The 57671-nt window shown below is 35.4% G+C and carries 54 protein-coding genes and 1 rRNA gene (1 of these 55 only partly in view); 6 read left to right on the plus strand and 49 right to left on the minus strand.

Annotated features, from left to right (window positions below; genetic code table 11):
- The 6 genes from add to QTL86_RS16015 all read right to left on the minus strand — a co-directional run.
- A protein-coding gene (add, locus tag QTL86_RS15990; RefSeq protein ID WP_410495408.1) for an adenosine deaminase crosses the window boundary here: on the minus strand, positions 1 to 470 show its start. Its footprint begins 484 nt before the window's first position; 470 of the gene's 954 nt are visible here — the first part of the coding sequence; the start codon lies at positions 468 to 470; the stop codon falls past the left edge of the window.
- A gap of 2 nt (positions 471 to 472) precedes the next feature.
- Positions 473 to 1420 carry an ABC transporter permease gene (locus QTL86_RS15995; RefSeq protein ID WP_410495409.1) on the minus strand — a complete coding sequence of 316 codons (948 nt, stop codon included), beginning with the start codon at positions 1418 to 1420 and terminating at the stop codon, positions 473 to 475.
- Between the two features lie 15 nt (positions 1421 to 1435).
- Positions 1436 to 2509 (minus strand): ABC transporter permease, encoded by a 1074-nt coding sequence (locus QTL86_RS16000; protein WP_013655388.1) that lies wholly within the window; start codon positions 2507 to 2509, stop codon positions 1436 to 1438.
- The gene (locus tag QTL86_RS16005) at positions 2502 to 4055 is read right to left on the minus strand and encodes an ABC transporter ATP-binding protein (protein ID WP_410495410.1); all 1554 of its coding nucleotides are present in this window, start codon (positions 4053 to 4055) and stop codon (positions 2502 to 2504) included. Before QTL86_RS16005 ends, QTL86_RS16000 begins: the two co-directional genes overlap by 8 nt.
- 213 nt (positions 4056 to 4268) lie before the next feature.
- A complete protein-coding gene (locus QTL86_RS16010) occupies positions 4269 to 5417 on the minus strand; it encodes a BMP family ABC transporter substrate-binding protein (RefSeq protein ID WP_410495411.1) in 1149 nt (382 codons plus the stop codon).
- A 4-nt stretch (positions 5418 to 5421) separates the two neighbouring features.
- Positions 5422 to 6741 carry an amidohydrolase gene (locus QTL86_RS16015; protein WP_410495412.1) on the minus strand — a complete coding sequence of 440 codons (1320 nt, stop codon included), beginning with the start codon at positions 6739 to 6741 and terminating at the stop codon, positions 5422 to 5424.
- A gap of 373 nt (positions 6742 to 7114) precedes the next feature.
- Here QTL86_RS16015 and QTL86_RS16020 point away from each other — a divergent pair, with 373 nt between their 5' ends.
- Positions 7115 to 7930, plus strand: a complete 816-nt coding sequence (locus tag QTL86_RS16020) for an MBL fold metallo-hydrolase (RefSeq protein WP_127065417.1) — start codon at positions 7115 to 7117, stop codon at positions 7928 to 7930.
- A 237-nt stretch (positions 7931 to 8167) separates the two neighbouring features.
- Here the strand turns inward: QTL86_RS16020 and QTL86_RS16025 are convergent, their stop codons facing one another.
- The 3 genes from QTL86_RS16025 to QTL86_RS16035 form a co-directional block, all read right to left on the minus strand.
- Positions 8168 to 8404, minus strand: coding sequence for a glutaredoxin domain-containing protein (locus QTL86_RS16025; RefSeq protein WP_127065416.1), 237 nt, complete (start codon positions 8402 to 8404; stop codon positions 8168 to 8170).
- A 13-nt stretch (positions 8405 to 8417) separates the two neighbouring features.
- Positions 8418 to 9347, minus strand: a complete 930-nt coding sequence (gene trxB / locus QTL86_RS16030; protein WP_127065415.1) for a thioredoxin-disulfide reductase — start codon at positions 9345 to 9347, stop codon at positions 8418 to 8420.
- A gap of 192 nt (positions 9348 to 9539) precedes the next feature.
- Entirely contained in the window at positions 9540 to 9818 is a 279-nt protein-coding gene (locus QTL86_RS16035; RefSeq protein WP_013655381.1) for a hypothetical protein, read from the minus strand.
- Between the two features lie 294 nt (positions 9819 to 10112).
- Here QTL86_RS16035 and QTL86_RS16040 point away from each other — a divergent pair, with 294 nt between their 5' ends.
- Entirely contained in the window at positions 10113 to 10823 is a 711-nt protein-coding gene (locus QTL86_RS16040) for a M23 family metallopeptidase (protein WP_410495413.1), read from the plus strand.
- Positions 10824 to 11051: 228 nt separating this feature from the next.
- On the opposite strand, the gene QTL86_RS16045 is transcribed toward QTL86_RS16040, so the two are convergent.
- Positions 11052 to 12576: ribosomal RNA gene (locus QTL86_RS16045) — 16S ribosomal RNA — on the minus strand.
- A gap of 346 nt (positions 12577 to 12922) precedes the next feature.
- On the opposite strand from QTL86_RS16045, the gene QTL86_RS16050 reads away from it, so the two are divergent.
- The gene (locus tag QTL86_RS16050; RefSeq protein WP_013655379.1) at positions 12923 to 13267 is read left to right on the plus strand and encodes a phenylpyruvate tautomerase MIF-related protein; all 345 of its coding nucleotides are present in this window, start codon (positions 12923 to 12925) and stop codon (positions 13265 to 13267) included.
- A 127-nt stretch (positions 13268 to 13394) separates the two neighbouring features.
- Here the strand turns inward: QTL86_RS16050 and QTL86_RS16055 are convergent, their stop codons facing one another.
- From QTL86_RS16055 to QTL86_RS16115, 13 genes are all read right to left on the minus strand, one after another.
- A complete protein-coding gene (locus QTL86_RS16055) occupies positions 13395 to 14273 on the minus strand; it encodes a M23 family metallopeptidase (protein ID WP_410495414.1) in 879 nt (292 codons plus the stop codon).
- Between the two features lie 12 nt (positions 14274 to 14285).
- Positions 14286 to 14486: a helix-turn-helix transcriptional regulator gene (locus QTL86_RS16060; RefSeq protein ID WP_410495415.1), complete on the minus strand. Its 201-nt coding sequence runs from the start codon at positions 14484 to 14486 to the stop codon at positions 14286 to 14288.
- A 3-nt stretch (positions 14487 to 14489) separates the two neighbouring features.
- Positions 14490 to 14837, minus strand: a complete 348-nt coding sequence (locus QTL86_RS16065) for a DUF3796 domain-containing protein (RefSeq protein WP_410495416.1) — start codon at positions 14835 to 14837, stop codon at positions 14490 to 14492.
- A gap of 221 nt (positions 14838 to 15058) precedes the next feature.
- Entirely contained in the window at positions 15059 to 15445 is a 387-nt protein-coding gene (locus tag QTL86_RS16070; RefSeq protein WP_013655378.1) for a hypothetical protein, read from the minus strand.
- A gap of 19 nt (positions 15446 to 15464) precedes the next feature.
- Positions 15465 to 15875, minus strand: a complete 411-nt coding sequence (locus QTL86_RS16075; protein WP_127065412.1) for a hypothetical protein — start codon at positions 15873 to 15875, stop codon at positions 15465 to 15467.
- A 28-nt stretch (positions 15876 to 15903) separates the two neighbouring features.
- A complete protein-coding gene (locus QTL86_RS16080; protein ID WP_410495417.1) occupies positions 15904 to 17100 on the minus strand; it encodes a cation:proton antiporter in 1197 nt (398 codons plus the stop codon).
- A gap of 227 nt (positions 17101 to 17327) precedes the next feature.
- Entirely contained in the window at positions 17328 to 17660 is a 333-nt protein-coding gene (locus QTL86_RS16085) for a NifB/NifX family molybdenum-iron cluster-binding protein (RefSeq protein WP_410495418.1), read from the minus strand.
- Between the two features lie 103 nt (positions 17661 to 17763).
- Positions 17764 to 18972 (minus strand): stalk domain-containing protein, encoded by a 1209-nt coding sequence (locus tag QTL86_RS16090; protein WP_410495419.1) that lies wholly within the window; start codon positions 18970 to 18972, stop codon positions 17764 to 17766.
- A 1438-nt stretch (positions 18973 to 20410) separates the two neighbouring features.
- Entirely contained in the window at positions 20411 to 20803 is a 393-nt protein-coding gene (locus tag QTL86_RS16095; protein WP_410495420.1) for a NifB/NifX family molybdenum-iron cluster-binding protein, read from the minus strand.
- Between the two features lie 136 nt (positions 20804 to 20939).
- Positions 20940 to 21782, minus strand: a complete 843-nt coding sequence (locus tag QTL86_RS16100; RefSeq protein ID WP_410495421.1) for a P-loop NTPase — start codon at positions 21780 to 21782, stop codon at positions 20940 to 20942.
- Positions 21783 to 21900: 118 nt separating this feature from the next.
- Complete coding sequence (locus tag QTL86_RS16105; protein WP_013655371.1) at positions 21901 to 22299, minus strand: DUF134 domain-containing protein; 399 nt, start codon at positions 22297 to 22299, stop codon at positions 21901 to 21903.
- A gap of 29 nt (positions 22300 to 22328) precedes the next feature.
- Positions 22329 to 22688, minus strand: a complete 360-nt coding sequence (locus tag QTL86_RS16110) for a hypothetical protein (protein WP_013655370.1) — start codon at positions 22686 to 22688, stop codon at positions 22329 to 22331.
- A 42-nt stretch (positions 22689 to 22730) separates the two neighbouring features.
- Positions 22731 to 23801 (minus strand): hypothetical protein, encoded by a 1071-nt coding sequence (locus QTL86_RS16115; RefSeq protein ID WP_410495422.1) that lies wholly within the window; start codon positions 23799 to 23801, stop codon positions 22731 to 22733.
- A 196-nt stretch (positions 23802 to 23997) separates the two neighbouring features.
- Here QTL86_RS16115 and QTL86_RS16120 point away from each other — a divergent pair, with 196 nt between their 5' ends.
- Entirely contained in the window at positions 23998 to 25044 is a 1047-nt protein-coding gene (locus QTL86_RS16120; protein WP_410495423.1) for a D-alanyl-D-alanine carboxypeptidase family protein, read from the plus strand.
- A gap of 283 nt (positions 25045 to 25327) precedes the next feature.
- On the opposite strand, the gene QTL86_RS16125 is transcribed toward QTL86_RS16120, so the two are convergent.
- The 11 genes from QTL86_RS16125 to QTL86_RS16175 form a co-directional block, all read right to left on the minus strand.
- On the minus strand, positions 25328 to 26167 hold the full coding sequence (locus QTL86_RS16125) for a DUF6544 family protein (RefSeq protein ID WP_410495424.1): 840 nt from the start codon (positions 26165 to 26167) through the stop codon (positions 25328 to 25330).
- A gap of 11 nt (positions 26168 to 26178) precedes the next feature.
- Positions 26179 to 26631 (minus strand): MarR family winged helix-turn-helix transcriptional regulator, encoded by a 453-nt coding sequence (locus tag QTL86_RS16130; protein ID WP_127065403.1) that lies wholly within the window; start codon positions 26629 to 26631, stop codon positions 26179 to 26181.
- Positions 26632 to 26879: 248 nt separating this feature from the next.
- Positions 26880 to 27257, minus strand: coding sequence for a hypothetical protein (locus tag QTL86_RS16135; protein WP_410495425.1), 378 nt, complete (start codon positions 27255 to 27257; stop codon positions 26880 to 26882).
- 828 nt (positions 27258 to 28085) lie between these two features.
- The gene (locus QTL86_RS16140) at positions 28086 to 30689 is read right to left on the minus strand and encodes a M56 family metallopeptidase (protein WP_410495426.1); all 2604 of its coding nucleotides are present in this window, start codon (positions 30687 to 30689) and stop codon (positions 28086 to 28088) included.
- Complete coding sequence (locus QTL86_RS16145) at positions 30690 to 31085, minus strand: BlaI/MecI/CopY family transcriptional regulator (RefSeq protein ID WP_127065400.1); 396 nt, start codon at positions 31083 to 31085, stop codon at positions 30690 to 30692.
- A 134-nt stretch (positions 31086 to 31219) separates the two neighbouring features.
- Entirely contained in the window at positions 31220 to 31762 is a 543-nt protein-coding gene (locus QTL86_RS16150) for a GNAT family N-acetyltransferase (protein WP_410495427.1), read from the minus strand.
- A gap of 857 nt (positions 31763 to 32619) precedes the next feature.
- The gene (locus tag QTL86_RS16155) at positions 32620 to 32979 is read right to left on the minus strand and encodes a YccF domain-containing protein (RefSeq protein WP_410495428.1); all 360 of its coding nucleotides are present in this window, start codon (positions 32977 to 32979) and stop codon (positions 32620 to 32622) included.
- An 82-nt stretch (positions 32980 to 33061) separates the two neighbouring features.
- Positions 33062 to 34141, minus strand: a complete 1080-nt coding sequence (locus tag QTL86_RS16160; protein ID WP_410495429.1) for a hypothetical protein — start codon at positions 34139 to 34141, stop codon at positions 33062 to 33064.
- 347 nt (positions 34142 to 34488) lie between these two features.
- Positions 34489 to 35988, minus strand: a complete 1500-nt coding sequence (locus QTL86_RS16165; RefSeq protein WP_410495430.1) for an ABC transporter substrate-binding protein — start codon at positions 35986 to 35988, stop codon at positions 34489 to 34491.
- Between the two features lie 217 nt (positions 35989 to 36205).
- The gene (locus tag QTL86_RS16170) at positions 36206 to 38437 is read right to left on the minus strand and encodes a glucose PTS transporter subunit IIA (protein WP_410495431.1); all 2232 of its coding nucleotides are present in this window, start codon (positions 38435 to 38437) and stop codon (positions 36206 to 36208) included.
- Entirely contained in the window at positions 38421 to 38648 is a 228-nt protein-coding gene (locus QTL86_RS16175) for a hypothetical protein (RefSeq protein ID WP_410495432.1), read from the minus strand. The genes QTL86_RS16170 and QTL86_RS16175 overlap by 17 nt, the downstream gene beginning before the upstream one ends.
- 237 nt (positions 38649 to 38885) lie before the next feature.
- On the opposite strand from QTL86_RS16175, the gene QTL86_RS16180 reads away from it, so the two are divergent.
- On the plus strand, positions 38886 to 39503 hold the full coding sequence (locus QTL86_RS16180; RefSeq protein WP_410495433.1) for a hypothetical protein: 618 nt from the start codon (positions 38886 to 38888) through the stop codon (positions 39501 to 39503).
- 247 nt (positions 39504 to 39750) lie between these two features.
- Here QTL86_RS16180 and QTL86_RS16185 read toward each other — a convergent pair whose 3' ends face one another.
- The 10 genes from QTL86_RS16185 to QTL86_RS16230 form a co-directional block, all read right to left on the minus strand.
- Positions 39751 to 40344 carry a VanZ family protein gene (locus QTL86_RS16185; protein WP_410495434.1) on the minus strand — a complete coding sequence of 198 codons (594 nt, stop codon included), beginning with the start codon at positions 40342 to 40344 and terminating at the stop codon, positions 39751 to 39753.
- Positions 40345 to 40639: 295 nt separating this feature from the next.
- Positions 40640 to 41257: a class I SAM-dependent methyltransferase gene (locus tag QTL86_RS16190; RefSeq protein ID WP_410495435.1), complete on the minus strand. Its 618-nt coding sequence runs from the start codon at positions 41255 to 41257 to the stop codon at positions 40640 to 40642.
- 151 nt (positions 41258 to 41408) lie between these two features.
- The gene (locus tag QTL86_RS16195; RefSeq protein ID WP_410495436.1) at positions 41409 to 42185 is read right to left on the minus strand and encodes an N-acetylmuramoyl-L-alanine amidase family protein; all 777 of its coding nucleotides are present in this window, start codon (positions 42183 to 42185) and stop codon (positions 41409 to 41411) included.
- Between the two features lie 124 nt (positions 42186 to 42309).
- Entirely contained in the window at positions 42310 to 42591 is a 282-nt protein-coding gene (locus QTL86_RS16200) for a DUF503 domain-containing protein (protein WP_013655353.1), read from the minus strand.
- Between the two features lie 103 nt (positions 42592 to 42694).
- Positions 42695 to 43414, minus strand: coding sequence for a YdcF family protein (locus tag QTL86_RS16205; protein WP_410495437.1), 720 nt, complete (start codon positions 43412 to 43414; stop codon positions 42695 to 42697).
- 66 nt (positions 43415 to 43480) lie between these two features.
- Positions 43481 to 44056 carry a class I SAM-dependent methyltransferase gene (locus QTL86_RS16210; RefSeq protein ID WP_410495438.1) on the minus strand — a complete coding sequence of 192 codons (576 nt, stop codon included), beginning with the start codon at positions 44054 to 44056 and terminating at the stop codon, positions 43481 to 43483.
- 1037 nt (positions 44057 to 45093) lie between these two features.
- On the minus strand, positions 45094 to 46848 hold the full coding sequence (locus tag QTL86_RS16215) for a glycoside hydrolase family 13 protein (RefSeq protein WP_410495439.1): 1755 nt from the start codon (positions 46846 to 46848) through the stop codon (positions 45094 to 45096).
- Positions 46848 to 47684, minus strand: a complete 837-nt coding sequence (locus QTL86_RS16220) for a sugar ABC transporter permease (protein WP_013655349.1) — start codon at positions 47682 to 47684, stop codon at positions 46848 to 46850. The genes QTL86_RS16215 and QTL86_RS16220 overlap by 1 nt, the downstream gene beginning before the upstream one ends.
- Before the next feature lie 3 nt (positions 47685 to 47687).
- Entirely contained in the window at positions 47688 to 48581 is an 894-nt protein-coding gene (locus QTL86_RS16225; RefSeq protein WP_127065387.1) for a carbohydrate ABC transporter permease, read from the minus strand.
- Positions 48582 to 48603: 22 nt separating this feature from the next.
- Entirely contained in the window at positions 48604 to 49863 is a 1260-nt protein-coding gene (locus tag QTL86_RS16230; protein WP_127065386.1) for an extracellular solute-binding protein, read from the minus strand.
- 310 nt (positions 49864 to 50173) lie between these two features.
- Between QTL86_RS16230 and QTL86_RS16235 the strand changes: the two genes are divergently transcribed.
- A complete protein-coding gene (locus QTL86_RS16235; protein ID WP_410495440.1) occupies positions 50174 to 51196 on the plus strand; it encodes a LacI family DNA-binding transcriptional regulator in 1023 nt (340 codons plus the stop codon).
- Positions 51197 to 51323: 127 nt separating this feature from the next.
- Here QTL86_RS16235 and QTL86_RS16240 read toward each other — a convergent pair whose 3' ends face one another.
- From QTL86_RS16240 to cynS, 5 genes are all read right to left on the minus strand, one after another.
- Entirely contained in the window at positions 51324 to 53108 is a 1785-nt protein-coding gene (locus QTL86_RS16240; RefSeq protein ID WP_410495441.1) for a zinc ribbon domain-containing protein, read from the minus strand.
- Positions 53109 to 53121: 13 nt separating this feature from the next.
- Complete coding sequence (locus QTL86_RS16245) at positions 53122 to 53514, minus strand: zinc ribbon domain-containing protein (RefSeq protein ID WP_410495442.1); 393 nt, start codon at positions 53512 to 53514, stop codon at positions 53122 to 53124.
- Positions 53515 to 53597: 83 nt separating this feature from the next.
- The gene (locus QTL86_RS16250) at positions 53598 to 55916 is read right to left on the minus strand and encodes a zinc ribbon domain-containing protein (RefSeq protein ID WP_410495443.1); all 2319 of its coding nucleotides are present in this window, start codon (positions 55914 to 55916) and stop codon (positions 53598 to 53600) included.
- A gap of 206 nt (positions 55917 to 56122) precedes the next feature.
- On the minus strand, positions 56123 to 56935 hold the full coding sequence (locus tag QTL86_RS16255; protein WP_127065381.1) for a formate/nitrite transporter family protein: 813 nt from the start codon (positions 56933 to 56935) through the stop codon (positions 56123 to 56125).
- Positions 56936 to 56997: 62 nt separating this feature from the next.
- Complete coding sequence (cynS, locus tag QTL86_RS16260; RefSeq protein WP_013655341.1) at positions 56998 to 57480, minus strand: cyanase; 483 nt, start codon at positions 57478 to 57480, stop codon at positions 56998 to 57000.
- Between the last annotated feature and the right edge of the window lie 191 nt (positions 57481 to 57671).

Genomic DNA, 57671 nt, shown 5'->3' on the forward strand with positions numbered 1-57671 from the left:
ATCTCACCCATATACTTCTTAGCTACTTCTACTGTTTCTAAGTTTTTCTCTTCAATATCCGCTCCTCGCATACAGCATAAAATAAGGCCGCAGCGAATAGCTGGATATTTTTCCATTCCTCTTTTAACCCCTTTCATAGCCGCTGCTACTACTTGGTCTTGTGTTAAGCCCTCCGCTGTAGAAAACTGTGGTGCAAAGCGAATCTCTGCATACGTTACACCTAGTTTGTGTAAGTCCTCTACTAACTCAAAACTTACTCTTTCTATTGCCATTTCTGTTTGAAGAAGCATAATTGGTAAATCAAAACGCTTTAAACATTCATGTAGAGTTGGGCAATCTTCTGGTACCTCCATCAGATTTCTAAGTTCTTTTAAATCCTCTGTAGGTAAAGTAATATTTTGGATTTTCGCTAAATCAAGTGCTGTTTCCACTCTTAGTGAACCATCTAGATGTAAATGTAATTCAATCATAACTATTCCCCTTGCATTAGTCTTTGTTTTTTAAGTTTTTGTTTATGCTTATGACTGCAGTACCATGTATAGGCAATGGTAATCATTAAGTATGGCATAAGTTGTACGAATTGAAGTGGAATAGATGCCCCTTGTAAGTAATTGGAAAGACTTTCACAGAATCCGAAAAGGAGTGAAGTAAAGAATCCTACAATGGCGTTTCCTGCTGCGATAGCTTGTGTTGCTAAGGCAATGTAACCACGTCCTGCTGTCATACCTGATGAGAATAGTCCTACATAACCCATGGATAAGAAGGCACCACCCATACCAGCTAAAATACCACTTAAGCTTAAAGCAATATATTTAATCTTTTTAACAGAAACTCCTACAGATTCCATAGCTTCTGGTGATTCACCAACGGCGCGAATGTGCATACCAAGTCTTGTGTACTTAAACATAGCCCATACAACGAATACTAAAATAAGTGCTATATAAGTGAGTACATGATGACCTGATAAAATTTGTCCTATTACTGGAATATCTTCAATAATAGGAATATTAATGCTTGGTAGTTTTAAAGAAGGAAGTGAAGTTGAGGCTCCTTTTTCTCCTGTAATAAGGTAAAGGAAAAAGATCGTTCCTCCTGAAGCAAAAGTATTAAGCGCAATCCCTGAAATAATAATATTGGATTTTAACTTAAGCGCAAAGTAAGCTAAAATATTACTCATTAAAAAGCCAGCAAATATAGCTCCTAAAAGCCCTATCCACGCATTTTGCGTAAAAGCACTTACCACTACCCCTGTAAAAGCTGACATAAGCATTGTACCTTCTAAAGCAATATTACTTGAACCTGATCTGGAAGCAATGATTGCTCCTAATGTTGTCAGTAGTACTGGTGTCGCACTACGGAACATGGCAAAATAAAATTCAGGAAGTGTTAACGTATTTAAAATGTCTAATAATAATTCCATGGTCTATTCTCCCTCCTATTCGCCATAACTGCTTAACGCTTTTTTAGATTCTTGTCTTTGTTTAACCACTGCAAGGAAACGTTCTGCTGTGATAAATAAGATTAATACAGCTTGTACAATAGCGACAAGTTCATTTTGTACATCTGATCTTCTAGACATTAAGTCTGCCCCTACACGAATATATCCTAGGAAGAAGGCTGCAAGTGGTACATATTTAGGATTATTTCCTGCTAAAATTGTAATAATAACCCCATCCCAAGCATAACTTGGTGAGTCTTGCCAGTTAAAGCGATTATACATACCCGCTTGTTCTACTGCACCACCCATACCTGCTATGGCACCTGCTAACATTTGAGTTAAGATAATCACTTTTCCAATGTTAATTCCTGAATGCTTAGCAAACTCTGGATTACTTCCTACAAGGCGAATTTCATAACCAAATTTTGTTTTATATACTAAGATATAAAGTAAGACTGCTACTGCTATAGCAATTAAGAAACCATAGTGGAGCTTTGTTCCACTTACCATGTTTCCAAGGCTACTTGTTGATTCGTATTTTAAAGAAGCAAAAGTCCCTGCACTTCTATCAATAAGGTGTTTATTAACAAGGTAAATACCTGTGAAGAAAAAGACATTATTAAGCATTAACGATGTTACAAGCTCATTCGCATGGCATTTTACCTTTAAAATAGCAGGGATACTACCAATCACAGCACCTACTGCTGCTGCTGCTAAAATCATCACTATTGGATGAATACCTGCTGGAAGAGCCATTTTAATAGCAATAGCTGCTGCTACTGCTCCCCCCATGTAAAGAGCACCATCTGCAATCATGGAGAAGTTTCCTGATTTGAATACAATGCTTAGTGCCAAACCAGTAAACATTAAAGGAATACTACTTTCTAATACATTAAAGAAGTGTCTTTTAGACTGTAATGGTCCTAAGAATAGGTTATAAATAGCTGTACCTGGTTCTTTACTAATGCTAAAGATAATAGCTACTGTTATCCCAACTGCAATTAGTATGGCTACCATTAAACGAAGTAAGGCAAAGCTATTAATATGATTTTTTAATCCTTTTCTACTCATGGTAGGCTCCTCCTAGTTTTTCTTTTGAATCTTGTTTAACCCCTAGCATGTAGAGCCCTAGTTCATTTTCTGTTGCTGTTTTAGCATCTTCAATATACCCGACAATTTTTCCTTCATGCATGACTAAAATACTATCACTTAAAGATAAAATTTCAGATAGGTCTGCTGATACTAATAAAATTGCTTTCCTTCTTTCTCTCATATCGAGGATTTTTTTCCTAATGAATTCAATAGCACCTACGTCTACCCCTCTAGTTGGTTGGTTAATAATAAGAAGCTCTGGGTTATATTCATATTCACGTCCTACAATCAATTTTTGGATATTCCCACCTGATAGTTCTCCAATAGATTGTTTATTATGATCGTATTTAACTTTGAAATCCTTTAAGATTTTTTCTGTAAAAGCAGCTATTTTTTTGCTACTTAATAAGCCATGGCTTTTTAGCTCATTCGTATAATAAATTTTTGAAATAGCATTATCTTCTAGAGAAAGTTTTGGTGCGCTACCGTATCTCATTCTATCTTCTGATACGTGTGAAATACCAGCTTCTTGACGTTTTAAAATTGGTAATTTAGAAATGTCTTTACCCTTTAAATGAATCTGCCCTGATGACTGCTTAAGCGCTCCTACAATCACCTCTACTAATTCAGATTGACCATTGCCATCAATACCTGCTATCCCTAAGATTTGACCCTCACGAATAGAAAAAGAGACATGATCTACTTTTTGCTTACCAAATTGATTCACATACACTAAATCCTTAACAGAAACAACTGTTTTTCCAAAATGAGGTGCTGACTTTTCCATGTTTAAGTTAACATCTCTACCTACCATTAACCTTGAGATTTCTTGCTCACTTAAGTCACTAATCTCATAAGTTCCCATGGTTTTCCCATCACGTAAAATAGTCATACGATTACAAAGTTCTTTTACTTCATTGAGCTTATGTGAAATAAAGATAATCGTATGTCCTTTTTCTCTTAACAGTTTAAGCTGCTCAAATAGCTCTTGCGTCTCTTGAGGTGTTAGTACAGCAGTAGGCTCATCTAAAATCAGAATCTTTGCCCCTCTATAAAGTGCTTTTAATATCTCTAATTTTTGTCTCATTGCCAGGGAAATATTTTCCACCTGTGCTTTAGCATCTACTGTTAAGTTATAGGCCTTTGATAATTCCTCTGTAATCTTAACAGCTTGTTTTCTATCTACTAAACCGTTCTTTCTTGGCTCTGCACCTAAAATAAGGTTCTCTGCTACTGTCATAGATGGCACTTGCATAAAGTGTTGGTGTACCATCCCTATCCCTTTTGCAATAGCACATTTAGATGATGCAAACGCCACTGGCTCTCCTTTAATAAGGATTTCTCCGCTAGTTGGAGATGTCATCCCAAATAGCATTTTCATAAGAGTAGATTTACCCGCTCCATTTTCACCTACCAAAGCATGGATTTCTCCTTCGTAAATATCTAACTGAACCTCATGATTGGCTACAACACCACCAGGGTATACCTTCGTAATCTTTCTGGCCTCTAATATTTTCTGCTCCATAAGGATTTCCTTTCCGTGTATTTTTGATAAAGAGAGGGCATCACGATACTCCCGTAATACCCCCTCCTATTTATTATCCGATGACTACCTTACACTATTCCTTTCAGATTGACTCGGCAATTGTTACATTCTGTGATGTATACTCTAATAAAGATTTCTAACTAAATAACCCTAAATCTTTTCATTATTCATTCTTCATTCTTCATTGCTACTCTATTGAGCGCTAGAAATGATTCCTTTTAATGTTGCTTCATCCATACCATATGCTGTATCAACACTTACTTCACCAGCAAGTAAGCTAGCTTTAGCATCTTCTACTGTTGTGCGAATCTCTTCTGAAACAACACTTTGATAAATACTGTTGTCTGCAAGACCTACTGCATTTTCTGCAAGACCAAGTAATTCGTAAGTACCATATGGAAGGTTACCTTCTAAATCTCTCTCGATAGATGAGAAGATTGTTGTACCTACACCTTTAATAGCAGAAGAAATGATAAACTCTGCTTCTTCACTACCTTCATAAGCAAGCGCTTGGTCTGAATCTACCCCGATTACGTATTTTTTGCTTTCTGCTGCAGCTTCAATAACACCTACTGAAGCTGGACCTGCTGCTACGAATACACAGTCAGCACCTGAAGCGTATTGCGTTAAAGCAAGTTCTTTTGCTTTAGCAGAGTCTACGTAAGAACCTACGTAAGAAACAAGTACTTTAATATCTGGATTAATGAATTGTGCCCCTTGGATAAATCCAACTGCTGAGTCATTGATAACCGCTGCTGTATCTTTTGCACCTACGAAACCAATTGTAGCTTCTTCATTTGCATAAGTCATATCAGAAGTTGTTGTGCTAGCTGCAAGTACACCTGCAAGGAACGCTGCTTCGTTTTGTTTGTAGCTCATAGAATATACATTGCTTAAATCGCTTGCTGCATAGTCTACGTCTGTATCAAAAATGATGTATTTTTTATCTGGGAATAAAGGAGCTGTTTGCTCAAGAATCTCTTTCATATCCCATGTTCCTACAATGATAATGTCTGAGTCAGATTCAGAAGCATCTAATAAAGAACCTTCGAATTTTGTTTTGTCATTACCCATTTCAATCATTTCAACTTCAACTTTATCACTAAGCTGTTCTGCTACTTGTTTCATACCTGTTTGAGCTGAATCATTGAAAGCTTTATCTCCGAAAGAACCTGTTACTAATAAGCTTACTTTTACTTTTTCACCATTAGTTTCATTTGTTCCTGCTTCAGTTTGTGCTCCTTCCTCTGGTTTACTTTCTGCTGGTGCACTAGAACATCCTGTAAATAAGGCTGCTGTAAGTAATGATGTGAGTAGTACTCTAGCCCATTTCTTTGTCATCTTCTTATTCTCCTTTTTTATAAATAGTTGTTTTATTGAATCCATCTAGCATTGCTAAATAGGCTTCTTTGCTCATAATAGGGTTAAACTTTTCTTTAATGTCATAAGCTTTTTTACCACCATCTGATAGAAGGTCAATAATGGTATCTATAAAATAAGCGGCTGGTATATGGTAAGCTTGCTCATAGTCAGCTGTTCTAAAATCACAGCCGTGCATTGTTCCTGTAAAGCCACCTACACCAATCTCAACAATTGGATATAAGCTTGATAAGTCTCCCATATCTCCAGAAGCAAATCCATGTGTTCCTTGGGCAATTCTTTCTGATGACACATAATTTAAAATGTGTGTTTTAACAAGTTCTGTTAAGTTCTTATCTTGATGAAGAGGCAAGTAGCCTGGTGTATCTATAATCTCTAAGTCACAGCCAATAGCAAGTGCTCCTGCTCTTAAAGCTCTTGTTACTTTCTGATCTGTTTCTAAGATGGCATCCACTGTCTTTGCACGTACATACATTTCCATTGTTACTCGCTCTGGAACTGTATTAACAGTTTGACCACCTTCTTTGACTACAAAGTGTACACGAATAGCATCTTCCTCACGGAAGGTCTCCCTTAAGAAATTAATACCTGTCATGGCTAAATTAGCTGCATTTAAGGCATTAATACCACCAGCTGGATTACTTCCTGCATGAGCACCCTTACCATGGAAAATAGCTTTCTTACATAAGAAGCCATTTAATCCTGCACCAATCTCCGCGTCATAAACATTCATATCAAGTCCCATGGTATGACAAGATAAGATGAGGGCCATATCATCAAATACCCCTAGTTCAATCATTTCTTGTTTTCCTGAAGCGTGCTTGATCTTACCTTCTGCAATAAGTCCTTTGCGATACTCTAAATCACAAAATTCTTCTGCAGGTGTGACTACTAAAGTGACCTTCCCGCAAAGCTGGTCCATTACCTTAGCTTTATTAAGTGATAGGAACACACCCATCATTGCTCCGATTTGCGCATAATGTCCACAAGTATGGGCGGCGTTGTCTTCTTTATTAGCATAAGGGTGATTGAGTGTTGGCACACCATCTAGTTCACAAATCAGTCCAATATGTGGTCCTGGCTTACCAGAATCAAGCGTAGCCAAAATTCCCGTATATGCTACATGATCTTGATAAGGGATCCCTTCTGCTTCTAATATTTCTTTTACTTTACCAGCTGTTCGAACTTCTTTATAACCTAATTCAGGATGTTTATAAATATCTTCTGCTAGTTCTATTGTTTGCTTGATGGTTTCATCAAATATGTGTTTCATTTTAGCGTCCATGTTGTCATCCTTTCCTTCAAGTCAATTCTTTTGTCTGTTTATTGCTTATCATTACTTAACTTCTACTGCTAAAAGAGGTAAAATTATGTATTAAATACTGTCTGTCATACCTATTCAACATTTATAAAATTAAATCCATACGTTATTATCAATTGTGTAATTAGCATTTTTTAACATATCCATAGGTTTTTCCGAACATTATTTGTGTTTACCCTTACTTATGTTCGAAATTACGATTGTCTCGAATATATCATGATTGTCGAATTTTGTCAATCAATTACAACTATGTTTAAATTTTTGTTTTAGTTGCAAATCTTCCCCTTATCCTCTAAACTATTAGCTATGCATAAATAACTTATTTAGGAGGTATACCTTGAAACTAAAAGTGCTTGTAGATAATAACACCTATATAGATCAATATTATTTCGGCGAGCCTGCTGTATCTTACTATATTGAAGATGGAGATACCAAAATACTATTTGATGCGGGTTATTCGGACTTATATATACAAAACGCAAAGAAATTAAATGTGCCATTAAAGGAAATATCCACCATTGCTATTTCTCATGGACATAATGATCACACAGGAGGCTTAGCTTATTTACAAAACTCAGAGGCCTTTGACCTATCTAACCTTAAAATTCTAGCTCACCCAGATACTTTTTCTAAAAAGGTCATAGGTGATTTAGAAATTGGATGTCCTATATCCAAGGAAGAGTTAGAGAACTTCGTTACTCTAGATTTAGTTAAAACACCTATTAAAATCAGCCCTAACCTTACCTACTTAGGTGAGATTCCCAGAGTTCATGATTTTGAAAATACAGGACCCATTGGACAATGCCAATGTGGTTGTCATCCTCTAGAAGATGATTACTTAATGGATGATACAGCTTTGGTCTATCAAACTTCTGAAGGTTTATATGTGATCACAGGCTGCTCACATAGTGGTATTTGCAATATCATCGAGCATGCAAAGAAAGTTTGTCAGTGTGATACAATCTTAGGCGTTATAGGCGGTTTTCACCTCTTTGACCTCTCTTCTAGACTGGACTATACCATTGATTATTTTAAGAAACACAACATTAAAGAACTTTATCCTTGCCACTGTGTTTCTTTCCAGGTCAAAGCAGCTATGCATCAAGAACTCCCTATTCATGAAGTAGGTGTAGGTCTAGAAATTAACTGGTAATACTTTACTATCAAAAAACGAGGAACTTATATTATAAGCTCCTCGTTTTTTGATACTCTATATTTTAAATTGTCCTACAATAGCATCTAGCTCTGTAACAATTCCACTTATCTGAATATGTATTTAAGGCATCCACTGCTTATTATCACTATAAATTTGTTTCTTTCATAAATACACTTAGATATAGTTCAAATCTTTAGTTAACAAAAAAGGAAGGCTCTTCACCCTCCTCCTGCATTATTTATCCAATGTTGCTAGTGCTGCATCTATTTTTTGTTTATCAAATCCAATAATAACTTGGTCGTTAATTGTTGTTACAGGTACTGATCTTTGACCTGAAATCTGCTCAACAATATCTCTATCCTCTTTAGCATCAGCTACTATTACTGCTTCGTATGGTATATTCTTACTTTCTAAATACTTTTTCACTTTATTACATGGTCCACACCATTCTACTGAATATACTTTTATCATATTTTATTCCTCCTTATTGCCTTGCAATATATTGTTCTGCTTTTAGCGCAGCTATTGTTCCATCAGCTACTGCTGTTGTGATTTGTCTAAATTCCTTTTCTCTTACATCACCTGCTACATATACACCTTTAATGTTAGTTTCCATACTTTCATTAGCTTTAATGTAACCATTCTCAGTAAGATGCACGTATTCTTTAAATAAATCTGTTTTAGGTTCAGTTCCTATATAACCAAATACCGCTTTAATAGGTATTTCTTTCATTTCATCAGTTTGTGTATTTTTAACCATTGCTACTTCAACAAAGTTGTCTCCTGCTACATCTACTAAATCCCAGTTATACATAATCTCTATATTAGGCGTATGCTCTACTTCTTCTAACGTCTTAGCCTCAGCTTTAAAATAATCATATCTTCTAATAATAATTACTTTCTTAGCAAGTTTAGCTAAAAATAAGGCTTCTTCCAGTGCCGCATTACCACCACCTACAACAGCAATCTCTTCATCTTTGTAGCTTGCACCATCACATACAGCGCAGTAATGAATACCTTTACCTAAATACTTCTGTTCACCCGGAATAGGAAGTGACTTAGGCTTTGCTCCTGTAGCAATAATAACTGCTTTAGGTTTGTAGATGTAATCACCTGTTTCTACTATTTTCTCCTCATCACTTAACGAAACCTGTTCTATTGCATCAAACTCATCAATAATAGCACCTGTCTCTGTAGCTTGTCCTTCTATTTTGTCAGCTAATTCATTACCTTTAATGCTATTAAAGCCTGGATAATTTTCTATTGTATAGCTTAACCTAACTTGTCCACCTATTACATCTTTCTCAAGTACAAGTGTTTCAAGACCAGCTCTAGCAGCATAAATAGCAGCTGTAAGTCCTGCTGGGCCTGCACCGATGATTATTAAGTCTATCTCTTTGATTGGTTTAGTCATTTTAGGACTCCTTTCTTCTATCTAGCTTGCTCCCTTATTAGTTTATTTAAACCTAGTACTCTGTATAATTTTGAAATCTCTTCTCATTTAAGATACCAAATTTCTTATTAAAATACAATAAGGCACTTTTAAGTAACCCATTCTCAGTTAGTAGCTAGTAAGCCCGCATGCTTATGTAACTAGCCTCTGAAGCTACCATCTATTTGGTTTGGTTAATTTAATAATTTCTTCGCCTAATTCCCCTAGTTCATCCTTGTACCTTGCATATTGCATCTTAGTTTCCGATTTTTCACCTAGAGCTTCTATACAAATTTTCAAGCAATCTATAGTTTCTTGCAGGTATTGTAAAATCCTATCGGACTCAATTATTTCATCTTGTTTAGCATTTCTAAGTAACATCAAGTGTTTCTCTGCCCTTAATTTAGCATCCTTATATATTGTAACTAACTTTGATTCTTCATTTTGATACATTTCTTTCCCCTCCTTCGATTTATACTAAGTATTGACTTATCTATCCTACAATAATTAATTACTTTTATTATTTTTTATTGATTTGATAGACGAAAATCTTCTTATAAGTTCTTGTAAATATAAAAAACGTACTTTTAGACAAGGGTATTATACTCCCGTCCGGCGAGATCAGCAAGGAATATAAATATATCATGGCGTAGCGCGTCCTTTCTGTTTACCTTGTAGGTAAATGAGTGTATAATAGAAGTCAATTTTACTAATATAGGTAAAGAATGTGTTAATAGGAGGGCTGAAATGATAGAAGCACGCGAGCCAATAATTGTAGCGTTTCCTTTGAGGGGAGAATGGCTTTCTCCTAATACTCCAGGGACAAAAATTCCGAGTCATGGCACAAACCAATTAGGAACAAGATATGCTTATGACTTTATACAAGTCGATTGGGATAGAAAGGGCTGGCCCGCCTACCGCGTTAGTTTGCCGCATTATCTTCTTTTTGGGGTTCCCTTAAATGAATATTATTGTTGGGGGCAAGAAGTATATGCACCTTGCAACGGGATTGTCATCCAAGCGAAGGACGGTTATGAAGAACAAGCAAGAACGAATTTGCTCTCAGATATGTCTAACGCATATAAAAATGCTCATTATTTCAATCCGGAAAAAGATGATGTACAATCAGTTGCTGGCAACTACATCATTATAGAATGTGGCGACAATGTATATGCTGCACTTGTCCATCTTCAAACAGGATCTATTCAAGTTTCAGTTGGTCAGAGTGTAAAAAAAGGTGAAGTTATTGGCAGAGTAGGCCATTCAGGCAATTCCTTTGCTCCACATTTGCATTTTCAGCTTATGGATAGTAGCGACATAGCTACTGCAAATGGATTACCCTGTGCTTTTGAACAATATGAAGTATTTCAAGATGGAGCGTGGAAAATAGTAGTAAATGGTATTCCTACAAATAAGGATAGGATAAAATTTCAAAAATCTGATATGAAAATGGAATGAGAACTTTGAAGCTGTCTCTTTATTTCATTCTATATACACAAAAATACCTTCCAACTCATTTCGCCTTGGCTCAATGTTTTGAAAGGTTTATTTTCATGTATCATATTTCCGTTGTATCAAAACACCTCATCACTGTTTCACTTCGGTTCGGTGCTTTGATAGTTACATCTAGCGATGAACTCTCAAAACAAAACAGTAACTATTAAACCAGCAATTCTTATTCCTTAGAAAGGAGGTGATCCAGCCGCACCTTCCGATACGGCTACCTTGTTACGACTTCACCCCAGTTATTGGTTTTGCCTTAGACGGCTCCCTCCCCGAAGGGTTGGGTCACCGGCGTTGGGCCCCCCCAACTCCCATGGTGTGACGGGCGGTGTGTACAAGACCCGGGAACGTATTCACCGCGACATTCTGATTCGCGATTACTAGCGATTCCAACTTCATGTAGTCGAGTTGCAGACTACAATCCGAACTGGGACTGCTTTTTTGAGGTTTGCTGACTCTCGCGAGATCGCTTCCCTTTGTAGCAGCCATTGTAGCACGTGTGTAGCCCTAAACATAAGGGGCATGATGATTTGACGTCATCCCCACCTTCCTCCAAGTTATCCCTGGCAGTCTCTCTAGAGTGCCCAACTCAATGCTGGCTACTAAAGATAGGGGTTGCGCTCGTTGCGGGACTTAACCCAACATCTCACGACACGAGCTGACGACAACCATGCACCACCTGTCACCAATGTCCTAGCAAGCTAGGAAAGAAGGCATTACCCTTCGGTCATCGGGATGTCAAGTTTAGGTAAGGTTCTTCGCGTTGCTTCGAATTAAACCACATGCTCCACCGCTTGTGCGGGTCCCCGTCAATTCCTTTGAGTTTCAATCTTGCGATCGTACTTCCCAGGTGGAATGCTTAATGTGTTAACTTCGGCACCGAGACCCGTAAGCCCCGACACCTAGCATTCATCGTTTACAGCGTGGACTACCAGGGTATCTAATCCTGTTTGCTCCCCACGCTTTCGTGCCTCAGCGTCAGTTATGGTCCAGAAAGCCGCCTTCGCTACTGGTGTTCCTCCGAATCTCTACGCATTTCACCGCTACACTCGGAATTCCACTTTCCTCTCCCACACTCTAGTTCATCAGTTTCAGAAGCAGCTTAGAGGTTGAGCCCCTAAATTTCACTTCTGACTTAACAAACCGCCTACGCACCCTTTACACCCAGTAAATCCGGATAACGCTCGCTCCCTACGTATTACCGCGGCTGCTGGCACGTAGTTAGCCGGAGCTTCTTAGTCAGGTACCGTCATTTTTTCTTCCCTGCTGATAGAAGTTTACAATCCGAAGACCTTCTTCCTTCACGCGGCGTCGCTGCATCAGGCTTGCGCCCATTGTGCAATATTCCCCACTGCTGCCTCCCGTAGGAGTTTGGGCCGTGTCTCAGTCCCAATGTGGCCGTTCACCCTCTCAGGCCGGCTATGGATCGTCGCCTTGGTGGGCTGTTATCTCACCAACTAGCTAATCCAACGCGGGTCCATCCTATGCCGATAAATCTTTACTATAATAATCATGCGATTACCGATAGTTTATGCGGTATTAGCGTTCGTTTCCAAACGTTATCCCCCTGCATAGGGCAGGTTACCCACGCGTTACTCACCCGTCCGCCACTAAGTTCTAGGAGCAAGCTCCTATCACTTCGTTCGACTTGCATGTGTTAAGCACGCCGCCAGCGTTCATCCTGAGCCAGGATCAAACTCTCATAAAAAAGTTTGTCCGTGTAGTATTTCTACTACTGACTATTTTACTTAGTACAAGTTGTACTGATTCTCATCTCTTATTAGAGACGTAATGAATCGACTGGTTTATAGTTACTATTTTGTTTTCAAAGTTCATTTGCTCTCAGCAACTGTTCGCCACTGACTTGTTTAATAATACACCACTTCCTTACGTACGTCAATGATTTTTTTCATTTTTTCTTTGGTTTTTATGAAATAATTCTAAAATCAGTTAGTTTTTACTTTAACTATAAGGAAAATAAGGGATTTTACTTCTATCTTTTGGTATAATATTTCTATGTTATAATTCTATTTATTTGTAGAAAGGATGAGTTTATGCCCTATATTGATTCAAAAATCACGTTAACGTTATCAGAAGAGAAAAAGGAAACACTCAAGACTGCACTCGGACAAATCATCAGTACTATTCCAGGAAAAAGCGAAAACTTCCTTATGGTGGGCTTTGATGATGAATATTCTCTTTTCTTTAGCGGAAAAAAACTTGATAAAGGTGCTTTCGTAGAAGTAAAAATCTTTGGCTCTACCTCTGATGCAGCATTAGAACAAGTAACCGCTAAAATTTGTGCCCTTTATGAAAAAGAACTAGGTATTCCTCAGAATGCAATTTATGTTAAATATGAATTTGTTAACCACTGGGGCTGGAACGGGCATAATTTCTAACCCCCATATTATTATCCTTACACAAAAAGGGACGAAGAATTGCCTATCAATTCTTCGTCCCTTTTTATCATCTCATTCTCATGTTTCACACAGAAACTCTCCATACTATTTACTAGGTTTTCTAAATCTATACCTTCTTATTCTTTACTCTCTGTCCTCGCCTAATGTTTCCTGATTTATATAATTGGCTCTTTTGTACTATTTGACGTGAATCATATTTCTCATAGGCTTCACAAGGTATATTTTCAATATGATTAAATGTAATAGGTAAACCTGCTGAAAAAAAGAAGCTTTTTCCATCTTGTAGTTGAAAGTGAAGATGTGGCTCTGAAGAATTTCCAGAATTCCCGCATCTAGCAAGTTCTTGCCCTGCCTTTACCCTTTCTCCCTCTTGAACCTTGATGCTTCCTGGAATTAAGTGTCCTAATAAACTGTATTCTTTTGTCCCATGCTTAATAATAATATAATTTCCTCTTATATCCTTTACACCAATATCTACCTGCCCATTTCCAAATATTTTGCTCTCTCTGCGCTTATCTCCTATTTCTACTACAACGCCATCTGCTGGTGCAATAATTTCCTTTTCATAACAATAGTAGCTATGTAACTGTGTTTTTTCACCTTCAAAACTATTTCCTTTATCATCTAGCATTAAAAAGTCATATGCATAGCGCTGAGTTACTATTCCCCATGAATGAGAAAGTGATTTTTCCATTCCTCCATTCACAGCTACCCAATCTTCTTTAAATGGTAGTATGTATTGCATTGTTAACGAAGTATTTACGGGGTCAGGTAGCTTAAAATGATGCGTTATATATACATATGGAATTCCAACTAATTGTTTTATTGACTGCCAATAAATAGCCCGGTCATAAAAAACCTCTACTAAAGTAAATAACCAAAATAACCATAGTAATTTAAATATTATGGCATCAGAAATGAATATAGGCAATCCTATAAGACCTATATATTTCAGCCTACTACATAACCTCACTATGTTACTCATTACTAACCTCCCTTATTCCATAAATTCAAATAGGTCTTCTACCATACAATCAAATACTTTAGCAATATCCATAGCTAACTTGAGAGAAGGATTATAACGTCCGTTTTCTAAATTAACAATAGTTTCCCTTCTTACCCCTACAAGACTTGCTAACTCTTCTTGTTTTATACTATATCTAGCTCTATATTCTTTTAAGTGTGTTTTCATAGCCATTATTTAATCCACCTGTTCTCTTATTTCAAGTATAAGTAACATGACAGTAAAACAAACGGTCCCTGCGATAAAGCAGCTTCCTAACACTAAATTAGATGATAGGAACTGTGGGATAATCATATGAATTGCTACAGCTATACCAGTAGCAAAAATACCGCCAAAAAAACCTATGCTAGCCGCCTTAGAAACATTTTTTAGAAATAATTCATCTGGTACTACAAAAAAATAACGTATATAAACTATATAGTAAAAAAAGCTTAGCATTCCTTTACTCTCTGTTATAATCCCCCCAATCCCTAATAACGCCAGTAATGACACGAATCCTAATTTATTAATGGGTTTATTTCTCATACTCCCTCCAAATGTGATATATTTATAACTTCATGTTTAAAATATATCACATTTCAAATCTATTTAAATTTATTAATAAATTATTTATAATTTGTATTTTACTTCTCTGCATTTTTCTTAATCACGATTGACTTCACTGTCTTTATAAAAAAAAGAGTATGCGTCCGTATTTTCTTACATGCATACTCTTTTTTTATATTATATAGATATATTAAATTTTTCTATAACACTTCGTTAGAATTTGTAGTGAAATTTATATATTGACCAACATCTTTCATATATAATGCATTAAGTGGTATTGTAAACATAATGCCTGTATTAGGTTTTTTTAAATCATTGCCTAGTACTTTCCGAACCGCATCGGTAGCCTTAAGAAATATCTCTTCATCAGGGATAATAGATAAAATAACTTTTCTATATTGAGCCACTTGACTAATAGATAATAATGCTGATTCTATTGCTGATTGAGAGGCAAGATAGCTATTCTCAATATTATTTGTACCTATGGCATCTATTGCTACATTGCTTTTGGTACCCACACTCTTTAATGCCTTCAGCGTTGGTTTAAGTTTATCTATATTACTAATAACTGTAATCATCAAATACATATATTAGCCTCCTTCCCTCTTATTCTGATTTCGATGCGTTCTTTTCCTCTAATTTTCTCTTTTTATCTCTGCTCTCAATATGCCTTCCTAGCTCTCCCCCTTGCATATGAGCTACTGGCAATACAAACATCATACCTAGAGGTGATTTCTTGGCTTCCCCTTCTAATATTTTTTGCACCTCTTCCATTGCTCTTTGAACCTGCTCTTCACGTTCAATTAATGAAAATATCACTCTACTAGCTTTATTTCTTCTTTCATATGCATTTACTAGACTTGCTAAAAATGAAGCCGTATATAAATCATTATCTACGATTTCACTTGCACTAGTACCTTCAATAACTGTTGCCCCCCTTACGCCTGCTTCTTTCATCTTTTTAATAATCTCAGCTAAATACTCTATTTCATTAAGAATAATAAATAATACATACATCCAGCATCCCTCCTATTTGTTTTTAATCCTACTCTTCTTGTAAACCTACTTTCCCATCCTCGCCCGCTTTAATAATGGCATATCTCGTACATAGTGGCCCTATAATTTCAGTAATAATAGTAGTAGCTAATAATATAGTTATTACTAAATTGCCTATTTCTGTGCCTGCAAACTCATGACTAATAACGATAGCTAGTCCAACTGCCACTCCAATTTGAGAAAGTAATCCTAGGCCTATATATTTCTTGACACTTGGCTCTGCTCCCGTAATGATTGCCCCACAAGATGCTCCGCTTACCTTCCCTACAATTCTAGCAATTGTATATACTACACCTATCACTCCTATTTGTCCTAACAAACTTATTTGAAGTCTGGCACCTGCTAATACAAAAAATGCTGTATATATAGGTGGCGTGATAGCTTCAATCGTTGCAAATGCTTTTGCTTTATTAGAACTAAGATTGGCTACCATTATGCCTAGACTCATATTACATAATAGAGCTGATAAACCTAATTTAGTCGCTATTCCTAGTGTTAATAAAATGGCAGCTATGACAACTGTTAGTATTTCTCTTGTAAAAGATACTTTACTTAAAATAACCACTACTATAGCACCAATAACCATACCTAGTATGATAGAACCACCAATTTCAATTAATGGACTGATTATAACATGTGACCATTCTACATTTTGCGTATTTGTTATAAGTACCTTTGCAATAGATGATGCTACTGCATAAATCATTAAACAAATTGCATCATCTATTGCAACTACAGCTATTAACGTCTTGCTTAAAGGTCCTTTAGCTCCTAGTTCATTGATGACCATAACTGTTGCTGCTGGTGCTGTAGCTGATGCAACCGCTCCAAGTAGTAATGCCGTCTCCATCGGTTGCTTTAATAATAGCATTGCTCCTGTTACACAGACAAATGCAAAAAAGGCTTCAAAAAAAGCTATTATAAATACTTTAATACCAATCTTTTTAAGCTCACTTGCTAATAATTCTCCGCCTATGCTAAAAGCAATAAGTCCCAGAGCTAAATCACTTATACTGCTAGTGGCTTCAATAAATGCTTCATTAAATACCCCTAGAAATGATTGTCCTAATAATAAGCCTGCTATAACATAGCCTGCAACCGAAGGGATTTTTAACTTATTAATCAATTTCCCTATAAAATACCCACAAATAATCGCTATACCTATTCCCATCATTGCATTCAACACATTCGCCTCCAAACTAATCTTAAATATTATGTATTGATTCTATATTGATTATTTTCAACATATTATTATACGCTTGCTCCAAGTAATAAGCAAATTACTGATTGCAAGCGTAACAACAGCACTCTATAAATTGGCTTAGCAAAAATTGAATACCTTTATAAAAAGCAAAAGACTAAGAGGATACTTTTTATTCCTCTTAGTCTTTTACTTTTATTATTTTTTATGCGCTATTTATTGTGACTGTTGACATTACTTTGTCTTAGACTTCTTAAGTACGCATTTAAAATACTAGTTGTGCTTCCTTTAGCTCCTGGAAAGACTTGAAGCCCGTAATCTTCTAATTCTTTTCTTTCATTCGCCTTGATTTCCCCGCATAATACAACTTCTACTTCTTCATTCTGCAAAATATATACTAGACCTTCGTAGCCTCCTCCTGCAGAGGCATCAACTAACATCTTGCTTGTAGCTTTTCCCTTTTGTACATCAAAAATTTCAAGACCCTTGGTGCTTGCAAATTGTTTTGATACACTTCTTCCATCAGTAGTTATAGCAACTTTCATAGGCTCCTCCTAACTGAGATGGTTCTCTTTCTTCTTCATTATATGCTACTTTACTGTAGTTCATGTTTAGAGGTTACTCATACTAATTTGTTGGCAAAGGGTTTTATTGAAGTTTCTCGTGAGTATTGCCTGTAAGTGCTACTTTGTATTTTCCTTGGGTTTGATCCCCATGTTCTGATGTCACATCTACACCTATAGCATAAATACCATCTGGTTTTACTTCCCAATCTACTAAATAACCTGTTCCTCCTTCATTAAGTTCAAACCCCATAGGATAAAGTTTACCATCTTGTTCCCAGCTACCTAAACTTATACCTATGCCATAAAAATATCCCTTTTCTCCTAATATCTCACCTTCAACTTGTCTACCTTCTGGATTAGCTTTAATCGCTTCTTCAATAGAAACCTTCATTAGATTACCATCATAATATTGCATCATCTCTGGTGTATTACTAAGTAATGCTTCCATTGGATGTGCTTTAATATAGTATACATAGCCATCTTGTACTTGAAAATCGTAAATATCATCATTCACTATTAAATCTGCTTGTTTATTATCTACTATCCTAACGATTAAATCTGTTCCCATAATACCATCCCCTACATGGAAACTTGCATACTTAACTGTTTTATCTTTTGTTTGTTTTGCTAGTAGTTCAATCCATCCTTTATCATTATCTAAATCTCTATAAAATAATTTGTTGTTTTTCTCACCAATAAGGCACCACTTATGACTAAAAATAATGTTATAGTTCTGTTTTTCAAATGCTACTTGTAAGGTTGAATTAAGATAGCCATCTACTACACCTCCTACATAAACGAACTTATCGGCTTGATCATACTTGACTTCTACGCCTAATGCCTCACCTATAGCCCTAAGTGGTAAATAAGTAGTTTTATTCTTAATAAACGGAGCTACCTCTAATGATACATTCTTGTTACCTATTTGCATTGTCTTGCTTCCTATTTTTAATGTTACCTTAGCTTTACTCGTGGTGACATCAATTTGCCCTATCTTTTTATCCCAATCTACTTTAGCTTTTAATCCTTCTGCTATTATTCGAAGAGGTAATAACACCCTATTATCTTCTAATAGCAATGATACACCTTGAACCTCTTTTCCATCTATAAAAGCAATATCGCTATCTAAGCATAGAATTACTTTACCTTCAAAATCCTTTAGCTCAATAACTTGGTTATAGTCCTTAATTGTTTTTACTTCTTCCCCATAAATATTTCCTACTGAGCTTAACCCTAAAAAACCTATTAATAATATACTATATACTTTTGATAATCCCCCTCTAATCCTCATAAAACTCTCCCCCTATTAATTTATCTCTTCTTTTAGTAATCTTTATTATAAAATATATTATACATTTTCTTTGTTACTAGAGGGTTACAGCCTCATTAATTTCTTAATACTATCCCGAAAAATCTTTTTATATTTTTACTACCACGTGTATTACTTCTAAAAATCAATATCATTATTTAACTGCTATTATAAACAGAAATTTGTCTCGGTGTTTATGGAGAATGACGTCTGGAGGAAAATGAGGGAGAGGGCTACCTTCCAGAGTTCCGGTTCAAATTTTTAGAGGCACTAGGCTCACTTATTTGGATGAACGCACGAAAACTCCCGCTGGTCAAACACTCATGCTAAAACCCATCCTAAACGTTCGCCAAGTGCCTCTAAAAAATTCTCCCAAGTCACTCTTCCAGGCAACCCTCTCCCTCATTTTCACAAACGTTATTGACCTCATAAACATCCATGACATTGAGGCAGCCTGGGAAGAAGGCGTAACGACAAATCATTTTAATAGCAGTTAAAAAACGCAAAAAAAACACATCTCCAAGTACTATATATACTCGAAGATGTGTTTCCTTGGTCCAGACTCTGGAAATTAACTTTCATAACTAGCTAAATAGGCCCTAATCAAGGTGCAAGATGGCTCCTCAGCACGTATGCGTTATAGCTTAGTGCCTACTAAGACTAGCTATGAAAGCTAAACCAATGAGTGAGGAGCTCCTAAAAGTCTTGGCCGGCGCACCCTATGCTAGGAAGCTAAGACCTTAAGACTCTGGTTTAAAACTTTATTTGGTAATGCGAGTTATAAAAACATTTAAAACAACTTATAAGTGGCGCCTTCCTTGCAGCGCACCAGTGAACATCTTCCTTAAGTCCAGAGGTACCTATAACAATAGATTGAGACTTGGCTGACCCGGTCAGTTCCTCAGGTTGAAGCTGTGGTAATTATGCCGAGGGAAGTTATTTATTTTGTTTTTACACTTATATATATGTAGTCAGGAAGCCGACTCCCTAATAAAAATCCATAAATTATTATTATTTCTCTTTGGCATTTCTAGTAAGGGAGCCTTTTTCTCTTTGGCAAACACTTAAGGAAGGTGTTTTACGCGTTATTGCTGGTAGAAGGGAGAGAGGGTGGCTGCCTGACGGGGTGACTTCGAAGTATTTTCAGTAGGCACTTAGCGAACGTTTTGGATGGTACTTAGCCCACGTGTTTGAGGGAACCGAGTTTGTGGGCGTTCATCCAAAAAAGTAAGCTTAGTGCCTACTGAAAATGCGAAGCGGAACCACGACAGGTAGCCACCCTCTCTCCCTTCCGCCCAAATAGCCAGTGAAGTCCAAGGCAAATTTCTGTTTAACTAGTTATACTGCAACAAAAAACAGCTTAAATAAGGCATTCATTACCTATTTAAGCTGTTTTCTTATGATTCAATAGTTATTTGAATTAATGACAATGGCAGTCATGTCCATCATCATGATGGTTACAATCATGTTCTTCCCCATGATGGTGATTGCAGGTCACTCCGCCGCTTTCAGGAAGCTTACCTTGAAGATAATCAAAAACTAGCTGCTCTACTTCTCCACTTAAACCTGAGATAACCTTAATGCCTTCTTTTTCAAGTCCTGATTTTGCTGGACCTCCAATGCCACCACATAAAAGAGTATCTACTTTTTCTTCTTTTAAAGCTGCTACTAAGGCACCATGGCCGCTTGCTTCAGTATTTAATGCTGTTTGATGGATGGATGCATTTTCTGTTACTTCATATACTGTAAAAAGTTTAGCTTTACCAAAGTGTCCATAAATATGATTGTTTTCTGTTGGTACTGCAATTTTCATAACGATCTCCCTTCCTAAAACTTTATTATAAATACTTATCATTAAATAAGTACTTTTAACTTTAACCTTAGGTTTTTATATCCTTTTTCCCATTTATCACTTTTGCTAGGTTAATTATAGAACTAATGACGCCACTTTACTTATTACAAAATGTCACAATACGCTCTGCTACACTACTTACTAAGTCTTCTTTTACTTCTTCTACTTGGCCTTTGTCACAAAGCGTTGCAAAAGCTGGGTCTATTGGTAGCTGCGCTAGTACTTCTATTCCTTGCTCTGCTGCTACTTGCCCTATTTTGCTTTCTCCAAAAATAAAGTGCTTATTATCACAATCTGGACATTTGAAATAACTATAGTTTTCAACCACACCAATAATAGGTATATTCAGCATTTGTGCCATCTTCACAGCCTTACTTACGATCATAGACACTAAATCCTGTGGTGAAGTAACAATGATGATGCCATCTAGTGGGATAGATTGAAATACTGTAAGGGCTACATCACCTGTTCCTGGTGGCATATCTACAAACATATAATCAACATCTTGCCAGATGACTTCCTGCCAAAATTGTTTAACAGCACCTGCTATAACAGGTCCTCTCCATACAACTGGATCTGTTGGCTTATCTAATAATAAATTAATAGACATAATATCAATACCATTTTTTGTAGGTACTGGATATAAGCCCTCTTCCGTTGCATAAGCTTTTTGATTAATACCAAAGAGTTTTGGAATAGATGGTCCTGTAATATCTGCATCTAACACCGCACTATGATAACCTTTACGATTCATAGATATAGCTAATCTAGCTGTTATACTAGATTTCCCTACACCACCTTTACCACTTACAACTCCGATTACCTTTTTAATGCTACTTAATTGATGTGGCTTTTCTAAAAGGCTTTTTGGTCCTGATTTTCTAGAAGAGCAGCTTTCACTGCAACTTCCACAACTACCACTTGTACATCCTTCACTCATATTAACATCTCCTTAAAATAGTAGATTCATTTATTGTATTTTTATTAGCTATTAAAATTTTAGTCGTTATAATGATTGAGTTATTATACGGGGTATTCACTGTTTGATTGATTAACTTTTATTCTTCTTGCTTTTTAGAAAAACAACAGTGTTTACACCTCTTGCTAGCCTCACATAGTTTCTTAGAAACTTCATAGTTTCCACCATCAATGGCAATAGACTTCCCCATCACTAGTGCTTCTGCCACCTTGTGCCTAGCACTATAGAGAATACGCTGGAACGTTCCTCTTGAAATAGACATTCGCTCAGCCGCTACATCTTGATCGAGATTTTCGAAGTCTGTAAGTCTTATACTTTCTAGTTCTTCAACACATAAGATGACCTCTTCATTTAATAATGTATCTGATTTAAAAAACTTATGTTTTGGTTCTGCACATACACGTCTACATTTGGCTATTCTCGGCATAGCATCACTTCTTTCGTAAGTTATCTCCACATTAAATGGGCATATGCACATTTAAATTATATTGTGCATATGCCCATTTGTCAACGCCAACTCATCCCCATTAAATCTATTTTTTCTCTCTCTATTTGCTTAAGTTTAGAAGAAGTAGACATATATTTTTTATATAATGGTGCTGGTAAAATAATCAGTTCGATTTGAAAAACCTCATCGTTAATACGATAGACCATCTCCTCTACTTCCCAACGCAGTCTATGAATTTCCCTAACAGAGTTTTCTATACCAATCAGTACTAGAAGGCTAATCATACTTTCTGCTCCTACATAGCCCTTAGCATAGTTTCCAAATAAATAGATTTCACTACCAGGTATTAACTTAGTAATAACATCAAAACATAGCCTAACTCTACCCTCATATTTTATTGGCAAATCTAAATACTGCATGTTTGCCTCCCCCGTTCTTATACTTTCTTTATCTGTCTTTTTCTAGAAAGTAATTTCTTTTCCCCCTGGTCTAAACAACTTAAAACTAAGATGCTCAAATCCATACTTTTCTATAAGCTGCTCCATGTAGCTTGTAAATTCTATCATATCATAAACAATACAATCGATATAACTATTAAAGAGTCCAGTAGCTCCTCCAATGTATCGAACAAAATGCTTTTCCCTACTCACCTTTATAAGCTGATCTTCTAATCGGTTACGTACACTTAATGCACTTTCCTTGGACATATTTTCTGTATTAAAAAATATAAAGCCATAAGTAATCCCCAGCTGCTGCCCCTCATCTAGCACACCTACTTTATTGGTATAATATTCATGTACAAGTGCCATAAGCGCGCTCTTTCCCTCGTAAATATCTTCTCTCAAGGGACATCTACGTTCCTTACTAGGTAGAAGTTCATATTCTGTAAAGACCTCACAAAGATCGCCATATACAGGCACATAACCCTCTTCAATCATATCTTCAATATATGCTTTAAGTTCCGTTAACAATAATGCTTCTTCTATCTCTAGATTAGGTACTATCTCTACCTCACCAATATAAGCCATATCATATGCTTCGCCAATAAACTGTTGCATAAAAATATACAGCATTAAATAAGCTTCGGCTTCATCCAACTCATTTAACTTCTCTGAATATACCCTAAGATTTACCCTTCCCTCCTCTAAACTGGGATAAAGTAAAACATCTCTTACCTCTAAAACGGTATCATACATATGAAGTTTAAAATTTTCGGCATTTGCCATCGGCTTTCTCATCTCATAAAAAGTCCAGTGTTCTAATAGCTGACTTGGTACTTCTTCCTTCCAATAGCTTAGCGCAAATAGTCTAGCTTTATCACCTTCTGGAGTTAACATGAGCTCCCACTTATTAGTACTTTTATTAAATCCTATCTCACAATTACGCGTGGAAAAGGTATTATCTATAAGCTCTTCTATGTGCTGCCTTGCTCCTTGAAAATTTTCTTCATTTTCTAGGCTTTCTCTTAAGCTAGCCTCCTCTTCTAAAAAGAGCCGCCAAAATAGATCTATTCTTTCTTTAAAACTTTTCATTCCTTTGCCCCTTTCTAGCCTAAGCTAACCTCTATTCATATTTTATCAAAATCTTCTACCTTTTTCATCCTTTAATAGAAAAATAGTATTTAAACACATCAATATATTTTTATAATCACATAAACTTAGATTTATATGTTATTTTGTCGTATAATAAAAATATACGGCATAACGACTAAGAAAGGAGACTCTACATATGAAAAAATCAGCCTATATCCTTAGTTTCATTTTATTAATTGGAACCATTAATATTCATGGTGCTACAATTCCTCAGTTAGAAAAATGCGGTTTGAATAACCCTTATCATTTACTGATAAATAAGGATCATCCTTTATCACCAGATTATAAACCAAACAATCTAGTTATCCCTAACGTAAAATTTCAAACACCTGGTAATATAGAAAAAAATTATATGGAAGCTACTGCAGCCGCTGCTTTAGAAAAAATGTTCGAGGCAGCTAAAGCTGATAATATTCGTTTAGTAGCTATTAGTGGTTATAGAAGCTATGCTAGACAAACAACACTTTATAATAATGCCGTTAGAACCTATGGTAAGAATCAGCGAAGTTCAGCTAAAGCTGGTGAATCTGAACATCAATCTGGACTTGCTATGGATCTTAATAGCCTTTATCAATCTTTTGGTAATACAAAAGAAGGTAAATGGTTAGCCCAAAATGCTCACTTATACGGTTTTATTATTAGATATCCCAAGGACAAGACAGATGTTACTGGCTATATCTATGAACCTTGGCATGTAAGATATGTTGGCACCGAACTTGCTACCTATTGTTATACAAATAATCTAGCCCTTGAGGAAATTGAATTTTGTTGTAAAAAAGATGAAGAAATTGAAATGCATATTAGTAACTCTGAGAAACTCACCCTCACCCCCTATAAAGTTATTAAACGAGACGGTGTAACCTACATAAAAGTAAGAGATTTAATCGGAAATATTGGTGGCTCTATTGAATTTCAAAAAAATACCCTTACCTTAAACACCTATGAGCATCGACTCATTCTTACAGAAAACAGCAACTATGTCATGCTTGATGATTTACCTCAAACCATAACGCCTACACCTATTCGAATAGACAACTCTCTTTATATACCTATGAGAGCTACTTTAAGTTTACTCGGATTAAATCTTGATTTAATAAATAGCTCCACTTTAATCATTACCAAAGCACCTACTCTAGAGGCAACGCCTCACTCTCCTTTTGTAGAAGAATCTTCTCCTACTTAATGCTTATCATTAATTGAGTAGGAAAGCCTTCACTAAAAACTATTCTCTGTTAGATTGTATCACTAAAATAGGCGTAAGCTCTTTGCTTACGCCTATTAATATCCATTATAATTTCATTACCAGAAGTGTCTTTATAGACTCTTATCATACGTCTTCTTAATGCAATATCTGTGGGGTATCAATATATAGTCCTATCAATAAGGTCTTTTAACAACTAATGTTTTTCAGTGCTTTTTTCCTTTTTTCATATCGTAAAAGAACTCCTTGATTAACAGGCTTTCTTTTAATAATATGTCACTTTAAATTGATTAGAATCAAAGTACACTAAGTCACCTTGTTCCTCATGCCAAACAGCTTTTAAACGGGTAGGATACTTGATACCATCAATTTCCTTATAGTCTTCTGCAATGCACTCCCAGTCTACAGATTGAGTTGTACCGGTTGTTTCATCTGCCATCATTCTATCTGATGTGTAAAAAGAAATAAATGCCCCCGATTCATCAAAAGTAAAAATACCACTTACCTTTAGGCCATAATAGTCTAAAGTTGCTTTTACATGGTTATTATCAATACTTTCCCAGGTTACATAGTCCTGTAAAATAAAACTAGGTAATAAAAGCCCTTCGGCTAGACAAGTTACAAGCCCTGCTGCATTCATTCCTTCTCCTTTTACATCAAACAAATTAATTGTTTTTGCAATAACACCTTTCATACCACCATCTCCTTCTAAATAATTGTCTAATCCCTGAAAAGGAATCCCCATTACTGAAGCATCAATAAATGCTACTCTCTCTGGCTGCGTAGTAAAATTATAGTGCATATAATCCATCTTGAGAGGTTTACCCCCTTGAATAAAGTCTACATCCTTATAAGTAACTTGCATATAAGTAGGTTTCTTCATCCCTATGAAACCACAATAACGAAAGTAGCGCTGAAGAGGCTCTGGTAAGTCTTTAATATCTTCTTCACTAAAACTTCCTTCTATGAGTTGTTGCCTATTAATTGCTTCTTGCTTCTTTTGATTAAATTCACTTTTAGTTTTTGACATAGGTAATTGAAAAAAGATTAAAATTGCTCCTACTAAAATGAACAGTATACCAATAACATACATCATTATTCTCATTCCCCTTTTCCTCATTTCATCTCGTCTTCTTCCATCTGCTTTATATTATCCTCTAGCTGCTTTAAACCTACGCACATGACTTCAAGTAAGTTCTCATCCATCCCTTGAAAAAGTTTTTCTAGGAAATACCCTTCTCTTTCCTCTCTACTTTTGGCATGTTCTATAGCTTTTTCTGTTAAAGTCAATTTCACACTTCTACTATCCTTTTCATCTGTATGAATAGTAATAAAACCTTTTCTTTCTAAAATGACAGCCATCTTCTTAACATTTTGTCCTGAGCTTCCCAGGAAAGTAGCAGCTTGACCAATAGAAGCACTTCCCCCCTCAAATTTAGAAAGCGCTGCTAAAAGCCCCCATTGCTTTAAGGAAATCTGTTCATCAAATTGATCCCCTAAGTATTGTAGTCTGTTAGCTAGTATAAAAAGCTGCCCAAATATATACCCTTGTTTGTCTTTCTCATTCATTATCTCTTCCCCTTCTTTTTCCTAGTGTTATGCTTATCAAATTAATACTAAATCATCTTATTTTTACTATGATTCTTTTGTTTACCTGGTGCTCTTTAAGTAATGTATTGATGTATTTCCTCTGATAAATCAAATGAGTACTAATAAAGCACAAAAAGCTAACCGGTTAGGTATATTTTATCTAACCAGTTAGCTTTTTACAATAGTATTTATATTTTATTAATAAATTAAATTAAATTAAATCTACTCTATCCCACTAAATGAATAGCACATTTAATAAAAGAACTATATTCCTCAAAAGAAGTATGTATATCGGTAACATCCCCTTGTAAAATTTTTTTTGCTATGTAAAGTATTTGTTCATGAGGATAAGTTCCTTCTCCCATACAAGCTTCCAATAAATAGGTTGGTCCTCCTAATGAAAGCTCCTCATAAGCCTCCACATAAAATGCCTCTCCTTCATAATGAATATAGTCATCTTGAAAAAGCGCAATGAGATAAAGAAAGGCTAACTGCCTTCGTAATAAAGCTGAAGGTTGTTTTAACTCTATTTCTGTAAGATCCGCTTCTTCTATCAGATGGTTGTATGCATCTTCATGGTGATGGTCTTTAAATATGAATTCCATTGATAATCTCCTGTCTTTGCTTCCTAAATACTTTATTTATCACTTTCCGCACTATTCTAAATTGAAATTTGTCGGTGACTTCACTGGCTATTTGTACGGAACTGAGAGAGGGTGGCTACCTGCCGTGGTTCCGCTCCGTATTTTCAGTAGGCACTAAGCTCACTTTTTTGGATGAACGCCCACAAACTCGCTACGCTCAAACACGTGGGCTAAGTACCATCCAAAACGTTTGCTAAGTGCCTACTAAAAATACTCCGAAGTCACCCCATCAGGCAGCCACCCTCTCTCAGTTCTACCAGCAATAACGCGTAAAGTGGCCTCCATTAAGTGTTTTCAAGAAAAAACAAAACTTGTTATTATCTTTTTTCTGCACTTTTCACTTAGGGGTTTGAACGCTTAAGAGATCAATAATGCTTGTAAGGCTCCCTAGCGTCCTTACAGAGCTACTTCTTGGCAAAACAGACTTATGGGAAGCTTGATACATTATTACTATGGGCGTCTGCCCTGGTTCTGAGTGTTTTTTAACTGTCGTTACGCCTTCTTTCCACGCTGCTTCACTGTTTTGGATGTTTATGAGGTCAACAACGTTTGTGAAAATGAGTGAGTATGGGTGCCTGGAGTAGTGACTTGGGAGCATTTTTTAGAAGCACTTAGTGAACATTTTAGATGGGTTTTAGGCAGCTGTTTGAACGAAGTGAGTTCTGCCGTTCATCTAAATAAGTGAACTTAGTGCTTCTAAAAATGTGAACCGGAACAACGTAAGGCACCCATACCCACTCATTTTCTCTCAGACGTACTTCTCATAAACGCCAAGACAAATTTCAATTTTTAAAATCCCTCTCCTGCAACTAACCACTTGCCATTTTCATTGGTTAAAGTAACCATTCTTGGGTATTCACCATCCTCAAGCATACTTGAATCATTCGTTTCTATATAATAATTAACTGTATAAATTTTTGTTCGATTACTAGAAAGCTTGTCGTTCTCCTTGCTAAGCTTTATGTCTAAAATATCCACCTTCTTATAAAAGGTATTCATTAGCTGCCTTACTGTGCCTTCATTAAATAAAGTAGTGTTATCCATGTTAGTAAACAAAATAACTAACCAAGTGTTAGTGGAAACCGTTTTGAAATAAGTCTTTGTATCACCATCCTCTAAAGCTTTAAAATAAGTAGCGATGAGCTCTTCATCTGATGAATAGCCACCTCTTTCAAAATCAGCCATGACTGTTTCTGCTAAATAATCTACTGGTGTTAGACTTGTAACTTCATCAAAGCTTTTTCCAGATAAGGTATAAAATGCAGCCGAATGTCTACCTGCATCCATATGCGCTCCTACTATCTTTCCTTCATGCCTTATAACAATACCTCTCGCATCTGATATAGGCCTATCTGATTCCGGTAAAGACTCAACTAAGTAATAAATTTCTGCTGTGATAGATTTACCTAATACCCCTACATCTCCTAATTGCTCTCCATAATCTAAACCAATAGCCTTAGACATTTCTATACTTAGAGCAAAATAAAGATTTTCTATATCATCAGCGCTAGTTACTTCTAACGTTTTAGGTAGTCGCCTTTCACTACTTCCCATTAGAAAAGCTGGTGTATATCCATATTTGCCAAATAACTCTATGACATCTTCTGGTATCCTGCTTCCTTCTGGCCTATATTCTTCTGTAGCAGCTAGTAATCTAAATAACATTTCATCTAGTTGAAAGCTATACTCGCCATATTGAATCCACCCTTGTTCATATAAGGTATCATAATTGATATAAAGCTCTGCTAACTTTTCGTCCTTTTGATAAAATACAATGGGCTGATTTTTAACGCTGTTACCACTCATATCCTTCTCACTGATTATACTCGTGTCACTCCTTGCTAATAAAGCTAATATAAGCTGAATATGTCTTTCTTCAGTAATAGTAGCTGGTATGTAATCTGCCTCAAAATTATTAAAATAATCGTAAGATACTTCTATACGAGTAGTGTCTATTAAACTAGTAATTAGGTTCGCTAATTCTTTGTTTTTAATAGAAGCAACTTGTATGTTTTCTATATCAATTGGGTCTCTATATTGTTCTATCTTACTTGCTATCTGACTGCTATTTCCTATAGGAGCATCGCTATTTTCTTGTTGATTTGTAGCATCTTTCGCCCCTTCTGATATTGCTTGCTGCTTATTATAATCCTGATTCTTCATAGCCCCATTCTTTGCATCCTGATTTGTCGTATCTTGATTATTGGCACCTAAGGTATTAGGATTAGTTAAGCATATCCCTCCTATAATGACTACTAATCCTACTCCTAATACAATTCCTACTTTTGACAACTTTTTACCTTTGGCAATGACTTCGATCCTCTTTTTAGTGGTACTTTCTTTTCTTGCGAAAGCTATAGCGCCTATGGATCCCCTCATCATAGTTGCCTCTTTAAATAAAACTTCCGAATAACTTACACGGCTCATATTGGTCTTTTCTAAGACCCTTACATCACACAAGATTTCTTGATCCTGCCTTATTTGTTTGAAAACAAAATAAACTACTGGATTAAACCAATACAACCCTTGAAGTAAAACAAGACACCAATTCACTAAAAGGTCTCCATAACGATAGTGAATCAATTCATGGGTTAAAATAGCACGGTACTCTTCCTCACTATAACCTGCCTTAAGAATCAGAATTGGTTTAAAAATGCCTGCTATACAAGTATTTTCTCCATATACCAAGGCTATCTTCTTTTTAATATGTAAATCCTTTTTAATTTGCTCTACTAACATTAGAAGCTTTTCATCACTTATAGGTAATAGTCGCCTACTCTTATAGCAAAAGCTTATGTAGCCCATTAGCATGTATGCAAAACATAGAATACAACCTAGTACATAAATAACTATAACTATCTTTGAGTTTCTTTCTTGGGGGGCATTTACAGCTACCAGTTGGTTTTCATCTTGTTCAAAAGCCTTAGAAAGGTCACTTATATGAAAGAATACATCACTTAGTGCTTCTAAATCATAGGTTGATGTAGCTTTACCATCAGCTAATTTATCTTTACTATTATTTGAATTATCTTTATCCGGAAATAATGGACCTTGATCATGGGTTACTGGATTATTTGTTGATGAACCCATTTCGTCTTTCATTTGCCCCGTCATTGTTGTCAGCTGCATTCCCTCTTCTACTAGTGCTTTCTCTTCTTTACCTTGCAAATAAATAGAAGAAGCCTCATTCCCCAATAAATTAAATATACTTAAGGAGCTTTCAGGAAACTGCACCATTATTAATCGCAGTAAAAAAATACCCCATAAATAATACTTTAACTTCGGAGAAAGATTTTTCCCTATAAGTATCCGGGCAAGTATAATAACTGCAGCCGTTACAGTACTCATCACAAACACACTTACAAGCCACTGGCTAAGTATAGCTATTTCCATCTATTCTTCCTCCTTCATTTGATTAATTAGTTGTAGAATTTCCTCTCTTTCCTCCTTTGAAATCTTTCCTTCCTTTGCAAAACAAGCTACAAATTGACTAATAGACCCCTGGTAGATTCTCTCTAAAAAAGAACTTGCCTCCTCTTGTACACACCTTTCCTTATCAATCAGTGTACTATATTTATAAACACCTGTTGTCTGGTCTACAGATACAGCCCCCTTATCAATTAACCTAAGTAACATGGTACGAACTGTACCACTACTCCAACCTGTTTGTTCCTTAAGTTCTTTTGTAATTTGCTTTAACTCTAGTGCATCCTTCTCTAACTTTTGATTCTCCCATAATACATTCATAATGTACCACTCTGCTTCTGAAAGTTTCACTTGTTTATCCATATCGTCCTCCAAAAATAATAACAAATGTATCTATTTTTATAATAGTAACATTTGTTATTATTTTTATCAAGGATATTTTATTAAATATTCTAAATTTAAATCAATTTACTGATTAAATATTTTTTAGTTGCGTTTTACAGTTGATACAACTTGCTTTCTTCCCATTCTTCTCTAGTAAGTTGATAATGCATAAGGTCTCCTACTAATTCTTCTCTTTGAAAGCTCTTTTCTTCCAAATGGGTTTGTTTCATACCCACTTTTTCTAAGATTCTCATGCTAGCAGGATTAACTGTTACAGCATCAGCCAAAATAACTATAGCCTTCGTATTCTCAAATAACTCATCTACCAAAGCCTTTGCTACTTCAAATCCGAATCCTTTTCCCCAGTGGTTCTGACAAAGCTGATAATAAAGTCCATACTCCCCTTTTTCATCACTAACAGTAGGCACCCCCGCTACCCCTATCAACTCATTATGATGAAGAATAACCCAGTTATTCATATGTAGTGGATCTATAAACTTCTGGATATGCTCGATACGTGCCTCGCAATCCTCTATTGTCTTACACCAAGGATTATAAGTATATTTTACAACTTCATAGTCACTCCACAGAGCTAATAGGTCTTTAGCATATTTTATTTCTATTGGTACTAATTGTAATCGTTTAGTTGTAATCATCTCTTTGCTTCCTTTCATAATAATTCTATTTGAAAGCCTTCACTCAATTGAAATTTGAAAAATAACGGCATAAAGTTAGGAGCCGCTAAGAAGTCCGAGAAATTGTCTTACTTCCAGCTACTGTCTCGGCTCACTAAGAAACTCTAAACTCATAGCCCTTATGAACGGCTGAAAACTCGCTAACGCTCAGACACTCAGCCTAACACCCATAAGGGCTATTTCGTTAAGAGTTTCTAAGTTCACCTCCAAGGTAGCTTTCAGTAAGCCAATTTTTCTCCCTCCTTAGCTACTTCCTAGCAAACACATACTAAAAGTCACTTTATGCGTTATTGTTATAAGAAGCCAGCGGGCAAGCGTTCAGAGCAATAACGTATCAAGCTTCCTATAAGTCTGTTTTGCTATTGTTATTATCTCTTTTCTGCACTTCTCGTTTAGGGTCTTGAACGTTTATGAGATCAATGATGCTTGTAAGAAATGAGAGGATAAGGGCTGCCTGGAGGAATGACTTCGTAGTATTTTTTAGAAGCACTTGGCGAACTTTTTTGATGGGTTTTAGTGCGAGTGTTTGACTGAAAGGAGTTTTCGCACGTTCATCAAAAAAGTGAGCCTTAGTGCTTCAAAAAATACGGAGCGGAATTTCGGAAGGTAGCCCTTATCCTCTCATTTCCGCCCAGCAGCATGCCTTATAAACGCTCAATAAATTTCTATTTATAGTCTATCTTATTCCAAATTAGTTTCACTCCTATTAATCTTTTTCTAATCATTATCCCTTTATTATAATCAAACACGTTCATACTGGAGGAATAAACAAAAAAAATCTATTATGTCTTTTAAACACAATAGATTTTTGTTAACTCTTAATCGACTCTTGCACCAAATGGCATAAGGGCTAATTTTGCAATTTTAAAAGATTGAAGCCCGAATGGAATTCCAATAATGGTAATGCAAAAAACAACTCCAATAATAGTAGCTTCAATAGCCAATGGAATACCACCAAAAATAATCCATATAACATTACATAGAAGCGAACCTACGCCCCCACCATAAGTTACTTCTTTTCCAAATGGGAAAAAAGCTAAACCTGCTAACTTAAAGCACTGTACACCTACAGGAATACCCACTAACGTGATGCACCATAAAAGGCCTATTCCAAGCCAACTCATCCCCATAATAAATCCACCGAATATAAACCAAATGATATTACCTAAAAAACTCATTGACTTCCTCCAATCATTTTGTATTATCTATATTACCATGTATATACCTTTATGAAAATAAAAGTGTTAATTTAAATACCACTTATTTATATATAAAGTAAGAATACGTTATATCATCTTTATGAATATCAAAAATAGGATAGCGATAAGGATCAACGAATTTAAAGTAAGAATCCTCTGAAAGCATTAAATTGTAGACTTTATTTTTGGCAATATGACTTAAGTCCCCAGCGATTGCAAGAAGTAATATATTCCCTTTATCATAAAATTGACTTTTCTCCACAACTTCAACCACCAAAATATTACCTTCTCCCTTTAGCATATTGACTTCCTGCTTACTAAGTTGAGGAAGGATATCTCCTTCATATGTTGCTAAAAAGTCTTCGTAAGAACAAATATCATTTATTCTTACAGGAAATTTTGTTGTACATCTATTTGAAAGAATAGGACTTAGATCCCTTACTTCAGCATATATGTCAATAGTATCAGATTTACCCAAATAAAACATATTAGAAAAATCTTTTTGCTTAATGCACTCTATGATTTCTGCTTCGCTCATATCATCAGGTACAAAACAAATATGAACCTGGTCATCTAGGTAAATATTCTTCTTAGTAGAATAGTGTCCTATGAAGTCTCCATTTTCTACAATGTTATGCCCCCATTCTCCCTCCACCCAACTTCCATAAATATTAATATAGTCATTTGTATCTTCATTAATAATGTAATACCAATTTTCTCCACCATCTTCAAATAAATAAGAAGGTGCAAAAATTTCATTTGATAGCCTTTGCACTATAGGTGTCTTACTTTCAGTAACCTCATCGTAGTTAAGTACCTTCAACTTTCGAATTTTATCAATAAACCATTCAGTACCGACTCCCCATAAAACAGAAATATCCCCCCGTATCTCTACAATATCTCCTTCTTTTAAATCATATTTATCAATCTCACTATCTCTGCACTTAAAAATGCTATAGCGCTCAACTTCCTTCTCATCATATAGACCACAGAAACTATCATCTCCCATATAGAGAAATGTCCTAGAAACGTTTTTTTCTGTACTTTCTCCACTATCAGGATGATGTCTATTCCATTCAGCAATAGCACTACATCCAGTAAATAATAGGCACATCATAAAACAACAAATCACCTTCCGCATATGAACCTCCCCCATAAGCAAAACATTGTTTCCCAAATTTTATAAATAGTATATCCCACACTTAGATTCATTAAAAGAACTTAAGTTGTTGTATTTTATTGCAAATCCAACGCTTGCAAGCCGGAAACCAGCACCCATATAATAACGTATAGAGTTTCTTGGTAAATGGAGATAGGAGCTAAAGGTAAGTTACTTAGCTAGACTACCTAGTGGCAATTTCGCTTAATCGTTATTATTCAAAATTCAATTTGATACTCAAAAAAACAGGACACTCCATCATGGAGTTTATCCTGTTTTTTATATCCTCTTTATTTCTCAATAACCTTGAAAGTATTTATGTAATTGCATTAGTTATTTATCTTATTCTTCATTTTCCAAGCATTTAACTGCTTTTGCATCTCAGATATAATATCATCTACTCCTGCTGCCTTAAGCGCTTTTTTTGCCCTTGGTAAATCCGTTGTGACATCTCCAGCTCCCAGTAGTATAGGGCGCACCTGTTTTTCCCATATTAAATTACAGTTTTCAATTTGAGTATAAACTGGATCTGGATTAAAAACAAAACCAATGGTTTTATCTATTTGTGCTTGTTCATTAAAGCTTTGCATCTCATTTATAAACTGGTTTTCCCTTTCATTAAAAGCATAATTTAACATCTGATTCCCAAAAGCCCAACCAAGACCTGGATTATACGCTCTCTCCTCTTCCCCAGCTTGAATAATATTTGTCTTGCCCTTGACCTTAATATAATGTTTACCTTCTATACCAAAGTTTAGAAGATTATTTAATGCTTTATCGGTATTAACCAATTCCAAGAACATCAGTGCTCTTTCAGGATTATTAGAGGTGGCAGAAATCGCTTGCATAGCACCTGTAGAATTCTTTGTACTCATAACAGCTTTAGTTAGGGGAATAGAAATGTATTCATACCCACTTCTAGCCTCTGCGTAATATGCTTTGCCTGGATATAACTCAGTTAGGCTACAAAAGATTTTTCCATACATTTCGTCTATAACATAATTTCCTCCTTCAGCTACTTCTTTACTTATAAAACCTTTTTGCACATAACTTTGCATTAATTTCATATAAGCTATCATTTCCGGTGTTTCTAATTGATTAATTACCTTATAATCCTTTGTATCGTAATAAACTCCACCAATCCATGTACTTGTTTGGCTAGTTACTTCACAGCCTAAGCTTCTCATATTTAACATCTCAGAAGGAGCTTCTACTGACCTCGGGTCTAAAACATACATTGAAGGTTCCTTCTTTTTTATTATTTCAAAAAAGGGCTCCATATCTTCTAATTTTTTTACCTTTGATGAATCCATATTGTATTTCTGAACTAGATCCTTTCGAATTAATAGCCCATACTGAGTGGCCTTCTCTTTATTACTAGGAATGGCATAGCAACTGCCATTAACATAGGTTCCTTTTAAATAATCTTCTCCTAATAAAATAGTAGTTTTAGGTGCATAGGTAGGCAATAAGCTATCAAGAGATATAAAAGCACCTTGTGATGCACGAATATAATAATTATTGCTCCAATTACTAGTAAAACAAATATCAAATTCTTCTGCAGAGTTTATCATCTGTTGCATTTTTTTATCATAGTTCGTCCAGTCATAACATCTAAGCTTAATGCTACAATTAAGCGTTGTATTTTTAGCAATATACTCATTAATAGCTGTTTCGACCAATGCTGTATCCTTTTCTTGCCCATTACCAACAAAATACCAAGTAAGTTTGATTGGCGGTAGTTGGGTTGAAACTTCCTCACAGTAAGCCGGCATTGTCAATACGATAATCCCCATTATTAACACAAATACCTTCATTATCTTCTTCATTGCATCTTCCCTTTTCTTAATTTACTTGCTCTATTTTATTTCATCTCCACCTATATTATAATTTATATTCTATAAATTTCAATACAATTTATTCAATTCAAAATATTCAATACTAATATTAACTTTTATAAGTTGATGCATAGAAAAAAATAACAAAAAAGGTAGCTTATTATTCATAATATGCTACCTTTTTTAAATCTATAAAGTCTCTATGCTGCTACTTCTCAATAACTACTCTGCCCTTCATCTTAGCATCTACAGGACCAATTTCTGATAAACTTATCTTTTCATCATCTTTTAAATTCGGAAATACAATTGGTGTAATCAGTGATGGCACCTTATCCACAATTGCATCGATATCTACTGTAAGCAGTAAATCTCCTGCTTTAACTTCTTGTCCCTCTTCTACATGAGTTGTAAAGCCTTCACCCTTAAGCAAGATTGTATCCAGCCCAAAGTGCATCAGCACTTCATGTCCCTTTTTAGTTTGAATAACGATGGCATGCTTACTTGGGAATACCGTAAGAATGGTTCCATCTATAGGTGCATAAAGCTTACCTTCCGTTGGCTTAATAGCAAAGCCTTGTCCCATCATTCCTTCAGAGAATACAGGGTCTGGAATTTCTTTTAAAGTAAGGAGCTCTCCCTTCATAGGTATGAGTAAACTCTCAACCATCTTACCATGTCCATCACCCTTGGTCATCTCAAAACTTGCAGACTTAACTGGCTGGCTCTTTGATATTTCTTCTTGTACACTTCCCATGGCGATATCAATATCTTCTGGTTTAACACGGCCTTCCATAATATCTAAAATGTCATTCTTAATATTATCTGATCGTCCACCAAAAATAGCTTGTACATTGTCCCCTACTTCTAGTACGCCTGTAGCTCCTAAAGCTTTTAAAGCCTCTTTATCAACTTCATTTTTATTATGAAGCCCAACACGAAGTCTAGTAATACAGGCATCTATATTTTTGATATTTTGCTGACCACCTAATGCTGCTAAAACTCTAGCAGCTAATACAATGCCTTTTGCTGCACCTTTACTGTCTTCGGTAACGCCATCATCTTCATCTTCTCGCCCAGGTGTTTTTAGATTAAGCCTTCTAATAAAGAAGTCAAAAACCAAATAATATATTGCAAAGAATACAATACCTACTACTATGATGTAATACCACCTTGTAGGTACTCCTGCTCCTGCTGGAAGTAATCCAAAAAGAGCAAAGTCTATTAATCCTCCCGAGAAAGTCATCCCAACAAATACATTTAAAAGGTCCATAATCATATAGGATAATCCTGCAATGACTGAGTGAATTGCATATAAAATTGGCGCTACGAATAAAAAAGTAAATTCAATAGGTTCTGTAATACCTGTAACGGCTGCTGTTAAAGCTGCTGATGCCAGAAGTCCTCCGACATAAGCTTTCTTTTCCGGCCTAGCATTCTTGTACATAGCTAGTGCCGCTCCACCTAACCCAAAAATCATAAATGGGAATTTACCGGCCATAAAGCGTGTTGTTCCTTGAACGACTTGTGCCATAGTGGCTGCATCCGCTCCTACTAAAGCCGACATATTAGAAAGCTGTGCAAAATAAGCTGTGTTAGCACCATCTACAATAGTTGTTGCACCATTTGGTAGGAAGACTGTTCCTTCTACAAAGGCTGTATACCAAAATGGTGTGTAAAAAACATGGTGAAGTCCTACTGGAATTAGACCTCTTTCAATGGTTCCGTAAAGGAAGGTTCCTAGTGCTCCTAATTCATTAACCCATTTAGCAATAACAGCTATACCATTTTGTACAACTGGCCATATAAAGGATAAAATAACCCCCACAACAAGCATAACTACTGCAGTCACAATAGGTACAAAACGTGATCCTCCAAAGAAGCCTAGGACTTGTGGCAGTTGAATTTTATGATAGCGATTGTGCAAAATGGAGGCTATAATACCTGCAATCATACCACCAAATACCGAGAGGTTAAGTGTAAAAATACCCAAAGTTGTACTTACATAAGAGCTATACTGCGCTGGTGTATGATCGGGTGTTAATATACCTAAAGGCGTAACACCTAGTCCTAGCATCGTTGAAATAGCTGTGTGCATGATAATGAAACCAACTGCCCCTGCTAATGCCGCTGTTCCCTTATCTGAATTAGCTAAGCCTACCGCTATTCCTATAGCAAACAGCAATGGCAAATTTCCAAATACAATATCTCCTACATTTCTCATAACGGTTAAGGCAACTGTTACACCACGTAGATTAATAAAAGAAATTAACCCCTCATAAATAGCAGGTGGATTTTCTAAAGCCGCTACATTAAGTAATGCACCACCTACACCTAGTAAAATACCTGCGGCAGGCAATAATGCAATAGGAAGCATAAAAGCTTTTCCTACTCGTTGCAATATTCCAAAGGCATTGCTCATCCTATTACTTTCTTGCTTCATTTTTTTCCTCCTTAATATCTTGTTGTCTTATATTCCTTACATCCGCTAATCTTTTTTGCTCTTTAGCCTTCTTTTTAAAAACATAACTGTAGGCTAAATACACAATTAATACTACGATTGCTATAATAGCTGCTACGGCAAGCCAACTATCTTCTGTAAGGGGACGAAGAGGCAAACTTAGCAACAAGGTTTCTATTTTTAATAATCTCATTTAAATTTTTCCTCCTACATTTCTAGCAAAGTACTTTATCTGAATTAGTATGTGTTAATTTATTTCAATATATTTATGATATGTACTTATTTGTCTTTCTTCTTCTACTTTGATTTATATTGCTACAAATCTTCATTATTTCCCGGAAAATAGGCTATAACATAGCATTTCTATCATTTTTAGTTTAAAATAATACTATCTTGTTAACGCAGTTTACACAAAAAAGGAGTATCTTGTATGAAAAAATTCAAAAAATTAACTTTATTGTTTTGTATAACGATCTTTTCATTTCAATTAGTTGCTTGTAATAAAGAAGTCCCAGCATCTTCTACTGAAGCACCTATTACTTTTGAAAAACAATATGAAGAAGGCGTCTTAGATACCTTTACTAATCCACACGGTACTTTCTCTATTGATTTACCAAAAGAATGGCTACAGGACGCTAGCGCAGGTGTAGATACCATTCTAGCTGCTCAAGATGAATCCATGCCTATTAGTGTGATGATTACAAAATATAGTAAAGACTCTTCTCTTCTTGAAGATATTAAAGAAGATACACTCGATGCCTTTATCAATCTCTATGAAGAAAAAGGTATTCCAAAGCTATTAACTATGGTAACTCCTTCTCCTTTAGAAGCAGTAAGCCTCGATAACTTTCCTAATGCAAAAGGATACGAAATAGTCTTTGCTGAGGATGATATTAATAACAAAGGCTATTATCTTTACACAGAAGGTAAAGATGCTTTTTATGCTATAACAATCAGCGGCAAGGCTGCACTTTATGATGAACACATTTCTAAACTCAAAGGTACGCTTAATACTCTCAAAGAATTCGAAATCCAAAGCATTGACTAATACTAAATCAAGGGAGTGTCACGAAATGCATAAACTCCCTCTAAAAATGAATATTAACTTTACTAAATAGTAAAAGGGCTATAAAACGAGTATGTAACCTCTCATTTTATAACCCTTTTATTCTTGAATATTTATAAATATTAATGACCTCATAGCACATTTATTTATTTATTTATTATTTGCTACTTGAACTGCTTCATCTTGCTAGTAGTATACTATTAAGATATGACACATGAATTGTACAAGGTTACACCTGCTTTTTCTTAGATAACTTTCCACGCAAAAATTTATAAATACCATATAAAATCTTAAATACTATATATCCAATCCCTGCTCCTATGGTATTGAGAATAACATCATCAATATCTGTCACACCAGTGCAAAGTATGTATTGCAGTATTTCTATAGATGCAGAAACAATTGCTCCTATAAGCATTACTCTTTCTGGTTTTCTCTGACTTATAAATAAAGCAGGTACTAAGGCACCTAAAGGTACAAACCATATAAAATTCCCAATGACATTATAAAATAAATGCCACCAAACACCCTTGACCGTCCAATTCCATAGTTCTACCATAGGCGTCATATTAACTCTGGTATTTCTAGCTATCATATTGCTTATATCCCACCCAATACCTCCAAAACGTAAGGCTGTAATTTGATATAAACATAACAAATAGAAAATAAACAGTATGACTGCTATCTCTTTCTTCCAATTTTTTATAGGCCACCTTCCCTTACGACGTAAGTACATTCCTCTTATAAACATAATAGGTATGAAAAATAATGTGGCAACAATAAATGTTACATATACATATCTAATAATCTCATCGATTGCCATTGTATTCTTCTCCTATCCTTTATTCTTACTAGATGTAATAGCCTACCACCTAGCTTACACTCTATGTTTAACGACTCTGTTTTTCAGTATAAACTAAAATCTACTTAAATTAAAGTATAAATAAATGCTATTTACACTACTTATCCACATTTTTATAGCATTTCTCATTTTAGGTCGAACATATATTCTATCTTATCCACATTTTCTTTGATTTTATCCCAAATTTGTGAATAACTCTGCATAAACTAAAAAAGCACCTCCTCTTAACCACAGCGAGGAGATACCTTTTATATCATTAGTTTCTTTTATCGCCTGTTGCAATAAAAGTATTACCAGTCACTTTTGTATAGTTAACAAAATCAAATCCACTCTTGCTTAAAAACTCCTTTACTTCATCTTCAGCATAAATTCTTAAGCCTCCATCTTTACTAAGAGGATTAAGTAGATTTTTAACAGCTCTTAGAGAACTTGCTGTACAGAAATCACATAAAACAATTTTTCCCCCTACTTTAAGTACACGATACATCTCTCTTATCATAAGCTGAGGGTTTGTCGTGTATCTCAAAATATCACTTCCCACAACTACATCAAAACGTTTATTTTCAAAAGGTATCGCTTCTGCATCTCCTTGGATAAGTTCCACTCTCTTTGGTAATTTATCTCTAGCTACTTTAAGCATTTCTTCTGAAAAGTCTACACCAACAGCCTTTACTTGTGGTTTACGATCTAGGATTTCATATAACAAACTTCCTGTTCCACATCCCACATCTAAAACGGTTTCAAACCGAATAGGCATTAAGGTATTTAGCATATACGGATAACTTTGTTTAGCAAACTGACTTGCCTTGCTATTATCGTATGCACTTGCCTCATGGTCAAAATTACTTTTTATTTTCTCTTTATTTTTATCCATAACCGCCCCTCCTTACCTATCAAATTACTTGTAGGATTTAATAACTCCTCTATACTATCTAATCTTACTCTGAATTATGGAAATTAAAAAGGTGTTTTTTGATTTTTCATTAAAATTATACATATTGCATAAACTCATTTGGAACTAATAACTATTTAAGAAGTTTTTCTTTTACGTTAATAAGCACTTGCCTACACCACTCAGCCTTGAATTTTTCCTCATCCCAAGGTTCTCTGACTTTAATACAATCCTTACTCACCAGAAAATCAATTGTTTCCTTATAGCTAGCACAATCATACTTCTTGCCAATTCGTTCTATCATTTGCTTTACATAAGTTAACTTCATTGTTTTAGTGTTGCTCCATATTTTTAAGTCAAGCTGTATACCTGCACTAATAAGCGCCTTAACTACATCAATCAGAACTTGATCCTCCTCAAGTATATCCAGCACCTTCTTTACATCTTCTTTGAGCTGCTTCCATGCAATAGGATGCTCTACATAGTATTTAGGACATATCTTACCAGTTATATCATAGTGCCTTAGAAGTGCTTCTTCTGGGTTCAAACCATAACGCCTACAAATATTAGCACATAAACTAACCAAAGAAACATAAGTAGCTGAATTAAACTTGCCTCCTTGATCTGGATGGCAATTCTCAATACCTATACTATAACTATTGGCTGGACCTGCATGATAAGCTAATTCACTTTCTGGTATGCACTGAATAATCTCTCCCTGAAGTCCTACAATATAGTGGGCACTTGCATAAGTATTTCCCTCTTTTAAGCTTTCAAAATAATCACAATTTGCCATAGCTGTGTTACCTGGATTACCTACCCAGTGAATAACAATATGAGTAACCTTCCTTAGTAGTTTTTGAGGCCTGCTATATGCATTTGGCGTAAGTAGTACTTGTGTAATTTTCATTTCTAATCCCCCTTAATCAAAATCAGCTTTCATTCTTTATATGTGATAGCTCGCTTAATGTCTTGTCATCACTTGTTCCTTATATAAAGCTTTTCTGAAAGTATTTTTTTTGGGGAGGCCGGACCTATCTTATTTCTCTCGTAATATCTACAATCTCTGCCTCACAATTTTCTTCAATGAAGTCTAAAATGTGGTCCATGGTACTATCACAGTTAGCAGTATGCGCTGCAATCATAGCAATACCTATAACAATAGTCTGATGAATATCCTGCTCAGCTATTTCACAAACTGATACATTGAATTTGTTACGTAGTTTGCCCATAATGCTTTTTACAATCATACGCTTTTCTTTCAAAGAATGTACATAAGGTGCGTGAAGTTTGATTTTAAGTATTCCAACTAACATAAGATGCCTCCTTCTTGTTGTGACAAGGCCTTGGCTGCCTTTACTTTATCATATGCCAAAATGTCAAACTTGACTCACTAAAACCTTTTATCTTCTTATGAATCTAAGTTATTATTTCCTTCATCACTGCGAAAAACTCTCTAAAATAATAATTAGGAATCAAATAGAAATAGCTTTTAGCCCCTATTCCACCTACTTTTCTTCCCATATCACTAGCAATCATCCTTGCTCTTAAAACATGAAAACGGTTGGTTACGATACTAATACTACTATTTGTTTTTATCTCATCAATGATTGCAAAAGAATATTTTAAGTTCTCATAGGTGCTAGTAGACTGATCTTCTAAAATCAACCTTTCTTCTTCAATCCCTTTTTCCACTAAATAACGCCTCATTGCTTCTGCTTCGGTCATGATTTCATCAGGGCCTTGGCCTCCTGATAACACCGCTTTAGTTTGTGGATTAGCCATCAAATAATCATAAGCACTCTCTAAACGATATTGCAGTGTCATAGAAGGTGCATTTCCCCTTACCTGTGCCCCTAATATAATAATAAAGTCACAGGCTTCACCTGGTACACTCTTAAAACCTGACCATACAATAAAGCTTTCTACCCCCATAAAAACAAGCATTCCCATAGCGAAAAGAACTTTTATAAACTTTATCCCAAAGCATTTATTAAAAATTCTTTTAAAAGAAAGTAGAGTAGCCACTATCCCTACACCTAACCATACAGGTACCATCCCTGCTGCTCCTCCAAACACAAATAATATTATAATTTGTAGTAAGGAAAACACTGCTAAACTTCTAAAAAAATAAATCATACCCTTCCCCCCTTTAAGAATAAATGATCCATAACATTAAAGAAGAGAATGATTTTCACCATTCTCTTAAATCTTTCTAGCTAAAATATTAAGCCATTTTTCATTTGTACGTTCTGGCCTTATATCATTACTAACATGCATTTCTTCTATTTTAAAACCAGCTTCTATAAAAAAGCCTTCTGCCCTTTCTTCTTTTAAGTCTAGGAAATGACGACCATTTCTTTCTCCTTCAAAGTCCCCATATTTAAAAGAAGCATAGAGAACCCCATTTGGCTTTAGATGATAAGCACATCTTCTTAGTACCGCTGGTAATTCTTCACTTGGTACATGTAAGAGAGAGGCACTAGCCCATATCCCATCAAAATTAAGTTTAAAGTCCATATCTTGAAAACGACAATAATACACTGACTGGCCTATGTATTCTCCAGCAAATTGACACATTTCTGCGCAGGCATCCATTGCCACCACATAATAGCCTAATTTTTTAAATGCTAAGCTATCTCTGCCTGAGCCGCAACCTGCATCTAAAATAACACCGCCCTCTGGTACTAACTTTAAAAAAGGTTCATAATGCATTTGCATATCCAAGTTAACTGTACCAGCTAAAAATTCCTGTGCATGTTCATTGTAATAACAACTCATAGACGTCCTCTTTCTATTTTTGATATTTACCTATTAACTGTTTTTCTTTTGTCTCCTACTGTATACTAACTAGTTTCCATTGTTGCCTCATTTATATTACCTCTTTTTAGTTAATCACTATTTTGAAATAAGGTCAAGCAGATAAATTAAAATTTGTCTTGGCGTTTATGAGAAGTACGTCTGAGAGAAAATGAGTGGGTATGGGTGCCTTCCGTTGTTCCGGTTCACATTTTTTGAAGCACTAAGTTCACTTATTTAGATGAACGGCAGAACTCACTTCGTTCAAACAGCTGCCTAAAACCCATCTAAAACGTTCACTAAGTGCTTCTAAAAAATGCTCCCAAGTCACTACTCCAGGCACCCATACCCACTCATTTTCACAAACGTTGTTGACCTCATAAACATCCAAGACAGTGAAGCAGCGTGGAAAGAAGGCGTAACGACAGTTAAAAAATACTCGAAGCCGAGGGCAGGCGCCCAAGGCAATAACGTATAAAGCTTCCCATAAGTCTATTTTGCCAAGAAGTAGCTCTGTAAGGAAGCTAGGGAGCCTTACAAGCATTATTGATCTCTTAAGTGTTCAAACCCCTAAGTGCAAAGTGCAGAAAAAAGATAATAACAAGTTTTATTTTTTCTTGAAAACACTTAATGGAGGCGACTTTACGCGTTATTGCTGGTAGAACTGAGAGAGGGTGGCTGCCTGACGGGGTGACTTCGGAGTATTTTCAGTAGGCACTTAGCGAACGTTTTGGATGGTACTTAGCCCACGTGCCCCCGGGAACCGAGTTTGTGGGCGTTCATCCAAAAAAGTGAGCTTAGTGCCTACTGGAAATGCGGAGCGGAACCACGATAGGTAGCCACCCTCTCTCAGTTCCGCCCATATAGCCCGTAAAGTCCCCGACAAATTTCTATTTAAATAAGGAAGTTAATTACTAAAAAATAGGGAGAAGGAATACTGTAGATATCAAAATAAGCATTTCTTTCCTTAGTAAAAGGACAAAAATGCTTATTTGATGAAAAAGGGGATATGTTATGTATTAGCACTGCTTAAGTACTAGACCTTCATAGGCTTTAAGGTTAAGACTTATGTGCCTAGAGTTGTTTTCTGTAATAGTTTCAGGATTGCCAAATGCCACCTGCCACTTATTATTTTCTGCTGGGATAGTGTAGGTAGCCTCATTAGGAGTGTTCGCTAGGATTACCCAAAAACGTTCTGTTTCCTCCCTACGTTCAAATACATAGAGACCTTTTGCTTCATCCACTATAATCACCTTGAAGGTACCACTTGTAAAAGCCTTGCTACTTTTTCTTAGGCTAATAAGCTCTTTATAGTAGTCTATCATTTTTTGCTCTTTAGTATTAGGATGCCATATCATAGGTTTTCTATATTCCAGTTCTTTTTCGCCACTTATTAAGAGCTCATCACCATAGAGAATAGAAGGAACACCGACAAAGGTAAGTAAAAATAAAGCTGCCAAGCTTAACTTTCTTTCATCCTCTTTAGCATAATGTAAAAAGCGTGGTACATCATGGCTATCTATTAAATTCATTTGAGCGTAGGTCACTTGTCTTTGATATCTCATGAGCATTTGATTAATGCCATAGTTAAAGGCTGTTACACTCATACTCCCTTTAGCAAAAAATTCACGGCAAAGATTAGTGAATCGGTAATTCATAGTAGAGTCAAATTGTTCTCCTTGAAGCCAAACTTCTGAATCCTCCCAGATTTCTCCTATTAAGAAGGCATCTGACTTAATGGCTTTAACTGCCTTTCTAAAGGCTCTCCAAAAGTCATGATTAACCTCGTTTGCTACATCTAATCGCCAACCATCAATGTCAGCTTCTTGTAACCAATAGGTTCCCACCTTGCAGAAATAATCAATAACTGCTGGATGCCCCGTATTTAGCTTAGGCATTTCTTTTACATATGCAAAAGCTTCATAGTTAGGAGGTGTTGTAAACTCTATAGGAAATTTCAAGCTATAAAACCAGTCTTTATAAGGAGACATTTCTCCTTTTTCTAAAACATCCTTAAACGCAAAGAATTGGGCACCACAATGGTTAAATACACCATCTAAAATCACCTTTATCTCTCTTTTATGACAAGCTGCTACCAGTTCCTTTAAATCTTGTTTCGTTCCAAAGCAAGGGTCCACATCAAAGTAATCCATAATATCATACTTATGATATTCCCCTGCCACAAATATCGGATTTAAATAAATACAATTAATTCCTAACTCTTCTATATAATCTAAATTTGCCTCAATCCCTTTTAACGTTCCACCATTCAGTGTACTAGAACGTTCTTTTAAATGATTCATCTTCTCTATTGGCTGCTGAGCAATACTACCTTTTTCTGTAGCAAAGCTATCTGGGAAAATCTGATACATGACAGCATCCTTTGCCCAATCTGGAATAATCGCCATATCTTCTCTTCTAATGTATGGGAATTGAAAATATTCAGTGCGATCTTCTCCTGGCTTTTCTAGAAACTGCTGTCCATAATAGTAATAATGAGTACTTTCATCCTCTAAATAAAAGTAATAGCACACTCTTGTATAATCACTTACTAGCTCTGCTTCATAATAGTCAAACAGTGCATCACTAGCTACTTTCTTCATTGAAATTGAGAAAACCTGTATAGGATTAGTAGGATGTACTCTGTCTCCATAAAATAGTTCACATCGTCTTACATCATTCTTTCCCGTCCTTAACCTAATTACTAGCGTACGTTCTGTTAAAGCAAAGGCATACTGAGAAAGAGGGATATGCATAATAGCTTCTAGTTTCATTAGTATTTCACTCCTCCCGCTGTTAACCCAGATACTAAGTACCTTTGGATGCCAAAGAAAATAAGTAACGTAGGTATAGATGTCATCATAGAACCTGCCGCAAATACTGGCCAGTTTCTAGTGTAGTCTGTTCCTTGAAGTGAATATAAACCTGCTGCCAAAGTATATTTATTGGCATCACTTAAGAAGTTTACGGCATAAATATATTCATTCCAAGTCGTAATAAAAATCATCATAGCTGTTACAATAATAGCCGGCCTAGCTAAAGGAAGTACTATACGCGTGAGTATAGTAAAGTTACCAGCTCCATCAATCATAGCAGCTTGTTCTATATCTACAGGAATCGATTCAAAATAACCTTTTAAATTCCAAATACTAAAGATAATCATAGCTCCTGTATATACAATAATAAGCCCCGTATAACGATTCATTAATGAGAAGGTAGTAAACAAACGATAAATAGCTACCATAGATAACACAGAAGGAAATGCATTTAGCAAAAGTAGTGCAAATAAAGAACTACTTTTCCCTTTGAACTTCATTCTTGTATAAGAATAAGCTGCTGGTAATGCCACTCCCAAGGCTACTATTACTGTACTTACCGTTAAGATTAAACTATTTTTAAGCCAAGTCAAAAAAGGCTTTTCAAATAAAATAATACGATAGTTATTTAAAGTAGCTTGGTCCGGTATTAGCTGAAAATGTGAACTTAATAGGGAATTGGAGGATTTTAGAGATACAGAAATGGTATATAAAATCGGAACCAAGAAAATAAGACAAATGATAATAAGTACAATATGAGTTCCTATGTGATAAGTTTTCTTATTAATCTTCATCTATTAATCCCCCTTCCTTAAGCTGCGCTGATTAAGTAATGTTAAAATCACAATAATGATAAAGATAATCACAGAAAGTGCTGAGCTATAACCATAGTTATTAGTAATAAAAGCATTTTCATAAGCATAGGTAATGATCGTATTCACATCTGCTCCTGTTTTGGCTCCAGTTTGCATTGTCATCAAGTATACGATATCAAATTGTTTAAAGGTTACAAAAGCAGTCATAATAATAGCTGGCATAACCAAAGGTTTTAATACCGGTACTGTAATATAAATAAGCTTCTGCCATTTATTAGCACCCTCTATTTCTGCGGATTCATAAAATCCTTTATCAATTCCTTGTAAACCACCATAAAACATTAAGATCATATAAGGCAGTGCCATCCATAAGTTAACAAAAAGACAAGAAATAAAAGCTATTAAATCTGTATTGAGCCAACCTACTTTTCCAAGTCCTAGCTTTACTAGGACTTGATTAAGTAGACCAAAATCATTTTGGAACATACCAAACTTCCAAATAAGTGCTGATATATAAGTAGGCATTGCCCAAGGTAGCATTAAAAGCGTTTTATAAACTCCCTTTCCTCTCAAACCTTCTGTATTAAGCAAAAGAGAAATACCTAGCGCAATCACTATTTGAAGTGTAAGATTTAAAATTGTCCATATAATTGTTCGGATTAATGCCGCTACAAAACCACCATCTAACACTGCGAAGGCTTTCAAATAATTAGTAAATCCTATAAAACGATAATCCTTCCAGTGCCATATATTCATATTGGTGAAGGATATAGCTACAGTATAGATAATTGGAAAAAATACAATAATCCCAATGATGAGCCAAGCAGAGCTAATGTATAAATAAGGCCCCACTTTTTGTTTAGAATTTTGCTTCATGCTATTCCTCCCCCTTTATTAACTATTGCATTGCTTTTATTTGATCTAAAGCTTCTTGTTGTGCTGCATCCATAATTGGCTTAGTACCTCCGCCACTCTTATAAATGGCAGCAAGTGCATTCTCTGTACAAGACCACATAACATCCATTTGAGGAATATTAGGCATTGGTACTGCATTTTCTGCACATTCCTTTAAGGTCATGATAATATCACTACTTTGAATCTCGGTATTGTTATAAGCCTCTTGATGAGCTGGTGCTGCTCCATTTTTAAGAGCAATAGCTTCACTTAAATCCTTTTGACATAAGAACTCAAGTACCTTCTTACCTGCTTCTTTATCTTTACAAGTAGTAGAAATCATAATACCTTGAACACCTGAATAAGGTTTTAATGCATTCCCATTACTACTTACGGTTGGCAGTGGTGAGACCCCAAGGTCAATGCCTGCATCTTTTGCGCTTGCTACGAACCAAGGACCATTCACAATAGAAGCTGCTTTACCTTCCAAGAATAAGGTGGTTACTGTATTCCACTCACCATCAGTTGGCATGTATTGTACAAATTGTTTATGATAATCAATAGCTTCTTCCATTTCTGCTGTATTAAGACCTGGCTGTGCTTTATCATTAATAATACTTGCTCCAAATGCATGAGCCCATGCACTAAAGTAATAAGCCGTGCTATGTTGTTCTACAAAGCCATAAGAATCTCCTGTTGTTTTAGATTTAGCAAGCTCTAAAAGTTCATCAGTAGTAGTTGGTGCCTTATCTAATAAAGCTTTATTATACATAAACATAAGTGTTTCATAGTAAGCTGGGATTTGATAATGTTTACCATTATAAAGGCCTGCCTCTGCTGTCATTGGTAAGAATTTATCGTAAACACTTGGATCTAAGTAATTATCTATACTGTCAATAATATTCATTTCTGCAAACATGCCAATTTTATCATGAGCATACCAAATAAAATCCGGTGCATTGGATGGGTCTGCTGCACTAAGCTTTAAAGCTTCTGTCATATTTTCTTTTCGGACTACATTTACCTTAATGTCTGGAGCTAATTGATCTAGTTGTTCTTGAAGTACACTTGCTATTCCCTCTTCTGTTTCATGCCATAAAGTCAGTTCTACCGGTGCTTTTGTTTCCTCTGTTGGTGCTACACTTGCCTCTGCAGCGTTAGTAGGTTCACTACCTGTTTCCTTTGCAGTTTCCTTTCCACCACAAGCAGTTAAGCTCATAGTTATCATAAGTAAAGGAACTAACATTTTAAATTTCTTTTTCATTTTTACCCCTCCATTTTAGTATAATGTTTTCCTTGTTTTTTCTTAGGACTAACTAATAACCACACTTGATAATCCTACATTTTCAAAAGCAAAACTTATGATGCATAGAATATTTTTAAGAAAACGTTTTCCTTATTGATAATTTAGTTATACCACTCACTTTAGTGAATTGTCAATATATTTTAGATAATTTTCTTTATTTCTTAGTAAAATTATCTATATTTTCACATTAGTTTGACCGTAACCCTTGTATATGCTATACTGAATACCAAGGAAAACATTTTCCTATTTTATATAAGGAGACTCTCATATGTCTAAAATTACAATTAAAGAGGTCGCTAAAGCGGCTAATGTTTCCATCTCTACTGTATCCAAGGTAATGAGTGACGCTCCTACGATTTCAGATGCAACCAAAAAGCGAGTACGTGAAGTAATGGAAGAGCTCAATTACTATCCTAATATCATCGCCCGCAGCTTTGTGCAACAAAGCTCTAAAAATATCGGTATCGTTATGGAATTAAAGCGCCACTATGCTTTTTTAAATTCACATATTTATGAAATACTAGGCGGAATCGAGTCTATCTTGAGTCAAAATGGTTATAGCCTCACCTTACTTAACCCTTCTTCTTTAGGAGAGGGCTTAGAACCTTACGAAAAAATCATCCGTGAAAAGCGCGTAGATGGTCTCATTATACATGTAGCTAACCTTAACAAGGCTCTTTGCAAAAAGATGGATGCTCTCCATTTTCCTTATGTGGTCATCGGACAGCCAGCCTTTGAATCCAATCTTTGTTGGATTGATATTAATAACAAAACTGCTGGTGAAATAGCTGCTGCTCATTTACTAAGCGAAGGCTACACCAGACCTGCCTTTATTGGTGCTCCTCACGAAGATCACTTTTCTCATAATAGACAAATGGGTTTTTGCTCTGCCTTAGAGAAAAAAGGCCTTATTATCGACCCTGAGTATATTATGGAGGGCGAAACCTCTATCGAAAATAGTGGCAATATGATGAATGCCCTACTCAATTTACCCTCTCCACCAGATAGTGTAGTTTGTCTTAATAACTTCGTAGCTTTCGGTGTTATTCAGGCTATCAAAAAAAGGGGGCTTAAGATTCCTGAGGATGTGGCTCTTATTTCTTTTGATAACTATCCATTATCTATGTTTACAGAACCTCAGCTAAGCGTCGTTGATAATGATGTATTTGAATTAGGCTCTCATGCGGCTAATATTTTGTTAAGCAAAATAGCTAATCCTAATTTACAAATGCAATACAGCATGCTCCTTCCTAACCTTATCGTTAGAGAATCTAGCAGAAAAGTAAACTAGCAAAAAAGACATTGTAACAAGGTCTATACCTTATCACAATGTCTTTTTTATCTAATGACCTCTATGCATACTATGTCATTCTCTTTAAATCACAAAAACCAGGTAATACATCTCTAGATCATATCTTCTAGAAATCAAACATATCGAAGAAATTATTTTCTAGTTCTTCTCCTATGTAATCTACTGCATCTTCGGCAATACCCATGATGGAGTAATTAATATCATAAACATCAAATTTAACAACAAAAAATACACAAAATACCCCAACAGTAATCCATAATACCACTGGTTTAAAAATATTCATAATCGTATCAACAACTGGTACCTTAAGACTAAGTAGCCAATACATCACCATAAACAAAATACATGTAATCGCTGCAATAATCATCGCATTTACTATAAGAGAACTATTTCCTGATTTTAGCACGAAACTATATTTCCCTCTGTCCATCTCAAGCATATCTCTATAATAACTATTAGTAGCTTGAAGATTTACACTCATTACATAACCCGCCATCTTAGATACCATTCCAAAACAAAAACCTAAGCCCAAACTCACTAAAGCGGATTCTTTAAACGCTACCTTCAATTCTAAATCTCTATCTTTAAAGAATTGATATGCTGCTGCTAAAATCATACAAGTAGTAATAATCACTGCTACAATCAGCCACCACTTCATAAAATTACTCATTTGTTCTTCCACGCCATACATCTCATACTTAATATTAGCCAGTGTCATCTTCAGCTTAATCACTGAATCTGAATTTACCACTACCTCTATAAGATCGAATCGTCCCATTAGTATTACTGAGATAAAGATTCCTGTCAAATATAAGATACCTACCAAAACAGCTAGTAAACTTGCTCCTTCCGGCATTTCTCCTACTTCCATAAGTACTTTTATCATTACACTAGTTGCCATCACAAAAGCAAACCCTACTACAATGAAAATAAGCTTTCTAATGATAGTCAAAATTGGACTTTGTTCATTAACCCCTTTACTTTTTATAATAATTTGTAATGTAAAGAATGTTATCATAAACACCATGAAGAAGGTAAAAAGCAACTGAATACCTGAGCCTACCTTAAAAATATCTTCTGGAGAACCAGAACCATAGCTATAGCCGTAAAGCTCTCTATAATTAGTACGTACGGATTTATTGAGAAGCATTCCTCCTAAAGTTACTACAACCCCTGTTATAGCAGCTATAATACCATTTCCAGATAAGGTCCTTTCCTTGCTAGATAATTTAAGTCTAATTTTTTCACTTATAATAAGTACAATTACTCCTAAAATCATGCCTACAAAAGGAAATGCAGCAGCTACTGTTCCCTTAATACCACCCACAGAAAGTACCCAGTTGACTTTTCCACCAAACAACATACTATAGGTCACTAAACTAAGATTACACACTGTATTAAAAAGATTTTTCTCTAGTGCACTTTCAAAAGTATATCCGCTATATTGACTTTCAAAGATAGCACTTTTTACCCCTGTACCTATCAATAAACTTAACACTATCGCAATTGCTACTACGATAACAGAAAACAAAAGCCCTTGTTTTACCCACTTTACAGCTTCAGCAATTGTAAGCTTTTCAAAATTTAATTTATCTAATTTTATATTCTTTAAAGCTTCTTTACCTGGGAGTACATTTTTAACTGAAGCCCCTGTTTGTTTAAGCTGTTCCATTGTTTTGAAACCACTTTTTATTTTTGCCTCTACCTTTACACTACTTTCCCCACAAGCTTCGCAATATCTTCCCTGTACTGCCGCACCACAACTTCTACAGAAATTAAAGTTTGTTTCTACTGCTTGTATTGGAAGTGATCCTTGTTGCACTCTTGCCCCGCAATTACCACAGTATTGATTGGATTCCTCTATTTGTTTTCCACATTTATTACAAAACATTTTGGTCTCCTCCCTATTCTGCTGATTTTTCTAAACTGAAGTGACTACTTTGTTTCGTACCACATACTACGCAGTAGTTTTGTTCTGCTTTCATTGGAGTGCCACAACAATGACACTTAGCTATATAAGCTGCAAAATATTCCTTAACTGCAAAGCCACATTTACTACAGAACATAGCATCAGCTTGTAATGCTTCATGACACTGAGGACAACAACTTATATCCACAGCATTAGAAGTTTTACTAATTTGAATATCTGCTTTTTTGATTTCTTCTGATAAGCTTCTTAATTTGTCGGAAATGGTCATACTTCCCCCACGTACTAAATTGTGTGTTTCTTCCCCTAACGCTACTAATAAATTCAGGCGTTTCTCCTTTAATTCATTCATGTTTAACCCTTGTTCCATTTTACTTCCTCCTTATTTTTTACATCTCTCATATACCTTAAATTAATACTATCCTAAACCCTATTGATAAGATACTGGTTTTTTTATTGTTGGATTGGTAACCATCCATAGTCATTATTACCTTGGTAGGTATAGCTAATCTCTACCCAAATAACCGAAGTATCATAGTCAATGTGATAGTTAGTTACTGGCCACGTTTTATCTTTATTCGTATAAAGGGTTGTTTGTGTACTATAATCATAAGTCGTATAAATATATGTATTGGCTGGTATAAAGGCCCCATAATTGTAATAACCTTCAGCTGTAGACTCAAGCGCTTCTCTTCTTATCCTTTCTGCTTCTGCAGCTTGTCTTTCCTCTGCAACTCTTGCTTGTTCTTCAAGCTTTTGATTAAAGTCATCTTCAGAAATATTCTCTAGAGGATACACATATCCAGCTCCTACTGTTATTGTAAATGTGTCATCTTCTAATTTATTAAAGGTTATTTCATCTCCAAAGAAATTAGCTAAATAACTATCATCAACTAATGTTGCATCTAAACTATATCTTCCATAGGAATTGTACTTCGGATATACACTGCTCAATCTCTCTCCATCTGTATAAGCTATAAATTCGCCATCTTCTTCTATTTTAATAAGTGTTTCTAATTCCTCACAAGCATAGTATCCAACCAATTCTTCATAGCTCATTTTGTGTTCATACTCTAAATCATTAATGACAAAGGCATCATATACGTTTATGTCTTCTAATATAACCTCTTTACCTTTTTTAGTATCATAACGCATTAAGCTTACTTTTTCTTTTACATCTACTGTTTCTTCTGTTAGATAAGTAATATATCGACCAAACTCTGATATAGAATAATCTTCACCTAATTGGTCTGTAATTAAAATAGCTTCTGGCAATGCTTCTAGCTTTTCTATGTTAACTCCCTCTTGAATGAAAAGTTCACCTTCAGAAGTCATATAATAGACATGTTCATTAAAAGCTTCTTCAAACATGACACTACTATCTATTTTTTCCTTCTCATCTTCCCTTAATAAGTATAAATCATCATTTATATCTCTGGCTACAACACTTTTCCCATTAGGACTTACACTATAATTTACAACATCTCCTAATAGTTTATTAACTTCGCAATCATCTATCACTTTTTCAAAATAAGTTCGATCTGCAAGCGCCTTCTTATTTATCTCCGGCACATCTATGCTATAAAGCTCATCTTCAGTATTTAAATAATATACTTTATTTGCATCTTCACTATAAGTACACTCTTTAACCTTATCAACTAATTGTACTTCTTCTTGACCTGGAAGTTTAATATAGATTTGCTTCACATCATCCAAATCCTCTGATGCATTAAATAGTACAGCTTGGCTTTCCTTTATATAAAAAGCATTCCATATATCCACAGCATTATGATTTAACTTTTCTTTTTCTATTCCATCTTTAGTTTCTCTATAAAGATAACAAGTTGGATTATAGAAGTCATTGGTTGCCAAGAAATAATAGTCTGAATCTAATATATTGAAACCTACAACATCAGTTGCTATTCTATTTTTTTCTGTACGATTAACAAGCTTATAAAACTTTTTATCATTATCTATGTAATAAAAATCATCTGTACTTGCATCATAATATACAGCTTCACTCCAGCCCTCTACAAGTAATTCCTTGGTGTCTTTTTCTGTATCATAAATATAAGTGTTTTGATCCCCTGAAGATGTATTTTCTATAAAAATAATAAACCTACTTGTTTCTTCAAAATAATAATACGAAGAATCTTCACTTATAACCTTGGGTTTCTCGCCTAATTTAGCATACTGTAAGCGGTCATCTTCATCTAAGTAAACGATATCGCCAGTTTTAGGAGAGACAATAAAAGAATCTAAGTCGAATCCCTCACCTAACTTTTTCTTTTCTTCTCCTATTTTTTGAGTATACACATCACCATAGTTTCCTGATTCCCACTGTATGAAATTGACACCAAAAACAGTATTAGGATCATAGCTTTCTTCATAAGTCTTAGCTTGATTTCCTGTGTTCTGTGTTAAATAAAATGCGCCTACTCCTATTCCTGCCCCTCCAACAACTAAACCTAACAAGATAGCAGCTATTTTTAGTTTACCTTTTTTCTCTTTTCTTTCTTCTTCCTTAGTGGTAGCCTCAGATACTGCAACTCCTTGCTCGGACATAGCAAGTTCACCAGGCTCATTAGTTACGGCTACAGTCTCTGGTTCTCCAGATATTTTAGTTTCACTTTTCACCTGCCCCTGTACCTGAGTAAGCTCCGATTCTTTAGCTAGTGTAATTATAGCTTCCTCTGCTTCTAGCCTTTTACCACAATAGACGCAGAATACATAGCTATTATCATTTTCTTTACCACAAAATCGACACTTCATCCTATCCCTCCATAAGTTTAGTAAGCTTCCTTTTTTCGACAATCACCTAATATTATATCAATTCTTATAATTTTTGTCACTCTTACCAAACTAAACAATAGTGCCATTTCAATTTTTTCTACATTTTTCTACACGCAAAAAGAAAATACCATAATAGTAATCTATTCATCACCATTATGGTATTTTCTTTTTGTATATAGAATACATTATCTTGCAACATTGGCTTCTTCAACCACTACCCCTTTTTTCTGAGAAATAAACCAGTAAGGAAGTGCTACGAATATAGCTCCACCCAATATATTACCTATAATAACTGGAATAAGGTTAGAAAGATAACCGCCCCAATTTACAGTCTCTGTCGCATATGGTGAAAAAATGCCTAAAGCCAATAAAGTCATATTAGCTACACTATGTTCTAAACCTATACCTATAAAAGCAAATAAGCACCACCAAATCATAATTAATTTACCTGATTCAGATTGTAACTTCTGTGCACACCACAAAGATAAGCAGACACAAATATTACAAAGAACACCTCTAAAAACTAGAGCCGAAAAAGACGGTGCAATTTTCCCTGCGCTCATAGTTACCACAAATTTGCCAAACACCTCTCCATCTAAAAGTCCAGTGAGTTTCATAAGATATGCAATAAGCAATGAACCACAAAGATTCCCCAGTATATTAACACACCATACATAGATTACCTCTCCCCATTTAACCGTTTTCTGCAAACCACCCACAGTTAAAAACAAGGTGTTTCCTGTAAACAAATCACAGCCACACATTACTACTAATGATAAAGCAATCCCGAAGGAGGCACCCATTACCAGCTTTGTTAATCCACCTAAGTATTCGCTATTTGCAATAGGAGCACCTATGGAAAAAATAAGTGAAATACCTAGCCCTATAAATGCACCTGCAAACATAGAATAAATAAAACATTTAATAAAACTTTCTTTAGCAAAATCAACTTTTACTTTAGCTAAATTTGCTATTTTATTTATCGTTACTAGTTCCATACTTTTCCCTCCTATATGATAAACTCAGCTAGAAAATGTTTTCTACCTGAGTTATAAGTATTTTACCAAGGGTATTTACCTTGCTTACTGTAAGGCAGTAACTTACCATTCCAAGTAATGATAACACGGTCTCCCTTTGGATCTTTTTGAATATCCACATCTATCCCAAAATCAATGGCACTCATAATACCATTTCCACCCTTCTCATGAATAATCTCTTTGATAGCTGGACCATATGTATCAAGTACCTCATGTAATCTATATAAGATAGGGTCTGTATTTCCTTTATAGGGATGGTTGTTTAATACACCCACAGTCTCCATTGTTAAGCCTAAGGCTTCAGCAATTTTAGTACAATACTCTTCCGGAACCCATTGTTGTCCCTTTAAGGCACTTGTAAGCCAAACCTTATTAACGCCTACCTTTTCTGCTAATGCTTCAAAAGTTAAACCCTTTTCTTTCCTTGCTTTATCTATACTTGCTAATTCCTCTGCATATTGAACTCTTTCTAAATAATCAGCATTTGACATTGGCATCATTGACATAACCATTCCTCCTATTAGCTCAAGATTAATTTATTTCATCGTTGGCCAACGAACGAAAAAATGGCAATGGTATCCAGGATTAACCTAGGCGCCATTGCCATTTGTTACGTTTAGTATAGTCTCTCTTTTTTCAAAAATCTATATATATTTTTTACAAATTTATAAATAAATCGACATATTTTTCTATTAAT

The organism is Cellulosilyticum sp. ST5, assembly GCF_046529625.1.
Taxonomy (GTDB): Bacteria; Bacillota; Clostridia; order Lachnospirales; family Cellulosilyticaceae; genus Cellulosilyticum; species Cellulosilyticum lentocellum.

Bases quoted from the DNA above. Each gene is read 5' to 3' on its own strand.
- QTL86_RS15995 (WP_410495409.1), bottom strand. From the start codon at position 1,420: ATGGAATTATTATTAGACATTTTAAATACGTTAACACTTCCTGAATTT.
- QTL86_RS16000 (WP_013655388.1), bottom strand. From the start codon at position 2,509: ATGAGTAGAAAAGGATTAAAAAATCATATTAATAGCTTTGCCTTACTT.
- QTL86_RS16005 (WP_410495410.1), bottom strand. From the start codon at position 4,055: ATGGAGCAGAAAATATTAGAGGCCAGAAAGATTACGAAGGTATACCCT.
- QTL86_RS16010 (WP_410495411.1), bottom strand. From the start codon at position 5,417: ATGACAAAGAAATGGGCTAGAGTACTACTCACATCATTACTTACAGCA.
- QTL86_RS16015 (WP_410495412.1), bottom strand. From the start codon at position 6,741: ATGGACGCTAAAATGAAACACATATTTGATGAAACCATCAAGCAAACA.
- QTL86_RS16025 (WP_127065416.1), bottom strand. From the start codon at position 8,404: ATGATAAAAGTATATTCAGTAGAATGGTGTGGACCATGTAATAAAGTG.
- trxB (WP_127065415.1), bottom strand. From the start codon at position 9,347: ATGACTAAACCAATCAAAGAGATAGACTTAATAATCATCGGTGCAGGC.
- QTL86_RS16035 (WP_013655381.1), bottom strand. From the start codon at position 9,818: ATGTATCAAAATGAAGAATCAAAGTTAGTTACAATATATAAGGATGCT.
- QTL86_RS16040 (WP_410495413.1), top strand. From the start codon at position 10,113: ATGATAGAAGCACGCGAGCCAATAATTGTAGCGTTTCCTTTGAGGGGA.
- QTL86_RS16050 (WP_013655379.1), top strand. From the start codon at position 12,923: ATGCCCTATATTGATTCAAAAATCACGTTAACGTTATCAGAAGAGAAA.
- QTL86_RS16055 (WP_410495414.1), bottom strand. From the start codon at position 14,273: ATGAGTAACATAGTGAGGTTATGTAGTAGGCTGAAATATATAGGTCTT.
- QTL86_RS16060 (WP_410495415.1), bottom strand. From the start codon at position 14,486: ATGGCTATGAAAACACACTTAAAAGAATATAGAGCTAGATATAGTATA.
- QTL86_RS16065 (WP_410495416.1), bottom strand. From the start codon at position 14,837: ATGAGAAATAAACCCATTAATAAATTAGGATTCGTGTCATTACTGGCG.
- QTL86_RS16070 (WP_013655378.1), bottom strand. From the start codon at position 15,445: ATGTATTTGATGATTACAGTTATTAGTAATATAGATAAACTTAAACCA.
- QTL86_RS16075 (WP_127065412.1), bottom strand. From the start codon at position 15,875: ATGTATGTATTATTTATTATTCTTAATGAAATAGAGTATTTAGCTGAG.
- QTL86_RS16085 (WP_410495418.1), bottom strand. From the start codon at position 17,660: ATGAAAGTTGCTATAACTACTGATGGAAGAAGTGTATCAAAACAATTT.
- QTL86_RS16090 (WP_410495419.1), bottom strand. From the start codon at position 18,972: ATGAGGATTAGAGGGGGATTATCAAAAGTATATAGTATATTATTAATA.
- QTL86_RS16095 (WP_410495420.1), bottom strand. From the start codon at position 20,803: ATGAAAATTGCAGTACCAACAGAAAACAATCATATTTATGGACACTTT.
- QTL86_RS16100 (WP_410495421.1), bottom strand. From the start codon at position 21,782: ATGAGTGAAGGATGTACAAGTGGTAGTTGTGGAAGTTGCAGTGAAAGC.
- QTL86_RS16105 (WP_013655371.1), bottom strand. From the start codon at position 22,299: ATGTGCATATGCCCATTTAATGTGGAGATAACTTACGAAAGAAGTGAT.
- QTL86_RS16110 (WP_013655370.1), bottom strand. From the start codon at position 22,688: ATGCAGTATTTAGATTTGCCAATAAAATATGAGGGTAGAGTTAGGCTA.
- QTL86_RS16115 (WP_410495422.1), bottom strand. From the start codon at position 23,801: ATGAAAAGTTTTAAAGAAAGAATAGATCTATTTTGGCGGCTCTTTTTA.
- QTL86_RS16120 (WP_410495423.1), top strand. From the start codon at position 23,998: ATGAAAAAATCAGCCTATATCCTTAGTTTCATTTTATTAATTGGAACC.
- QTL86_RS16125 (WP_410495424.1), bottom strand. From the start codon at position 26,167: ATGAGAATAATGATGTATGTTATTGGTATACTGTTCATTTTAGTAGGA.
- QTL86_RS16130 (WP_127065403.1), bottom strand. From the start codon at position 26,631: ATGAATGAGAAAGACAAACAAGGGTATATATTTGGGCAGCTTTTTATA.
- QTL86_RS16135 (WP_410495425.1), bottom strand. From the start codon at position 27,257: ATGGAATTCATATTTAAAGACCATCACCATGAAGATGCATACAACCAT.
- QTL86_RS16140 (WP_410495426.1), bottom strand. From the start codon at position 30,689: ATGGAAATAGCTATACTTAGCCAGTGGCTTGTAAGTGTGTTTGTGATG.
- QTL86_RS16145 (WP_127065400.1), bottom strand. From the start codon at position 31,085: ATGGATAAACAAGTGAAACTTTCAGAAGCAGAGTGGTACATTATGAAT.
- QTL86_RS16150 (WP_410495427.1), bottom strand. From the start codon at position 31,762: ATGATTACAACTAAACGATTACAATTAGTACCAATAGAAATAAAATAT.
- QTL86_RS16155 (WP_410495428.1), bottom strand. From the start codon at position 32,979: ATGAGTTTTTTAGGTAATATCATTTGGTTTATATTCGGTGGATTTATT.
- QTL86_RS16160 (WP_410495429.1), bottom strand. From the start codon at position 34,141: ATGCGGAAGGTGATTTGTTGTTTTATGATGTGCCTATTATTTACTGGA.
- QTL86_RS16165 (WP_410495430.1), bottom strand. From the start codon at position 35,988: ATGAAGAAGATAATGAAGGTATTTGTGTTAATAATGGGGATTATCGTA.
- QTL86_RS16170 (WP_410495431.1), bottom strand. From the start codon at position 38,437: ATGAAGCAAGAAAGTAATAGGATGAGCAATGCCTTTGGAATATTGCAA.
- QTL86_RS16175 (WP_410495432.1), bottom strand. From the start codon at position 38,648: ATGAGATTATTAAAAATAGAAACCTTGTTGCTAAGTTTGCCTCTTCGT.
- QTL86_RS16180 (WP_410495433.1), top strand. From the start codon at position 38,886: ATGAAAAAATTCAAAAAATTAACTTTATTGTTTTGTATAACGATCTTT.
- QTL86_RS16185 (WP_410495434.1), bottom strand. From the start codon at position 40,344: ATGGCAATCGATGAGATTATTAGATATGTATATGTAACATTTATTGTT.
- QTL86_RS16190 (WP_410495435.1), bottom strand. From the start codon at position 41,257: ATGGATAAAAATAAAGAGAAAATAAAAAGTAATTTTGACCATGAGGCA.
- QTL86_RS16195 (WP_410495436.1), bottom strand. From the start codon at position 42,185: ATGAAAATTACACAAGTACTACTTACGCCAAATGCATATAGCAGGCCT.
- QTL86_RS16200 (WP_013655353.1), bottom strand. From the start codon at position 42,591: ATGTTAGTTGGAATACTTAAAATCAAACTTCACGCACCTTATGTACAT.
- QTL86_RS16205 (WP_410495437.1), bottom strand. From the start codon at position 43,414: ATGATTTATTTTTTTAGAAGTTTAGCAGTGTTTTCCTTACTACAAATT.
- QTL86_RS16210 (WP_410495438.1), bottom strand. From the start codon at position 44,056: ATGAGTTGTTATTACAATGAACATGCACAGGAATTTTTAGCTGGTACA.
- QTL86_RS16215 (WP_410495439.1), bottom strand. From the start codon at position 46,848: ATGAAACTAGAAGCTATTATGCATATCCCTCTTTCTCAGTATGCCTTT.
- QTL86_RS16220 (WP_013655349.1), bottom strand. From the start codon at position 47,684: ATGAAGATTAATAAGAAAACTTATCACATAGGAACTCATATTGTACTT.
- QTL86_RS16225 (WP_127065387.1), bottom strand. From the start codon at position 48,581: ATGAAGCAAAATTCTAAACAAAAAGTGGGGCCTTATTTATACATTAGC.
- QTL86_RS16230 (WP_127065386.1), bottom strand. From the start codon at position 49,863: ATGAAAAAGAAATTTAAAATGTTAGTTCCTTTACTTATGATAACTATG.
- QTL86_RS16235 (WP_410495440.1), top strand. From the start codon at position 50,174: ATGTCTAAAATTACAATTAAAGAGGTCGCTAAAGCGGCTAATGTTTCC.
- QTL86_RS16240 (WP_410495441.1), bottom strand. From the start codon at position 53,108: ATGTTTTGTAATAAATGTGGAAAACAAATAGAGGAATCCAATCAATAC.
- QTL86_RS16245 (WP_410495442.1), bottom strand. From the start codon at position 53,514: ATGGAACAAGGGTTAAACATGAATGAATTAAAGGAGAAACGCCTGAAT.
- QTL86_RS16250 (WP_410495443.1), bottom strand. From the start codon at position 55,916: ATGAAGTGTCGATTTTGTGGTAAAGAAAATGATAATAGCTATGTATTC.
- QTL86_RS16255 (WP_127065381.1), bottom strand. From the start codon at position 56,935: ATGGAACTAGTAACGATAAATAAAATAGCAAATTTAGCTAAAGTAAAA.
- cynS (WP_013655341.1), bottom strand. From the start codon at position 57,480: ATGTCAATGATGCCAATGTCAAATGCTGATTATTTAGAAAGAGTTCAA.